Consider the following 41,011-nt stretch of genomic DNA (forward strand, 5'->3'; position numbering starts at 1 on the left):
CCGGGTGCCCGCAACACCCGCGCCATTTTCCGGGCCCCCCCCCCCCCCCCCCGCCCCGCCCCCCCCCCCCCCCCCCCCCCCCCCGCCCCCGGGGGGGGGGGGGTTCCCCCCGCGAAAGGGCCGGTACAGGCAAGCAGAACTTCTAGGCCACGTCCCCCTCCACCCGGTCCCGCCCGGCCTGCTTGGCCGCATACACCCCTGCATCCGCGCGCAACAGCAAGGCGTCGGCACCCTCCCCCGGTCGCCAACCTGCCACACCAAAACTCGCAGTAACCTTGCCCACGCCTTCCACCGGCACATTGCGCACCCCTTGCCACAGCTCCAGCGCCAGCAGCCGCGCCTGCTGGGCATCACTGCCCGGGCACAACACCATGAATTCCTCGCCGCCCAGCCGGCAGAACACATCGCTACGCCGCAACCGCTGGCCGATGCGCAGGCACAGGCTGCGCAGCACGCGGTCCCCCATGGCGTGGCCGAAGCGGTCGTTGATGCATTTGAAGTGGTCGATATCGAGCATGATCACCGCCAGCGCCAGGCCGTCGCGCTGAGCCCGCTCCAGCTCGGCCTTGAGCCTTTCCTGAAAATAGCGGCGGTTATGGATGCCGGTCAGCGAGTCAGTCACCGACAACGCACGCAGCTCTTCTTCCACGCCTTTGAGGTCCGAAATGTCCGTCAGGTAGCCATGCCACAAGGTGCAGCCCTGCTCGCCCACCTCCGGTGTCGCCTCGCCACGCACCCAGCGCAACCCGGCACGTGGCAGGCAGACCCGGTATTCCTCGCGCCAGGGGCTCAGGTGTTCGGCCGAGTAGCGCACCGAGCGGCGCACGCGCTCCAGGTCATCGGGGTGGATGCGCTCGAAGACCACACTGGCGTCCTCGCGCAACTGCTGCAGGTCGACTTCGTAGATCTCGTAAAGGCCCAGGCTGGCATACGGAAAGCAGGAATGGCCATTGCTGTCCAGGCGGTACTGGTAGATGCCACCCGGCACCTCGGCACTGAGCTTTTCCAGCAGGCGGTCACGCGCCGCCAGCGCTTCATGCACCCGGCGCCGTTCGGTGACGTCGATGCAGATCGCCAGGTAACCGATCCACAGCCCTTGTTCATCGAGCATGGCGGTGACCAGCATGTTGGCCACCAGCTGGCTGCCATCGGCGCGCAGCAGCGTCCACTCCCCCGGCTCGGCGCCACAGCCCTGCACCGTTTCGGCGAACAGCGCCTGGCCACCGGCAATCGGCCGGCCGTAACGCAGGCTCAAGGCATGTGCACGCAGGTTCAGCTCTTCGGCCAGCAACAGGTCCTCCAGGCGCAGCTGGCCGATCGCCTCGCCGGCCGGGTAACCGAGCATGCGCTCGGCGCCGGCATTGAAGGTGCTGACCACGCCCTTGAGGTTGGTGGCGATGATTGCCACCTGGGTCGCGGCATCGAGAATGCAGCGCAGCTGGTTGTGGGTGCCACGCAGAGACTGCTCGCTGAGCCGCAATTCGGCGGTGCGCTGCTCGACCAGGGCCAGCGCGCGTTGGCGCTGGCTGAACAGGCTGTACAGCAGCACGCTGAGCAGCAGGCTCAACAACCCGCCCAGCACGCTCACCGCCGGCACCACGGTGGAGCGGTTGGCCTGGACGAAGGCCTGGCTCGGCCGGATGTTCAGCTGGAAGTGGCGGTCAGCCAGGTGCAACAGCTGGTTGCTCGACAACGCCAAGGGGGCGACCGGGTTCTGCGAATCGAACATCACTTCGGCGCCATGCAGCCCGGCAGGGTCGACGACGCGCACGACCAGGTTGTCGTCTGCCGCCACCGGGCGCCCGTCACTGACCAGCTCACGCATGCTCAGCAAGGCCATCACGTAACCCGCTGCCGCACCCCGGCTGCCGGCCGCGGCAAACACCGGCGCGACCATCAGCAGGCCCCGCGCATCCGAGGCGGTATCGAACATCGCCAGCGGCTGTGACACCGCCATGCTGCCCGGCCCCAGCGCCCGCGCCAATGCTGCCAGCGCTACCGGCTGGCCGGCGAGGTCCAGCCCATGAGGCAGCCCAGGCAGTTCACCCGACTGGGAATAGAGGACCGGGAAATAGTGTTCGCGCAGCGGTGCCGGGCGCCACTGGCCACGTTCATCCTGGTCGCGGATCAGGTAGCCCGGCACCTGCACACTGCTCTGGCGCTCGAATTCGCTGCGTTGCGCGGCTTCGACCCGTGGCGCCCAGGCGTACGCCAGGGTCCGCTGCAGCAATGGCCGGGCGTATCCGTCGAACTCGCGGGGGGTGATTTCGTTGGAATAGCTGAAAAACCGCCGCAAGCCGTCCAGGCGTTGCTGCTGTTCGTCAAAGCGTTCGGCGATGCGGCTGGAGCGCTCGCTGGCCAGCAGCTCGAAGCGCTGGCACAGCTGCTGCTGGTAGAAGGTTTGCGCGGCAAGCGCGAGGACGGCCGTGAGCAGGCCGCCCGCGAGCAGGGCGACCAGCGCCACTGCCCAGGCAGACAACGCCTCTGGGCACAGCCCAAGCAACCGCGCCGGCACGCCACCCTTTGACATACACCCATCTCGTCACGTCAGCGTCCTGCGGATTAACTTGCCCTGCCCTCAGTTATAGCTATTGGCCACTAGCCGCGCAATGTACCTCGTCGCCTCAACGCAGCTGCAAACGCCAGGCACGGTGGATGCGGTTATTGCGGGCGAAGTCCGGGTCCAGGGTCTGGGCGGTGATTTCCTCCACCGCATAACGCGCCGTCAGGTGCTCGTCCAGCTGGAACTTGCGGAAGTTGTTGGAGAAATACAGCACGCCACCGGGTGCCAGGCGGGCCATGGCCAGGTCCAGCAGCTGCACGTGGTCACGCTGCACATCGAACACGCCTTCCATGCGCTTGGAGTTGGAGAAGGTCGGCGGGTCGATGAAGATCAAATCGTAGCTGTCGCGGTTGCCTTCCAGCCAGGCCATCACGTCACCCTGCTCCAGGCGGTTGCGCTCGGAGAAGCCGTTGAGCGCCAGGTTGCGCCGCGCCCAGTCGAGGTAAGTCTTCGACAGGTCGACGCTGGTGGTGCTGCGCGCACCGCCCTTGGCCGCGTGCACGGTCGCCGTGGCGGTGTAGCAGAACAGGTTGAGGAAGTGCTTGCCGGCGGCCTCGCGCTGGATGCGCATACGCATCGGGCGGTGGTCGAGGAACAGGCCGGTGTCGAGGTAGTCGGTAAGGTTGACCAGCAGCTTGACGCCACCTTCGTTCACTTCCTGGAAACGCCCCTCGGTAGCCTGGCGTTCGTACTGGCGCGTGCCGCTCTGCCGCTCGCGACGCTTGAGCACCACACGCTGCGGCGAAATGCCCAGCGCCTGCGGGATGGCTGCCAAGGCATCGAGCAGGCGCGCCTGGGCCTTGTCCGGGTCGATCGAGCGTGGCGCGGCGTATTCCTGCACATGCACCCAGTCCTGGTACAGGTCGACCGCCAGGGCATACTCGGGCATATCGGCATCGTACAGGCGATAGCAATCAATCTGCTCACGACGGGCCCACTTGCCCAGTTGGCGGAGGTTTTTCTGCAGGCGGTTGGCGAACATCTGCGCGCCTTCCGACAGGCGCGCAGGCTCGCTGGCCAGCGCTGCCGGTGGCTGCTCTGCAGCGCCGTCGGGCTGTGCCTCGCGGCGCTCGCCGGTAACGAACTGGTCAGGCTGGACCTTGAACAGCAGCAGCTTGCACGGCAAGGCGCCGTTCCAGAACGCGTACTGCTTGTGGCTGCGAATGCCCATGCGCTTGCCCAGTTGCGGCGCGCCGGTGAACACCGCTGCCTCCCAGCCCATGCAGGCCTGGCGCAGGCGCTCGCCGAGGTTCTGGTAGAGGTACAGCAGGCTGGCCTCATCGCCCAGGCGCTCGCCATAGGGCGGGTTGCTGATGACCAGGCCTTTCTGGTTCTGGTCCGGGCGCGGCTCGAAGGTGCTGACCTCGCCCTGGTAGATTTTCACCCAGTCGCCCAGCCCGGCGCGCTCGACGTTGTTGCGGCCGGGCTGGATCAGCCGTGGGTCGGCCTCGTAGCCACGAATCCACAACGGTGGCTTGGCCAGGCCGGCCTGTGCCCGCGCCTGCGCCTCGTCATGCACCTTGCGCCACAGCGCCGGCACGTGGCCGAGCCAGGCACTGAAGCCCCAACGTTCGCGCCGCAGGTTGGGCGCGATATCGGCGGCGATCATCGCCGCTTCGACCAGGAACGTACCCACACCGCACATCGGGTCGGCCAGCGCGCCCCCTTCGGCGGCAATGCGCGGCCAGCCAGCGCGGATCAGCACCGCCGCCGCCAGGTTTTCCTTCAGCGGCGCGGCACCTTGCTGCAAGCGGTAGCCACGCTGGTGCAGGCTGTGTCCGGACAGGTCGAGCGAAAGAATCGCCTCGCCACGGTCCAGGCGCAGGTGCACGCGCACGTCCGGGTCGATCTTCTCCACCGACGGGCGCAGGCCTTCACGGTTGCGCAGCTTGTCGACGATCGCATCCTTGACCTTCAGTGCGCCGAAGTGGGTGTTATCGATGCCCGAGCCATGGCCGCTGAACTCCACCGCCAGGGTGCCGTCGGCCGCCAGGTGGTCGGCCCAGTCGACCGCGTGCACGCCGTCGTAGAGGTCGTCGGCGTTCTTCATGGAGAAGCGCTTGAGCACCAGCAACACGCGGTTGGCCAGGCGTGACCACAGGCACAGGCGGTAGGCGGTTTCCATGTCGGCGGCGCCGCGAATGGCCGAGGTGTGTTCGCGCACCTCATCCAGGCCGAGGCCTCGGGCCTCTTCGGCAAGCAGGCCTTCGAGGCCTTTGGGGCAAGTGAGGTAAAGTTCGAAACGGTCCGACATGAGTAATCCAGCGCCTTGGGCTATTTGACTGACGGAGCGACGCATCGCCCCGCGATGTTTGCCCGCACACCTTTCCAGCAGGCGTGCGAGTGGCCCTTGCCGCACGACAGCGTGCGACAAGGGCCGGGCCGCCTGACCGATCTGCGCTTGGCCCAGTGGCAAAGACAGCTTAGATCATCAGGCAGTACGAAAAATTCTGGCGACAGCGGGGGCGATGTGACCCTTCGTCGCATTTCAAATTATTTCTGTCATCCGCGAGCAACGCTGGCGAAATGACGTCAATGATCGGCAAACCCCGATCATAGCGGGCTCAACGCTAAACAAGGTTGAGTCGCATTTATTTACTTATCCTCTCACCCTAGGAAAGGTTACGTGCTTATGACAAATCGATCATTCACAGCGTGACCTGCATTCGATAGAACTGGTCTCAGGCCGCTTCGCAACGAGGCGGCACTTTCAGCTCGCCACGCCGGCAGCGAGCGCACACCGGCAGAAAGACTCTGCCCGGCCTCGGAGAGGCCGACGGGACATTACAGTCAACAAGTGAGGGCAACACCCTATGAGAAGACTTAAGCGTGATCCGTTGGAAAGAGCATATTCACGTGGCTACCAATACGGGGTCACCGGCAAATCCCGCGAACTTTGCCCCTTCAATCTTCCTTCTGTTCGCCAAGCCTGGATCAACGGCTGGCGCGAAGGTCGCGGTGATAACTGGGACGGAATGACTGGCACCGCTGGCATCCATAGACTCAACGAAAATCACGCCGTTGGCTGAACGAGGACACTGAATTCGTTTTACCATGCACGCCCTATCCGGGCGGCGGGCGAAGGCCCAGGGGCCCCTTGAAGGGGCCCTTTTTTATGGGAACGGGTCAGCGTGACAGCGCCGCAATGGCATCGACCGCCTCGCGAATCAGCGCCGGCCCTTTGTAGATGAAGCCCGAGTAGATCTGCACCAGGCTCGCCCCGGCCGCGATCTTCTCGGCGGCATGGCGGCCTTCGGTGATGCCACCGGCGGCAATGATCGGCAGCTTGCCGCCCAGCTCGCCAGCCAGCACCTTGACGATATGGGTGCTCTTCTCCAGCACCGGCGCGCCCGACAGGCCGCCCGCCTCGCCACCGTACGGCAGCCCTTCGACCCCTTCGCGCCCCAGCGTGGTGTTGGTGGCGATCACCGCATCCATGCCCGATTCCATCAGCGCGGCCGCGACCAGCGCGGTTTCTTCGTCGCTCATGTCCGGGGCAATCTTGATCGCCAGCGGCACGCGCTTGCCGTGCATGCCGGCCAACTGTTCGCGGCGTTCGGCCAAGGCCTCGAGCAGCTGCTTGAGCGAATCACCGAACTGCAGGCTGCGCAGGCCCGGCGTGTTTGGCGAACTGACGTTGACGGTGATGTAGCTGGCGTCGGTGTACACCTTGTCCAGGCAGATCAGGTAATCGTCCACGGCGCGCTCGACCGGGGTGTCGAAGTTCTTGCCGATGTTGATGCCCAGCACGCCGTTGTAGCGCGCAGCGCGCACGCGGCCGAGCAGGTGATCGACGCCCAGGTTGTTGAAGCCCATGCGGTTGATGATGGCCGTGGCTTCTGGCAGGCGGAACAGCCGTGGCTTGGGGTTGCCCGGCTGCGGGCGCGGGGTGACAGTGCCGATTTCGACGAAACCGAAACCCAGCTGGGCAAAACCGTCGATGGCCGCACCGTTCTTGTCCAGGCCGGCCGCCAGGCCCACCGGGTTGGCGAAGTTCAAGCCCATGACCGTCACCGGCAACGCCGCCGGCTGCTTGCACAGCACGCCGTTGAGGCCAAGACGGCCACCGGCACCGATCAGGTCCAGGGACAGGTCGTGGGAGGTTTCCGGGGAAAGCTTGAACAGCAGCTGGCGGGCCAGGGTATACATGGGCGGGCAAGGCTCGGGGGTGAATGAGGGGGCGATTATAGCCAGCGCGGGGCCGGCATGACAGCAAATCGTGGCGCTGCTGCGCAGCGGGCCGGGCAGATGGCACATCGGTTGCACCGGTTCAGCCCACAGCCTTATCAGTACGGGCGAGGAACCTTGTGAACAGTGCACCCCAAGCAACGCCCCTGGCCTGGGTCAACGGCAGCGACGCGCCGGAAAAGCCCAGCCTCAACATCGGCTACATGGCCCTGACCGACTGCGCCTCGGTAGTGGTCGCCGCCACCCAGGGTTTCGCCCAACAGCACGGCCTTACCCTCAACCTCAAGCGCCAGGGCTCCTGGGCCGGGCTGCGCGACAAGCTGGTCAGCGGCGAGCTGGATGCCGCGCACTGCCTGTATGGCCTGGTCTACGCCGTGCACCTGGGCATCGGCGGGGTAGCGGCCAGCGCCATGGCCGTGCTCATGGGCCTGAACCAGAACGCCCAGGCCATCAACCTGTCACCGGCCTTGCAGCGCAAGGGCGTGACCAGCCCTGAAGCACTGGCGCGCCTGGTGCACCAACATGGCCCACGCCTCACCTTCGCCCAGACCTTCCCCACCGGCACCCATGCCATGTGGCTGTATTACTGGCTGGCCAGCCAGGGCATCCACCCGCTGCGCGACGTCGACAGCGTGGTGGTGCCGCCGGCGCAAATGGCCGCACACCTTCAGGCCGGGCGCATCGACGGCTTCTGTGTCGGCGAACCCTGGGCCGCCGACGCCGTGGCGCGAGGCCAGGGCTTCACCCTGGCCACCAGCCAATCGATCTGGCCGGACCACCCGGAAAAGGTCCTGGCCTGCGCCCGCGCCTTCGCCGAGCAATACCCCAACAGCGCCCGCGCGCTGATCAAGGCCGTACTCGCCGCCAGCCGCTTCATCGAGCAGAGCCCGGAAAACCGCCGCAGCACTGCGCAACTGCTCAGCGGCAGCGTCTACCTGGACACCCCGCTCGCCAGTATCGAACCGCGCCTACTCGGCAGCTACCACGATGGCCTGGGCAACCAGTGGCAAGACCCACACGCGCTGCGCCTGCACGACCACGGCCGGGCCAACCTGCCGTATCTGTCCGACGGCATGTGGTTCATGACCCAGTTTCGCCGCTGGGGCCTGCTGCGCGAAGACCCCGACTACCTTGCCGTGGCCGGCCAGGTGCAGCAGCTGGCGTTGTATCGCGAAGCGGCAGGCAGCCTGGGCGTGGCCTGCGCCGAGCAGCCGATGCGCAGCAGCCTGCTGATCGACGGCAGCCGCTGGGACGGCAGCGACCCGTACGGTTATGCCCGCAGTTTCCGCCTGCATGCCATGGGCGACCTGCCCGACGCCCGTGTTGGCGCCTGAGGGGAGAGCACCATGCTGCGTATCCTGCTGATCGACGACACCCAGAGCAAACTCGGCCGCCTCAAGGCGGCGTTGAGCGAGGCCGGCTTCGATGTCATCGAAGCCCCAGGCCTGACCATCGACCTGCCCGCCTGCGTCGAAACGGTGCGCCCGGACGTGGTCCTGATCGATACCGATTCCCCGGACCGCGATGTGATGGAACAGGTGGTGCTGGTCAGCCGTGACCAGCCACGCCCCATCGTGCTGTTCACCGACGAACACGACCCCGGGGTGATGCGCCAGGCGATCCAGGCGGGGGTCAGCGCCTACATTGTCGAAGGCATCCATGCCGCGCGACTGCAGCCGATCCTGGATGTGGCCATGGCCCGCTTCGAGAGCGACCAGGCGCTGAAGGCGCAGTTGCTGGCGCGCGACCAGCAACTGGCCGAGCGCAAGCGCATCGAGCAGGCCAAGGGCCTGCTGATGAAAATGAAGGACTGCAACGAAGAACAGGCCTATACCCTGATGCGCCGCCAGGCCATGAGCCGGCAACAGAAACTGATCCAGGTGGCCGAGCAGATCATTGCCATGCACGAGATGCTGGGCTGACGCCTCGTTCAAAACCTGAGGCGCGTAGCGGCCCCCGAATTTTCAGCTTCGCCGCAGACATTGCCGGGGCTGCTGCGCAGCCCTTTCGCGACACAAGGCCGCTCCCACAGGTACAGCGTGAGCCCAGGGCTGCACCGTTCCCTGTGGGAGCGGGCAAGCCCGCGAAGCAGGCAGCGCGGTGGATGGCACCGGCTGTGCCGGTGTTCGCGGCCACGGCCCGAGTTGGCCCATCTCTTGCTGAACGAATATCACCGGTAGCCAACGGCGGTTGCCCCACTTAAATCCCGACAAAGACGTCGCTCTCCCCTCCACCTCGGTGGAGCGGGTAGCGGCGTCTTTTTCGTTCCGTTGCATTGCCGAGTGAGGTGTTCGATGAGTACCAGCTTCTGGAAATCCGGGCATGTGCCCACGTTGTTCGCCGCGTTCCTGTACTTCGATCTCAGCTTCATGGTGTGGTACCTGCTAGGCCCGCTGGCGGTGCAGATTGCCGCCGACCTGCAACTGAGTGCACAACAACGGGGCCTGATGGTGGCGACGCCGATCCTGGCCGGGGCGATCCTGCGCTTTGCCATGGGCGTGCTGGTCGACCGCCTGTCACCGAAGACCGCCGGGCTGATCGGCCAGGTGGTGGTCATCGTCGCCCTCGCAGCCGCCTGGCACCTGGGCGTGCACAGCTATGAACAGGCGCTGCTGCTGGGCGTGTTCCTCGGCTTTGCCGGGGCCTCGTTCGCCGTGTCGCTGCCGCTGGCCTCGCAGTGGTACCCGCCACAGCACCAGGGCAAGGCCATGGGCATTGCCGGCGCGGGCAATTCCGGCACGGTGTTCGCCGCCCTGCTGGCCCCGGTGCTGGCCGCCGGCTTTGGCTGGAACAACGTCTTCGGTTTCGCCCTGATGCCGCTGTCGCTGGCCCTGGTGGTGTTCGCCCTGCTGGCGCGCAACGCCCCGCAGCGGCCCAGGCCGAAAGCCATGGCCGACTACCTCAAGGCGCTGGGCGACCGTGACAGCTGGTGGTTCATGTTCTTCTACAGCGTCACCTTCGGCGGCTTCATCGGCCTGGCCAGCGCCCTGCCCGGCTACTTCAGCGACCAGTACGGCCTGAGCCCGGTCACCGCCGGCTATTACACCGCCGCCTGCGTGTTCGCCGGTAGCCTGATGCGCCCGCTCGGCGGCGCCCTCGCCGACCGCTTCGGCGGCATCCGCACCCTGCTGGGCATGTACAGCGTGGCGGCCATCTGCATCGCCGCGGTCGGTTTCAACCTGCCCAGCGCTGCCGCGGCCCTGGCCCTGTTCGTCAGTGCCATGCTCGGCCTGGGCGCCGGCAATGGCGCAGTGTTCCAGCTGGTGCCGCAGCGCTTCCGCCAGGAGATCGGGGTCATGACCGGGCTGATCGGCATGGCCGGCGGCATCGGCGGCTTCCTGCTGGCCGCCGGCCTCGGCACCATCAAGCAACACACCGGGGACTACCAGCTGGGGCTGTGGCTGTTCGCCAGCCTGGGCCTGCTGGCCTGGTTCGGCCTGCACGGGGTGAAACAGCGCTGGCGCACCACTTGGGGCTCCGCCGCGGTGACGGCAGCGCGGGTCTGAGGCATGTCGATGAGCCTGCAACTGAGTTTCGCCCAAGCCAGCGCCACCGGGCCGCGCGCAGAAAACCAGGACGCCCTGCGCCTGGTGACCCCGGCGCCGGAGCTGGCCGCCAGCAAGGGCTACCTGTTCGCCCTGGCCGACGGCGTCAGCCAGTGCGCCGATGGCGGCCTGGCAGCGCGCGCCACCCTGCAGGCGCTGGCCCTGGACTACTACGCCACCCCTGCGACCTGGAGCGTACCCCAGGCTCTCGACCGCCTGCTGCTGGCGCAGAACCGCTGGCTGCGCGCCCAAGGCAGCGGCCAGCCGTTGCTGACCACCCTCAGCGCGCTGGTGTTGCGTGGCCGGCGCTTTACCCTGGCCCACGTTGGCGATTGCCGCGTGTACCGCTGGCACGCCGGGCGCCTGCAATGCCTGAGCGAAGACCATGTGTGGGACCAGCCCGGCATGCAGCATGTGCTCAAACGAGCGCTGGGCCTGGACCAGCACCTGCTGGTGGACTTCCTCGAAGGCGAGCTGCAGCCGGGCGAGCGCTACCTGCTGCTGAGCGACGGGGTATGGGCCAGCCTGGGCGATCAGCACATCCAGGCGGTGCTGCGCGAGCAGCCCGACCTGCAACTGGCCGTCGACACCCTGGTCGCCAGCGCGCACCTCAACGGCAGCCAGGACAACGCCAGCGCCTTGCTGGTGCAGGTCGAGCAGCTGGGCACCGCCAACCTCGGCGACACCCTGGCGCAACTGCAGCAATGGCCGGTGCCCGGCCCGCTGCGTGAGGGCCAGGTCATCGATGGCTGGCAGGTCGAACGGTTGCTGTCGCACAGCCGCCAGTCGCTGCTGTACCGGGTGCGCGATGGCCAGGGTCAAGCCTGGCTGCTGAAGACCCTGCCCGCCGCGCGTGAACAGGAGCCGCGCGCAGCGCAAGGCCTGTTGCTGGAGGAGTGGTTCCTGCGCCGGGTTGCCGGCCGGCACTTCCCCGAACTGCATGCCGCCAGCCAGCGCCAGCACCTGTACTACGTGATGCGCGAATACCCCGGCCAGAGCCTGGCGGCGCTGCTGGCCGAGAGCGGCCCGCTGCCCCTGCCGCAGTGGCTGGAGCTGGCCCGGCAACTGCTATTGGCAGTCGGCGTGCTGCACCGGCGCAACCTGCTGCACCGCGACATCAAACCGGAGAACCTGCACCTGGGCAGTGACGGCCAGCTGCGCCTGCTGGACTTCGGCCTGGCCTATTGCCCGGGCCTGTCCGAGGACCCGCAGCACGAGCTGCCCGGCACCCCTTCATACCTCGCCCCGGAAGCGTTCGACGGCCAACCGCCAGGCCCGCGTCAGGACCTGTATGCCGTTGGGGTGACCCTCTATCACCTGCTGACCGGGCACTACCCGTATGGCGAAGTGGAAGCCTTCCAGCGCCCGCGCTTCGGCCAGCCGGTCAACCCCGCGCGCTACCGCCCCGACCTGCCGGAATGGCTGCAGCACAACCTGCAGCAGGCGCTGGCGGTCGACCCGGCGCAGCGCTTCGAAACCGCCGAACACTGGTTGCTGCTGCTCGAACGCGGCGACCGCCAGGAGCTGCCCGGCCGGCCACGGCCGTTGCTCGAGCGCGAACCGTTGAAGGTCTGGCGCACCCTGGCGCTGCTGTCCTTGCTGATCAACCTGATAGTGCTGCTTTGCCTGCTCAAGGGCTGAAAGCGCCTTGCCGATGAGGAAACCCTGATGAATGCAAAAGTCTGGCTGGTGGGTGCTGGCCCTGGTGACCCGGAACTGCTCACGCTCAAGGCCGTACGTGCCTTGCAGCAAGCTGCCGTGGTCATGCTCGACGACCTGGTCAACCCGGCGCTGCTGGTGCACTGCCCGCAGGCGCGGGTGATTGCCGTGGGCAAGCGTGGCGGCTGCCGCTCTACGCCACAGGCGTTCATTCAGCGCCTGATGCTGCGCCATGCCCGGCAAGGGCGTTGCGTGGTGCGGCTCAAGGGCGGCGACCCGTGCATCTTCGGCCGTGGCGGTGAAGAGGCGCTATGGCTGCAGGGGCATGGCATCGAGGTGGAAGTGGTCAACGGCATCACCGCCGGCCTGGCCGGCGCCACACAGTGCGGGATTTCCCTGACCTCCAGGGGCGTGAGCCGCGGCGTGACGCTGGTGACGGCACACACCCAGGACGACAGCGAGCTGAACTGGGCAGCCTTGGCCCAGGGCGGGACGACCTTGGTGGTGTACATGGGCGTGGCGCGGCTGGAGCAGATTCGTCAGGGGTTGTTGACGGGTGGCATGGCGCCGGGGATGCCGGTGGCCATGATCGAAAATGCCTCGTTGCCGCAGCAGCGCGAGTGCAGAAGCGAGGTACGCAGAATGGTGGAAGATGCCCGGGGGTTTGGCTTGCGTAGCCCGGCGATACTGGTGATTGGTGAGGTGGTTGGGGGGCAGGTGGCTCGGGAATTGGTGGCGATTGCTGGATGATGCGCTGCCTGCGCCGGCCTTTGTGGGAGCGGCCTTGTGTCGCGAAAGGGCTGCACAGCAGCCCCGGCAATACCTGCGGCGAAGCTGAAAATCTAGGGCCGCTACGCGCCCCTTTCGCGACGCAAGGCCGCTCCCACAAGGGGCACGCAAATCCAGGAAACGGGCAAAGAAAAACCCGGCCGAGGCCGGGTTTTTCATGAAGCTTCAAACCAATTACTTGGCCTGGGCTTCTACCTGAGCTTCAACGCGACGGTTGACAGCGCGGCCTTCTTCGGTGGCGTTGTCGGCAACCGGACGGGTTTCGCCGTAGCCAACCGAGTCAACACGGCTGGATTCTACGCCGTACTGCTGGGTCAGGACCTGCTTGACAGCGTTGGCACGACGCTCGGACAGCTTCTGGTTGTAAGCGTCTGGGCCGACGGAGTCAGTGTGACCTTCCACGGTGGTGGTGGTCTGTGGGTACTGCTTCATGAAGTCAGCCAGGTTCTTGATGTCGCCGTAGCTGTTTGGCTTGACGACCGACTTGTCGAAGTCGAACTTGACGTCCAGCTCAACGCGAACGACTTCGGCAACAGCCGGGCAGCCATCGGCGTCAACGGTAACGTTGGCCGGGGTGTCAGGGCACTTGTCGACGTTGTCGCAAACGCCGTCGTTGTCGGAGTCGGAGCACACTTCGGCAACTGGAGCCGGAGCGACTTCAGCCTGCTTCGGGCTACCGCCGAAGTTCAGACCAACACCAACGGTCGGGCCCCACTCGGTGTTGCCGTTGTCGATGTTGTACATGGCTTCTACGCCAGCACGGGCGAAGAACATGTCGGTGATGTACCACTTGGCGCCAGCGCCAACGTTGGCGAAGGTGGAGTGGTCGCGGCCGCTACGAGTGGCCTGGCCCAGGCTCTCGTGAGCGAAACCGGCGGAAACGTACGGACGCAGCGCGTCGCCCACGGTACCGAAGTGGTAGGTGGCGTCGAGCTTGGCCTTGGAACCTTTGATGTCTTTGTTGAAGACTTCGCCACGCGCGTTGTGGGTCTCGTTGTAGCCGAGGTCCAGGGAAACGTCGTCAGTCAGGAAGTAACCCAGGCGAACACCAGGATTGGTGCCGTCGTTCTTGAAGTTACGTTCGCTATCGTAGTACTGCTTGGTAACGTTGCCTTCGATCTCTACCGCGCCTTGGCCTTGAGCCAGAACGCCGAACGAAGTAGCAGCGACGAGCGAGCCAATGGCCAAGCCCAAGGTGTTTTTCAATTTCATCCGTTAAATCCCCATCTGGTGATAGTTAAGCAGTCCCACCACAAACAAGGGGGACAACTCGACGGCAAGTCTAGCAGAACTCGCCGGTTCGTTAGAGATATTTGCACGCCACTAAGTTTCATCGAGGCCGGCAAATTTCTCCCGAAGCTTGTCTAGCGCGCGCTTGTAGCGCATTTTCGTGGCGCTCAGGCCCATGTGCATGATGTCGGCAATTTCCTGAAATTCCAGCTCTGCGACAAAACGCAGCACCAGAATTTCCCGGTCGATCGGGTTCACATGAACCAGCCACTTGTCCAGCCCGCCTTTTTCTTCCGGCTTCGGGGCCTTGTCTTCGGACGCCTCTTCGACAGGGTCCAGGCTCAAGGCATCCATCAACCGGCGTTTACGACGCTCCTTGCGGTACTGGGTAATGCATTCGTTGTAGGTGATGCTATAGAGCCAGGTCTTGAACTTGGACTTGCCTTCGAAGTTCTTCAACCCGTACAGCACTTTCAACATGACTTCCTGACAGACATCGTCCGCGTCACGGTCGTTCCCCAGGTAACGCGCACAGACGTTGAACAGGGTCCGCTGATAGCGCCGCATGAGCTCCTCATAGGCGCGGGTAACGTGGTATAGCTCCTCATGCGAACGCGCCACCAACTCTTCGTCGGTGAGCTCGCGGGGGTCATAACGCATGGGCGGCGAATGAACTTTATTCAAAACGGATCTGGCCGACAGTCAGGTCAATGTCGCCGCGCGACCCCGTGGGTCGATTTTCGCGGCGGCATACATTAACAGCTTTGTGCGGTTAGCGGCTATTGACTCGCTGTTCAAGCAGCTCGCGGTTGGACAGCGACACCAGTTCGCCATCATCGGTCAGCAGTGTGGTCTTGACCGTACCGATTTCCTCGATCTGCCCTTCGACCTCTCCAATCCGCACCTGCTGGCCCACCTGGAACAGCTCGCGCACGTAGATGCCGGCGAGGATCTGCCCGGCGATTTCGCGGCTGCCCAGGCCCATGGCCAGCGCAACGGCCAGACCAACGGTAATCAGCCCGATCACGATCACATGGTTCAGCAGGTCGGTTTTCACTTCCAGCTGGCTGATCGCCACCGAGATGCTGATGATGATCACCAGGCCCTGGGTGATACGCCCCAGCCCGGCCGAGTATTCCAGGCCGATGCCTTCGGCAGCGCCGCGCACCAGGCCGTTGGCCACCTGCGCCAGCAGCACGCCGGCCAGCAGCACCAGGGCTGCGCCGAACACTTTTGGCAGGTACAAGGCGAGCATGTCGAGGGTGGCCGACACCCGTTCCAGGCCCAGCGATTCGGCGGCCGAAACCAGGAAGATGAGCAGTACGAACCAATAGACGATCTTGCCGACCAGGGTCGAGATCGGTACCTGGATGCCGACCCGGCCGAGCATCTTGGTCAGGCCGGTGCCGGCCATCAGGCGGTCCAGGCCGAACTTGGCCAGCAGTTTGGACAGCAGCGTGTCGAGCAGCTTGGCCACCACGAAACCGAGCAGCACCACCACCAGCGCGCCGAACAGGTTGGGGATGAAGTTCGCTACCTTGGTCCAAAGGGCAGTCATCGCGGTGACCAGGCTCTGGGTCCAGAGATCGAGTTCCATATTCAATCGGCCTTATCTGCTTTGCTGCCGCTGGCAGCGTTGCGGGAAGAGTGTCGACGCACCGGCGCGACATGCGCCGAGCCATTGTTCACGGCGATCAGCAGCGCCTGGCTCCAGCGGCCAAGCAGGCTGAACAGATCACCCGCACCAACCTGGCGGTTGGCGGTTTTCAGCACGCGGCCCAGGCAAGCGGCGTCGTCCCGGTCGTCCCGGTCGTTGCCGGAGGGAGACGCCTTGAGCAGGTCGCGCAGGGATTCTTCAAACGGATCGTGCATGTGCACCTCGCGCAGTGTCAGTCAGAGACGAGACGGCCGGGCGATGGGTCACACATCGCATTGGGACGAGTGTTTCAAAATGAATGGCGCTTGCCTGCACCGGCCCTATCGCCGGCAAGCCAGCTCCCACAGGGGTATCACAATCCCTGGAACCTGTGGTGTACCTGTGGGAGCTGGCTTGCCGGCGATAGGGCCGGTGCAGGTCAATGAGCATCTATACCCACCGCAACCGCCGAAACAGCCACCACTGCCCCACCGCCAGCCCCAGCACGACTATGCACGCAAACAGGAAGCCATACGGGTTGTCCGCCCCCGGAATGCCGCCGACATTGATGCCCAGCAACCCGGTGACGAAGCTCATGGGCAGGAAGATGCAGGTGATGATGCCGAAGCGGTACATGGTCCGGTTCATTCGCTCGCTGCGCCGGCGATCCTGGCTTTCCAGCACCAGCGCGGCCCGTTCGCGCGCCAGGTCCAGCTCTTCGAGGTAGCGGATCAGGCTGTTGTTCAGCTCGTTCCAGTAATCGGCGTCAGCATCGGCGAACCAGCTCCATTTGCTGCGTGACAGCTGGGCGTAAATCTCCCGCTGCGGGGCAAGGAAGCGGCGCAGCCCCGCCGCCCGCCGGCGGATCTGCTGCAGGCAGCCGTTCTCCGGTGTGTACCGTTCGTCGGATTCGACCTTTTCTTCTTCCAGGTCGACCAGCTCGGACAAGTCGCTGACCAGGCCCTGGACCTTCTCGGTCAGCAGTTCGCCCATCAGCAGCAACAGCTCGGAAGCGGATTTCGGTCCCCTGCCCTCTTCAAGCTGCTGGAGAATCTCGTCACTGGCACGCAGCGGCCGCAGGCGCAGCGAGATGACCCGCTGCGCCTCGGCGAAGATGCGTACCGAGACCATGTCCTCGGGCTCGGCGCCCGGGTTGAGGTTGACCCCGCGCAGAAACAGCAACAGCTGTTCGTCGGCCATGGGCAGCAGGCGCGGGCGGGTGTTCTCCTCCAGCAGCAGGTCGCAGGCGAACGCGCTGAGGCCGCTGTCGTGCAGCAGCCAGGTGCGGGTTTGCGGATGGCTGCGGTCCCAGTGCAGCCACAGGCTCTGCTCGGGCTGCAGTTGCAGGTCGTCCAGCTCGGTACGGGCAATCGCGCGCGCGCCGCCTTTGCCGTCGAGCACCAGGGCATGTACCAGCCCCCACTGCGCGTTGTCTTCCTCGAACATCAAAGCTCCATCAGCGCAGCTGGCGCATCACTCCGGCATTTTCAGCGGGCTTGGCGAAACCAGCACGCCATTGTTGTCGGCATACACGTACTCGCCCGGGCGGAAGGTCACCCCGGCGAACGTCACCGGCACATTGAGGTCGCCGATGCCGCGCTTGTCGGTCTTCATCGGGTGGCTGGCCAGGGCCTGCACGCCGACGTCCGTCTGGATCAGCACATCGACGTCACGCACGCAGCCGTAGATCACCAAGCCTTCCCAGCCGTTCTTCGCCGCCTTCTCGGCGAGCATGTCGCCGAGCAACGCGCGGCGCAGCGAACCACCGCCATCGACCACCAGGACCTTGCCCTTGCCATCGAGCTCGACCTGTTCCTTGACCAGCGAGTTGTCCTCGAAGCACTTGATGGTGACGATCTGGCCACCGAACGAATCGCGGCCACCGAAATTGCTGAACATCGGTTCCAGCACTTGCACCAGGTCGGGGTAGGCGTCACACAGGTCGGGCGTTACGTAATGCTGCATGGGAAGCTCCTGTCAGTCACAACGAAAGCGGGTATCGGGCAAGGCTACACCTTGGAGGCCATGGCAGTCATCCGGGACCGGGTGGTCAGTTGTGTTTTGCCTGTGCTGGCCTCTTCGCGGGCATGCCCGCTCCCACAGGAATTCCACATGGCCTGAGGGCAGTGGGATACCTGTGGGAGCGGGTTTACCCGCGAAGAGGCCAGCACAGGCAAAACCACATCAACCAGCAACCACAGGCTCTGCAACCACAGTGGATGCATGCACTGGCAGCAACGGATTGTGCAGCCAGCGCTCCACCAATGGCCACACCTGCACCTGCGCGGCCTTGCTCACCAGCATGTCGACATGCCCGAACGCCTCGAAGCCTTCCTCGCGACCCAGCCGCAGAAACTGCTTGCGCTCACCGCCCAGCTGTTCGAACAGCTTGCGGCACGCCCACACCGGGTCCTGTAAATCCCCTGCGCCGGCCACCGCCAGCAGCGGCACATCCACCTCGGCGAGCCCCGCCCACCAGTCGTTGTGCCGGTCGCCAAAACGCCCGAACAGGCCGTGCCAGCGCATACTTTCCAGGGCCAGGCCGATCGGCTCGTCCTCGGGCCCACGCTTGAAGCGCGGCCCGGATATCTGCCCCCAGCGCTTGAGCAGCAGCTTCGCTCCCCAGGCCAGTGGCGGCACCTTCAACGGCCAGTACACGCGGCTTATCTGGGTGCCGAACAGCGCCACGCTGGCCAGTTCCTCAGCCTTCAGAAAGCCGCCGCCCAGCGCTGCCGCCAGCGTCGTACCACCCAGCGAATGGCCCACCCAGTGCGGCGCCTGGCCCGACTGCTCGCGCACGAAGGCGTTGATCAGTGGCAGGTCATCGCGGGCATAGGCAGCCACGCTGTTGTGCTGCCAGTCATGGTTGCGCGGCGACAGGCCGTGGCCGCGCATTTCCGGGATCCACACATCGAAGCCGGCGCGGGCGAGGTAAGCTCCCAGGCCAACGCCCTTGGGCGAATACCAGAAACGGCGATTGGAAAAGCTGCCATGCAGAAGAATGACCGGCACGCCCTGGGCCTGGCCCTGGTCGGCCAGGCCCAGGCGGGTCACGGCCAGCTCGACGCTGGGGTCCGGGCCGTTGCCGGCCTTGATCCGGTACACGTCTTCGCTGAGGTCGCCGCGGCGCTCGGCACTGAGCAGGGCCACGGGAAATAGAGTGCTGCTGCTTTGCATAAGGTTGCTTGGTGCACAAAAAAGGGCGGGATCCATTGCTGGAACTCGCCCTGGAAAAAACCAGGCGGGGGTACGCCAGACGTACCCCCGCGTTTTACTGCATCAGACTGCGCCTTGGCCTTCGGCCAGGTAGAACCAGGTTTCCAGTACCGAGTCCGGGTTCAGCGACACGCTGTCGATGCCCTGCTCCATCAGCCACTTGGCCAGGTCCGGGTGGTCCGACGGACCCTGGCCGCAGATGCCGATGTACTTGCCGGCCTTGTTGCACGCGGCAATGGCGTTGGCCAGCAGCTTCTTCACCGCCGGGTTACGTTCATCGAACAGGTGGGCAATGATGCCCGAGTCGCGGTCCAGGCCCAGGGTCAGCTGGGTCAGGTCGTTGGAGCCGATCGAGAAGCCGTCGAAGTATTCCAGGAACTCTTCGGCGAGAATCGCGTTGGACGGCAGTTCGCACATCATGATCACGCGCAGGCCGTTGTCGCCACGGGCCAGGCCGTTCTCGGCGAGCAGGTCGATGACCTGGCTGGCCTCGCCCAGGGTGCGCACGAACGGCACCATGATCTCGACGTTGGTCAGGCCCATCTCGTTGCGCACGCGCTTCAGCGCACGGCACTCGAGTTCGAAGCAGTCACGGAACGATTCGCTGATGTAACGCGAAGCGCCACGGAAGCCCAGCATCGGGTTTTCTTCTTCCGGCTCGTACAGCTTGCCGCCGATCAGGTTGGCGTACTCGTTGGACTTAAAGTCCGACAGGCGCACGATGACCTTTTTCGGGTAGAAGGCCGCAGCCAGGGTGCTGATGCCCTCGACCAGCTTCTCGACATAGAAGCCGACCGGGTCGTTGTAGCCGGCGATGCGCTTGTCGACGCTGTCTTTCAGGTCGGCAGGCAGGCCGGCGTAGTTCAGCAGCGCCTTGGGGTGCACACCGATCATGCGGTTGATGATGAACTCCAGGCGCGCCAGGCCGACACCGGCGTTGGGCAGCTGGGCGAAGTCGAACGCGCGGTCCGGGTTGCCGACGTTCATCATGATCTTGAACGGCAGGTCGGGCATGGCATCGACCGAGTTCTGCTTGACGTCGAAGCCCAGCTCGCCTTCGAAGATGAAGCCGGTATCGCCCTCGGCGCAGGAAACCGTGACGCCCTGGCCGTCCTTGAGGATCTGGGTGGCGTTGCCGCAACCGACCACCGCCGGAATGCCCAGCTCACGGGCGATGATCGCCGCGTGGCAGGTACGCCCGCCACGGTTGGTGACGATGGCGCTGGCGCGCTTCATCACCGGTTCCCAGTCCGGGTCGGTCATGTCGGAGACCAGCACGTCGCCTGGCTGGACCTTGTCCATTTCCGAGACGTCCTGGATCACGCGGACCTTGCCGGCGCCGATGCGTTGGCCGATGGCGCGGCCTTCGACCAGCACGGTGCCCTTCTCTTTCAGCAGGTAGCGTTCCATCACATTGGCGCTGGAGCGGCTTTTCACCGTCTCGGGGCGCGCCTGGACGATGTACAGCTTGCCGTCGTCACCGTCCTTGGCCCATTCGATGTCCATCGGGCGCTGGTAGTGCTGCTCGATGATCATCGCCTGCTTGGCCAGCTCGCTGACCTCGGCATCGGTCAGACAGAAGCGCGCGCGCTCGGCGCGGTCCACTTCGACGGTCTTGACCGAACGGCCGGCCTTGGCTTCTTCGCCATAGACCATCTTGATCGCCTTGCTGCCCAGGTTGCGGCGCAGGATGGCCGGGCGGCCGGCCTGCAAGGTGTTCTTGTGCACGTAGAATTCGTCAGGATTGACCGCACCCTGCACCACGGTTTCGCCCAGGCCGTAGGCACCAGTGATGAATACCACATCGCGGAAGCCCGACTCGGTGTCGAGGGTGAACATCACCCCGGCAGTGCCGGTTTCCGAGCGGACCATGCGCTGCACGCCGGCCGACAGGGCCACCAGCTTGTGGTCGAAGCCCTGGTGCACGCGGTAGGCGATGGCACGGTCGTTAAACAGCGAGGCGAACACTTCCTTGGCCGCGCGGATCACGTTGTCGACGCCACGGATGTTGAGGAAGGTTTCCTGCTGGCCGGCGAACGAGGCGTCCGGCAGGTCTTCGGCGGTGGCCGAGGAACGCACGGCCACGGCCATGTTGTCGTTGCCGGCGGCCATTTCGGCGAAGGCCGCACGGATTTCGCTGTCCAGACGCGGCGGGAACTCGGCTTCCATGACCCACTGGCGAATCTGCGCGCCGGTCTTGGTCAGGGCATTGATGTCATCGACGTCGAGGGCGTCCAGGGCGGCATGGATACGGTCATTGAGACCACTCTGTTCGAGAAAATCGCGGTACGCCTGCGCCGTAGTGGCAAAGCCGCCCGGCACCGATACACCAGCACCTGCAAGGTTGCTGATCATCTCGCCCAGGGATGCGTTCTTGCCCCCCACATGCTCCACATCATGGACGCCGAGCTTATCGAGGGAAACTACGTACTCTACCAAGGTGATCTCTCCACTAACTGTGTTGGAAAAGCTCAAGGGCGCCCGCCTGCCTTCGTTGACTTGGCCGGACGCTTGTGGCCTGTACCTGGAAAATAAGTGAGAATGCCGACAGCCGCATTCGGCAAACCGAACTTATCATATCCAGAAAACGTCATCAGCTTAAGGCCCAGATCGCAAATGAAACGAACCGCGTTCTTCATCTCCGACGGCACCGGCATCACTGCCGAAACCCTGGGCCAGAGTCTGCTCGCTCAATTCGAGAGCATTCCGTTCAATAAATTCACCCGCCCCTACATCGATTCGCCGGAAAAGGCGCGGACCATGGTCCAGCAGATCAATGCGGCGGCCGAGCGTGACGGGGTACGCCCGATCATCTTCGACACCATCGTCAACCAGGACATTCGTGAAATCCTGGCGACCTCGAACGGCTTCATGATCGACATCTTTTCTTCGTTTTTGTCCCCGCTGGAACAGGAATTGACCGCCCATTCGTCGTATTCCGTGGGCAAATCGCACTCGATCGGCGGCAATTCCAACTACATGGAACGCATCGAGGCAGTGAATTTCGCCCTCGACAACGACGATGGCGCGCGGACCCACTACTACGACAAGGCCGACCTGATCCTGGTCGGCGTATCGCGCTGCGGCAAGACGCCCACCTGCCTGTACATGGCCATGCAGTTCGGTATCCGTGCCGCCAACTACCCGTTGACCGAAGACGACATGGAGCGCCTGCAACTGCCGGCGGTGTTGAAAAAACACCACAACAAGCTGTTTGGCCTGACCATCGACCCGGACCGGCTGACCGCCATCCGCCATGAGCGCAAGCCCAACAGCCGCTATTCGAGCTTTGCCCAGTGCGAGTTCGAAGTGCGCGAGGTAGAGAACCTGTTCCGTCGGGAGAACATTCCCAACATCAATTCCACGCATTTTTCGGTGGAGGAGATTTCGGCGAAGATCTTGGTGGAGAAAGGGGTGGAGCGTAGATTCAAGTAAGCCTGTACCGGCCTCTTCGCGGGCGCGCCCGCTCCCACAGGTATCGCACAAGACTCAAGGCCGGTGGGGACCTGTGGGAGCGGGCATGCCCGCGAAGAGGCCAATGCAGGATACAAAAAAGCCCCGGCATCACTGCCGGGGCTTTCTTTTACCGCCTCATCAAGCTCAGGACGGCATCACCACCGCCTGCCCGCTCATGGCCAGGTCAACCAGCTCGCGGTTGGCCACCGCGTACATCGCATAGTCGGTACCGGTGGCATTGCGCAGGTCGTCGAGCATGGCGCGCCAGCGCTCCACCATCACCCGGTGCTGCTCGGCCCACAGCGCCACACGGGCGTCCATGTCTTCCGGGGCATCGGCCATCTGCAGTACCGAGATGGTGATCGCCCGCTGCTGCAGGTCGATGTCGTCGCGGAACGCCTCGCGGGCCAGCGCCTGCCAATTGTTTTCCACCGGCAGGTTGCTGATTTCCTGCAAGTACCAGGTCAGGTCCAGCGCGCTGCCCACGGCGAAGAACGCCTTGGCCACCTGCGCCGGGTCATGCCCGGTAACGTCGGCCGCCTCGATGATCGGCAGCAGGGTATACAGGTGGCTGGTGCCAGCGACCATGCGCGCCAGCAGTTCCGGCACACCGGCCTCGACGAAGCCCTGGTAACGCACCATCCAGCGCTCGCGGGTCGGGCCCTCGAGCAACTCGTCGAGCTTGAGCCCCAGCTGCGCGATCTTCGGCCCGAAGTGCGCGGCGTCACGCCCGGCGTCCTGCTCGTTGCGACGGCTGCGCAGGAACCAGCGGGTAGCACGCCGGCCCAGGCGCATCAACTCGTCCATCAGGGTCAGCTGGACTTCCGCCGGCACCTGATAGTCCAGTGCCTCGATCTGGCGGAACCAGTGCGGCAGGTGGAAGATGTCGCGCACGATCACATAGGCCCCGGCCACGTTGGCCGGGCTCATGCCGGTCGACTCTTTCAGGCGCTGGACGAAGGTGATGCCCATGTTGTTGACCAGGTCGTTGGCGATCTGGGTGCTGACGATTTCGCGCTTCAGGCGGTGGCGGCGCATGGACTCGGCGAACTTGCTGACCAGCGACGGCGGGAAGGCGGTTTCCATGTCGCGGGTCAGGTAGTCGTCATCCGGCACCAGCGACTTGAGCAGCTGTTCCTTGAGGTCGATCTTGCTGTACGAGATCAGCACCGACAGCTCGGCGCGGGTCAGCCCCTGGCCGGCGGCCAGGCGTTCGGCCAACTGCTCTTCGGACGGCAGGAATTCGATGGCGCGGTCCAGCTTGCCACGCGCTTCCAGGTCGGCCATCAGGCGCTTGTACTCGGCAATCCGCTCGCGGGCGCGGCGGGCGGCCAGCGACAGCGCCTGGGTCTGCTTGTAGTTGTTGCCCAGCACCAGGCCGGCCACTTCGTCGGTCATGCTGCCCAGCAGCTGGTTGCGCTGCTTCTCGGTCATGTCGCCACCCTGCACCACTTCGTTGAGCAGGATCTTGATGTTGACCTCGTGGTCGGAGCAGTCCACGCCGCCGGCGTTGTCGATGAAGTCGGTGTTGGTGGCGCCGCCATTGAGGCCGAACTCGACCCGGCCGAGCTGGGTCATGCCCAGGTTGCCGCCCTCGCCCACCACCTTGCAGCGCAATTCGTTGCCATTGACCCGCAGCGCGTCGTTGGCCTTGTCGCCGACATCGGCGTGGCTCTCGCTGCTGGCCTTGACGTAGGTCCCGATACCGCCGTTCCACAGCAGGTCCACCGGTGCCTTGAGCAGTGCATTGAGCAGCTCGGTCGGGGTCAGCCGGTCAGCCTCGATGGCGAAGCGCTCTTTCATCTGCGGGCTGATGGTGATGCTCTTGGCGCTGCGCGGGAAGATGCCGCCGCCTTCGGACATGAGGCTGGTGTCGTAGTCGCTCCAGGCCGAACGCGGCAGCTCGAACAGGCGCTTGCGCTCGACGAAGCTGGACGCCGGGTCCGGGTTCGGGTCGATGAAGATGTGCAGGTGGTTGAACGCCGCCACCAGTTGCAGCTTGTCGGACATCAGCAGGCCGTTGCCGAACACGTCACCGGCCATGTCGCCGACGCCGATCACGGTGATCGGGTCTTCCTGCACGTTGATGCCGCGCTCGCGGAAGTGACGTTGCACGCCCACCCAGGCGCCGCGTGCGGTAATGCCCATCTTCTTGTGGTCGTAACCGGCCGAGCCGCCCGAGGCGAAGGCGTCGCCCAGCCAGAAGCCGTAGTCGATGGCGATGCCGTTGGCGATGTCGGAGAAGGTCGCGGTGCCCTTGTCGGCCGCCACCACCAGGTACGGGTCGTCCTCGTCGTGGCGCACCACGTTGGCCGGCGGTACCACGCCGCCGTCCTTGAGGTTATCGGTGATGTCGAGCAGGCCGGAAATGAAGATGCGGTAGCACGCCACGCCTTCGGCGGCGATCTCGTCACGGCTGCCGCCCAGCGGCAGGCGACGCGGCAGGAAGCCGCCCTTGGCACCCACCGGCACGATCACCGAGTTCTTCACCTGCTGGGCTTTCACCAGGCCCAGCACCTCGGTGCGGAAGTCTTCTTCGCGGTCCGACCAGCGCAGGCCGCCGCGGGCAACGTTGCCGAAGCGCAGGTGCACGCCCTCGACCCGTGGCGAGTAGACGAATATCTCGAACTTGGGCACCGGCTTAGGCAGCTCGGGGATCAGCTTGGGGTTGAACTTGAAGCTGAAGTACGACTTGTTCTGGCCGTTGGCGTCCGGCTGGTAGAAGTTGGTACGCAGGGTGGCCTTGATCAGGTCCAGGTAGCGCCGCAGGATGCGGTCTTCGTTGAGCACCTGGACGTCGTCCAGCGCGGTCAGGATGGCCTGTTCCAGGCGCAGCTGCTTGTCATCCAGGTCCTCCTGGGTGAGCTTGCGCGCCAGGTAGAAGCGGGTCTTGAACAGCCGGGTCAGCTCGCGGGCGATGTCGGTGTGGTTGTTCAGCGTGCTGGCGATGTAGCCCAGGTCGAAGCCCAGGCGAATCTGCTTCAGGTAACGGGCGTAGGCGCGCAGCAGCGCAACGTCGCGCCACGGCAGGCCGGCGGTCAGCACCAGGCGGTTGAAGGCGTCGTTTTCGGCATCGCCACGGACGATGTGAATGAACGCGTCCTGCAGCACGTCGTTGAGCTGCTGGATGTCCAGGCTCAGGCCTTCGCTGTAGGTGAAGGCAAAGTCGTGAATCCAGTATTCACGGCCACTGGCATGGCGCAGGCGGTAGGGGAACTCGCCGAGCACGCGCAGGCCGAGGTTTTCCAGGATCGGCAGCACATCGGACAGCGCCAGTGGGGTATCGGCGTGGTACAGCTTGCAGTGCAGGATGCGCTCGCCAACCTGGGTCAGCGGCTGGTAGAAGCTCATCGCCAGCGGCTTGCTTTCCGACAGGTTCACCACGTGCTGCAGGTCGACCACCGCCGAGTGCGCGGCGAAACGTTCGCGGTAACCGGCCGGGAAGCCTTTGGGGAAGTCGGCGAGGATGTTGGTGCCCTGGGCTTCGCCGAAGTTCTCGATCACCAGCGCCGAGTAGTCGTCATGCCACGAGCGGCAGGCCTGGATCACTTCGCGTTCCAGCTGCTGCGGGTCGATGTCGATGCGGTTCTTCGGGTCTACCCGCAGAATCAGTTGCACGCGCGCCAGCACCGACTCGGAGAAGAAGGTCCAGAACTCGCAGTCGCTGGCCTTCAGGCGCTCCATCAGCACCTGCTGGATCTTCTGCCGCACTTCGGTGGAGTAGATTTCCCGCGGCACGTAGGCCAGGCAGTAGCAGAAGCGCCCATACGGGTCCTTGCGCAGGAACACGCGGATCTTGTTGCGCTCCTGGATCTGCACGATCGACATCACCGTGCTGAACAGCTCGTCGATCGGCGTCTGGAACAGGTCGTCGCGCGGCAGCACTTCCAGCACCTGGGCCAGTTCCTTGCCCAGGTGAGCCTTCGGATCGAAGCCCGAGCGGCGTTCCACTTCGGCGACCTTGACGCGGATATAAGGGATGGCATGCACGCTTTCGCCGTACACCGTCGAGGTATACAGGCCCATGAAGCGGTGTTCCTTGATGACCTTGCCGTCGGCGTCCAGCTGGCGGATCGACACGTAGTCCGGGTAGGCCGGGCGGTGCACGCGGCTGGGCAGCGCGGCCTTGGCGAACGACAGCAGCAGCGGCTCGTTGAGGTAGGCCACGGCGTAGTCTTCGATGCGCAGCTCGTCGTCGGTCAGGCCCACCCGCAGGCGGCGCGGCAGGCCGAGGAACGACTGCTCGTCGTAGACCATCTGGCCGCCATCGGCGCCGCCCTTGACGGTGAATTCTTCATAGCCCAGGAAGGTGAAGTGGTTGTCCAGCAGCCATTCGAGGAAGGCCTTGACCTCGCCCTTTTCGTGTTGCGCCGGGGCAAAGGCGGTCTGTTCCACCGCGGCCACCACTTCACGCAGCTTGGCCTTCATCGGTTCGAAGTCGGCCACCACCACCCGCACCTCGGCCAGCACCTGCTCGATCTCGCGCGCCAGCACGGTCAGCTCGGCGGCGTTGGCGCAACGGTCGATTTCCAGGTACATCAGCGATTCGTGGCGTACGCCCTCGCCCTGGGTGCCCTTGGGCAGCAGCTCCAGCAGCTCGCCCTTGGCGCCACGACGGACGCTGAGCACGGTGGTCTGCAGGGTGTGGATGCTGTAGCCGCGGCGGTTGAGCTCGGTGCGTACCGAGTCGACCAGGAAAGGCAGGTCGTGGTGCAGCACTTCGACCACGCTGTGGGTCGATTGCCAGCCATTGCGCTCGTAATCGGGGTTGTACACCCGCACCTGCGGGTGCTCAGGGTCGAAACGCTCGATGATGCGCCAGGCTGACAGGGTGCAGCCGGCCAGGTCGGAAAGCCTGCGCTGGGTGAGTTCGTCCAGAGAGATGATGCCGAAGAACTGCTCGGCGAACAGCGCGACTTGTGGCAGGGACTGTTCGCTGATGTGCTGCGCCAGGGCCGCTTGCAGTTGATGCTGGAAGTCGGCTTTGCTGGCTGCGGTGAAGAACGCCATCTGTGGTACTCCGCTTGGGCTTTGTAATAGTTGAAGCGTCGCTGCGTGCGCCATGTACGGATCAACGATAGCCAACCCGTGGCAAGGCGGATGGTAAAAACAGACGTTGAACGTGCCGGGCACGTCCAGGGCTCGCCGAAGCTTAACGACTGATCGGTCATCAAGGCTTGCAGCGCTGCGACAATTTCGGTCAAGGGGCGGTAACTTTACGTTTATGCCTGTGGGCAAGACTGTCAGAATTGCCTTCCGTTTCCTTTGATCCGAGCCTTGTCCATGCAAATCAATACTGCCCTGCTGTTCGCCACCCCTTGCGATGACGAGGAAGACAACATGGCGACCCTGTGCTGCCACAGTGACAAGGGCCAGATGTTTCTGCTGACCCGCTACCCGGACGAAGACACCGTCGACCTGACCCTGGATGACGAACCGTCGACGCTGGATGGGCTGAAAGTGACCCTGAGCGCGCGACGCTTGCTGATCGAAGTCGCCGCCGGTGATCGCGATGCGCTGAGGGGCGACGAGGTGCTGGAGATCAACCTGACCAGCGAGTTGAGTGACCTGGATGAAGTGAAGCAGACCCTGGAGAACATCCTGGCCGGGACTGGCACATTCGTCTGCGAAATCTGAACACCTGCGCGGCCCCTGTGGGAGCGGGCGCGCCCACGAAGCAGGCAGCGCGGTGGTTGGCACCGGCTACGCCGGTGTTCGCGGCTGAAGCCGCTCCCACAAAGTGGACCGCCTGAGCCCGAAACCTGCGCGATCCACCCTGTGGAAGCGGGCGCGCCCGCGAAGCAGGCAGCGCGGTGGCTGGCGCCGGCTACGCCGGTGTTCGCGGCCACGGCCGCTCCCACAAAGTGGACCGCCTGAGCCCGAAACCTGCGCGGTCCACCTGTGGAAGCGGGCGCGCCCGCGAAGCAGGCAGCGCGGTGGTTCAGAGAAATCAGATCAATGCCGCCTGCATCTCATGCGCCTGCTCCCGCAACGCCTGGCAAAACGGCTCCACCGCCGCCGATGCCGGCCGGTGGTCGGGCCTGATCAGCATCACCTGGTACGGCACCGACACCCGCAACCGGCGGATCGGCAAGCCGCCCTGCGCCGCCTCCAGCCCGCTCAGCGGGTTGATAATCGCCACCCCCAGCCCTTGCCTGACCATGGCGCACACCGAGGCCGCACTGGTGGTCTCGATGACCGTGCGGCGGTTCACCCCTGCCGCGCGAAAGTGCTGGTCAAGCCGCTGGCGGTAGGTGTCCAGGCTGGCCAGGTTGATAAAGTCGACCTCGTGGAAGTCGCTCAGCTCCAGCTCGGCCTTGCCCTGCAACCGGTGCCCGTCAGGCAATACACACACCATGTTGGCGCTGAACAGCAGCTCGCCATAGGCACCGCGCGGCACCTGCTCGACCTCGGTCAGGCCCAGGTCATGCTGCTGGGCCACCAGGGACTCCTCCAGCAACGGCGACTCCTGCGCCAGGATGCTCACGCTCACGCCCCGGTGCTGCTGGTGAAAACGCTGGCAAGCCTTGGGCAGCAAGGTCTGGGAAAACAGTGGCAGACAGGTGATGGCCAGCCGCCCCTGCTCGAAATTGCGAATGGCCTGGGCAAAGCGCTCGATGCGCTCCAGGCCGACATAGGCGCGCTCCACCTCCTCGATCAACAACAACGCCTGGGCCGTCGCCACCAGGCGGCCGCCTTCACGCTCGAACAGGTTCAGCCCGGTCAGTTGCTCCAGCCGCGCCAGCTCGCGGCTGACGGTGGGCTGCGAAGTGAACAGCAGGCGCGCCGCCCCGGTGACGCTGCCAGCGGCCATGATGGCGCGGAACACTTCGATATGGCGAACAGAGAGTTTCACGGCACCACCCAGGCAAGTTGGCGATGGGTATATCAGATATGAATGGCCTGCAGAAAAATAGCTATTTTTCTGAATTCGACGCTTACCCCATGCTCAACGCCTTCCTTATTCGAGTGATGCCAGCATGACTGCACCTTTCTCCACCCTGGCCGAGGCGGTTCGCCAGCACGGGTCGCCGCTGTGGGCCTACGACGCCAGCACCATCGCCGAACGGGTCGAACAGTTGAAAGTGTTCGACACTGTGCGCTTCGCCCAGAAAGCCAACCCCAACCTGCATGTACTGCGCCTGATGCGCGCCCATGGCCTGGTGCTGGACGCGGTGTCGCTGGGCGAGATGGAGCGGGCCTTCGCCGCCGGCGCGAGCGTTGATGGCGACCCGGCCGGCGTGGTGCTGACCTGCGACGCGCTGGACCGGCCCACCCTGGAGCGCGTGGTGGCCTCGAAGATCGAGGTCAACGCCGGCTCCATCGACATGCTGCGCCAGCTGGGTGAGCGCTCGCCCGGTCACCGCGTGTGGGTGCGCATCAACCCCGGTTTCGGCCATGGCCACAGCCGCAAGACCAACACCGGCGGCGAAAACAGCAAGCACGGTATTTGGCACGAAGAGCTGGACGAGGCGCTGGCGTGCATCAAGGCCCATGGCCTGCACCTGGTCGGCGTGCACATGCACATCGGCTCCGGGGTGGATTACCAGCACCTGGAGCAGGTGGCCCGCTCGATGATCGAGCTGATCGGCCGCCTGGGCGTGGACATCGAGGCGTTCTCCATCGGCGGCGGCCTTTCTACCCCCTACCGCAGCAGCGACAAGCCGGTCGACCTGCAGCGCTACGCCCAGACCTGGGCCGTGGCGCGTACGGAAATCGAAGCGATGCTCGGCCACCCGGTGCGCATGGAGATCGAGCCGGGGCGTTTCCTGGTGGCGGAATCGGGCTACCTGGTGGCCGAGGTGCGCGCCGTGAAGCAGGTGGGCCGCAACACCTTCGTCATCATCGACGCCGGCTTCAACGACCTGATGCGCCCGGCCATGTATGGCGCCTACCACCGCATGACCCTGCTCGACGCCAACGGCCAGCCGGTGGACCGCCCACGGCAGCCGACCGTGGTCGCCGGGCCGCTGTGCGAATCGGGTGACGTGTTCACCCAGGATGACCAGGAACTGACCCCGCACGACCTGCCCCAGGCGCAGGTGGGTGACCTGCTGGTGATCCATGACGCCGGTGCCTATGGCGCGTCGATGTCGTCGAACTACAACAGCCGGCCGTTGCTACCGGAGTTGCTGATCGAGGATGGGACGCTGCGGATGATCCGCCGCAGGCAGACCGTGCAGGACCTGCTGAGCCTGGAGGCGGGCTGCTAGCCACGCCGTTGCGCCCAGCACCGCCAGGGCCGCGCGAATGCCGGCCCTGCCACTGGTAGACTGCAGCCGATGAAGTTCGCGAGGCAGACCAACGGCATGAACCCGACGCGTTATACCACCGTGGCAAAGGACTTGATGGCCGCCATCGCCAGCGGCCGTTACCCGGTGGGCAGCCTGCTGCCGACCGAGCACCAGCTGTGTGACCTTTACCAGGTAAGCCGGCACACGGTGCGCGCGGCGATCAACCAGTTGCTCGACCAGGGGCTGGTGTCGCGGCGCAAGCGCGTCGGCACCCGGGTCGAGGCCAGCAGCCCGCGTGGCGGTTACTCGCAGTCGCTGGCCGGGGTGGCGGAGCTTGCGCAGCTGGGCGAAGACCAGCAGCGGCAGATCCGCCACGTGCGCCACTTCGTCGCCGACCTGAACGAGGCGGCGCGGCTGGGGCTGGTACCGGGGGAGCATTACTTCTGCGTGTCGAGCCTGCGCATCGACCGCCGCCAGGGCGCAACGCCGCTGTGCTGGTGCGATGTGTACGCGCAACAGGACTACGCCGAAGTCATCGAGTTGGCGCGCGCGCAGCCGGATCAACCGATTGCCGGGTTGCTCGAACAGCGTTATGGCCGGGCCATCGCGGTGGTCGACCAGCAGGTGCGAGCGGTGTTGCTGACAGCGCAAATGGCCGATGTGCTGAACGCCGAGGCAGGTTCCCCGGCGCTGAGGATCATGCGCCACTATCGCGAAGAGAATGGCGATCTGATGGTGGTTTCGGAAACGATACACCCGGACGACCGCTTCACCCTGGTCACCCAGATGCGCCGGGATCGATCGCCGTCCTGATCAGGCACGCCAGCTTGCATCTTCAATGCCTGCCCGCTCCCACAGGGGTAGCGCATGGCTTGCCGGCGCAGCGGCGCCTTCCGCTCAAGTGCCGCTCAAGTGGCGGCCTGCGGTTGCATGGAAGATCGGGCAGGGCTATAAAAGCTCGATTTAACTTGAGGTCAACAGGCATGGCAGCGGACAGCGCACGGATGCTGACAGTGGGGGAAGTCGCCAGGCGCAGCGGCGTGGCGGTGTCCGCCCTGCACTTCTACGAGACCAAAGGGTTGATCGCCAGCGTCCGTACCGCCGGCAACCAGCGCCGCTACCCCGCGCTGGTGCTGCGCACCCTGGCAATCATCAAGGTGGCGCAGCGCACCGGTATCGCGCTGGAGGAAATCAAACGGGCGTTCAGCCGTTATCCGCCCAACAGCAAGCTGACCGCAGCGCAATGGGGCGAGATGTCCACGGCCTGGCGCGAAGACCTGAATGCGCGCATTCGTACACTCGAAGCACTGCGCGACAGCCTGGACAACTGCATTGGTTGCGGTTGCCTGTCGCTGGAAGATTGCCCACTGCGCAACCCCGAGGATGTGCTGGCAAAGGAAGGCAGCGGGGCGCGGATTCTGGAGAACAAAACCCGTTAAGGCACATGGCGGCTGCCGCGCACGCCCAGGCTCAGTCGCTTTTGCCCAGCACGTAACGGTCGAACTGCTCGATATGCTCGTCCAGGTTGTCCTCGAGCATCATCCGGTACTGCTCGCAGAAGTACTTCAGCAACTCCTCCCGGGCGGCCGCCAGTTCCGCGCCGGTCTTGAAGCTGCGGGCACTCATCCAGGCGTTGAAACGCGAGGCGCCGAAGGTCAGCGAGGCACTGACCTTGCCCAGGTCTTCGATTTTCTCGATCTGCTGGTTCGCCAGTTCGATGTGCGCATCGGCGCGGTCATAAAAGGCCTGATCGGTAGCTTGGGTCATATGCGGTTACCTGGTTGCTGCATTCGGATTGAACACAGCTGCGTTTTTACAGGTAAAGCGCACGCCTTGAAACCGGCGCGCTGCCCGTGGCAGCGCTTTCATCGGCAAAAATTCCTCTGCTGCTGGTGAACCTGTGGGAGCGGGTTCACCCGCGAACACCGGCCCGGCCGGTGCCATGCAACCCCGCTCCCCCAGGCCACTCAGGCCAGCGGATTGGCATGCAGCACTCGCCCCTGCGCCCCGGGCCGATTGACGAACAACACATCCAGCACGCTGCTACGCAACCCCTTCACAGCGTTCCAGTTCGCCGACGCGTGCACGTACTTGTCGCGCAACAGGCGCTGCTCAGCCTCGGTCAGCCCGGGTTGCTCACACTCGCCCAAGGCAAACCGATGCAGCTCGCCACTGATTGCCTGCAACTCAGCCGGCAGCCGATGCTCAGCCTGGTCACCCAGCGCCATGAACGGCACCCCGCCCCGCACCGCCAACTCGCGCATGATGCTCAGGTACACCCGGGAAAGCTGCCCCGCCACTTCCCGCTCGCGATACACCGCCGCATACACCTGCTTCTGCGCCTCATCTCTGTGCCCCCCGGCAACCGGCACCTCCCAGGCCAGCACGCGCGGCCTGGGCATACCCGATTCGGCAAATTCCGCAGCCAGCAAGGCGCTGACCGTGGCATGCACGCGCGTGCGTTCCACGGGCATACCTTGCGGCACCCGCTGTGACTGCGGCTTGCACAGCAGCACCTGCTCCTGCAGGGTGTCCGGGTAGCCCCCGCCAATGTTCGAGTGCACCCCTGGCAGCACGATGTCATGGCCGCTGCACACCAGCGGGAAGTTGTGCCGCCGCTCGTCCTGTGCCACCAGTTGCACCACATGCCGGGCAATACCCGCCGCCAGGCCCAGGCGCAAGCCACCATGGCGGGCGTCGGCGGGGTCGAAGTCACCTTGCAGCGGCGCGACGATCGCCGCCACGGTGTCGAACAGGCCGATGAAGTTGATGGCCGTGGCGCAGGGCGCTGGCAACAACCGGTCACCGCCATCGTGCAGCAGGTTGGCCAGATGCCGCGCGGCCGCCGCGCCACGGCTGAAGCCAAAGATGTCGAACTCGACGCGCGCGAGCCGGGCCTGCGGCTGTGCCTGGCACCAGCCCTGCAATTGCTCGGCGATGCCCGCCAGCGCCTCGGCCACCCGCGCCTCGGCCCCGGTGCGCCCGCGCCCGGTGGCCGAGGCATAGGCCCGGTCCGCCTCGCCGGCCAGCGTACCCACGCCTTCGACATAACGTTTGAGAAACCCCATGCCGCCCTCGGCAAGGCCATCCTGCGCCGGGTAGAGCGCGTACAGCAGGGCCACATTGCTCAAGGCGCAGGCATAACTGCCCCCCTTCCCGCCGTGTGCATCCAGCGCAGGCGCGTTGTGCTGGTTGTTGCCGGTGCCATCGAAGAACACGCCAAAACGCAGGGTGACCGGCATCGAGCATTCAGTGTTGCAGCTGTTCAGTTCCATCATCGTGGGTCCTGCTTGCCTGTAAAGCACAAGCAGGCGCCAGCACGGCGCAGCGCAACATCAGCCAACAGCCAGTCATGGCCAGGACATTTCTGTACCTGCATGGCCGCCGGCATGGATAAATTTCCCTGCCGCCATTGGTCGCCACCCCCCCGGATGGATTAAAGTATCAGCCCTTGCCAGGGCAGCTGCTTCCAGCCGCCTGCGGCCCCATACCAGGAACCGTCACCGATGGAACACCGTGAAGCGCTGATCGCGCTGCGCACCTTTCTTTCTTCCCAGATCCTAGGCCAGGAAAAACTGGTCGAACGGCTGTTGATCGTGCTCCTGGCCGACGGCCACATGCTGGTCGAAGGTGCCCCGGGCCTGGCCAAGACCAAAGCCATCAAAGAGCTCGCCGAGGGTATCGAGGCGCAGTTCCATCGCATCCAGTTCACCCCCGACCTGCTGCCGGCCGACATCACCGGCACCGAAATCTACCGCCCGGAAACCGGCAGTTTCGTCTTTCAGCAGGGGCCGATCTTCCACAACCTGGTACTGGCCGACGAAATCAACCGCGCCCCGGCCAAGGTGCAGTCGGCGCTGCTCGAGGCCATGGCCGAGCGCCAGGTCAGCGTAGGCCGCAGCACCTACGACCTGTCGCCGCTGTTTCTGGTCATGGCGACGCAGAACCCGATCGAGCAGGAAGGCACCTACCCGTTGCCCGAAGCCCAGCTCGACCGCTTCCTGATGCACGTGAAAATCGGTTTCCCCGACGCGGCGGTAGAGCGGCGCATCCTCTTGCAGGCCCGGGGTGAAGCCCTCGGCGGCGAGACCAAGCCCGAGCGCCGGGTCAGCCAGCAGGCCATCTTCGCCGCCCGCAAGGAAATCCTCGGCCTGTACATGGCCGACGCGGTGGAGGAATACCTGGTGCAACTGGTGATGGCCACCCGCACCCCGGCCAAGTTCGACAGCGAACTGGCCGACTGGATCGCCTACGGCGCCAGCCCGCGCGGCTCCATTTCGCTGGACCGCTGCGCGCGCGCTCACGCCTGGCTGGCCGGGCGCGATTTCGTCAGCCCCGAAGACATCCAGGCGGTGCTGTTCGATGTGCTGCGCCACCGCATCATCCTCTCGTTCGAGGCCGAGGCGGCGGGGATCGACCAGGACCGCGTGGTCCAGCGCATCCTCGACGTCGTCGCCGTTGCCTGAGCCCATGCCCACTGCGTCGCTGGCCGAACCCGGCATCCGCATCGGCCTTGCCGAACTGATCGACATGCGCCACCGCGTGCGCGAGATCCAGCTGTTTTCCCGGCCCGGCCAGCGCAGCCCGCTGGTCGGCCTGCACCATTCCAAGCTGCGCGGGCGCGGTGTGGACTTCGACCAGGTGCGCGTCTACCAGGCCGGCGACGATGTGCGCAACATCGACTGGCGGGTCACCGCACGCACCCAGGAGCCGCACACCAAACTGTTCCACGAAGAGCGCGAACGGCCGATCTTCATCCTCGTCGAGCAGAGCCAGCGGCTGTTCTTCGGCTCGGGGCTGACGTTCAAATCGGTGCTGGCCGCCCAGGCTGCGGCGCTGTTCGGCTGGGCCGCGCTGGGCCACAACGACCGCATCGGCGGCTTGGTGTTCGGCGACCACGAACACCACGAAATCAAACCCCGGCGCAGCAAGCAGAGCCTGCTGCAACTGCTCAACCGCCTGGCCAAGGTCAACCAGGCGCTGCACACCGAGGCCAGCCCCGGGGCCGACAGCCTTGGCCTGGCGCTGCGCCGCGCCCGCGAAGTGCTGCGCCCCGGCAGCCTGGCCATCGTGATCTGCGACGAACGTTCGCTGAGCGCCCAGGTGGAGCAGCACCTGGCGATGCTCTCGCGCCATTGCGACCTGCTGCTGATGCCAGTCTCCGACCCGCTCGACCACGCCCTGCCCGCCGCCGGGCTGTTGCGTTTCGCCCAGCGCAGCGCGCAGCTGGAACTCGACACCCTCGACGCCAGCCTGCGCCAGGCCTATCGCCAGCAGGCCGAAGCGCGCATCGAGCGCTGGGAACTGATGGCGCAAAAGCTGCGCGTGCTGCTGATGCCGTTGAGCACGCAAAGCGAAATGATCGAGCAACTGCGCGAATACCTGAACGCCCAACGGCCGCGGAGTGCCTCATGAAGAGCACCGGCCGATGAACCCGCTCGACCAACTGCAGCCGCTGATCGCCCCCGCGCCGATCGGCCTGTGGCCACCGGCACCTGGCTGGTGGCTGCTGCTGGCCGTGCTGCCAGTGCTGGCCTGGGGCCTGTGGCGGCTGCGCCACTGGCGCCCGGGCAAACGCCGTGTGATGCGTGCCGAACAACCCTTGGACCCGGTGCGCGCCGAGGCCCTGGCCGAACTGGCCCGGCTGCCGCGCCCCTATGACGGCGCACCGGCCGGCGCCTGGCTGCAACAGATCAACGCCCTGCTCAAGCGCCTGTGCCGCAGCCACTACCCGGGGGCCAACAGCCATACCCTCAACGGCCGCCAGTGGCTGGCGTTTCTCGACAACCGCTGCCCGGCCGCCGGCCTGACCCGCTGGATGGTGCTGGTCGAAGGCGCCTACAAACCCGAGTGCAAGCTCGACGACAAGGCCATCGCCGGGCTCAGCCAGGCCGTCGAAACCTGGATCCGCAAACATGTTTGAACTGGCCTGGCCGTGGGTCTTCGTGCTGCTGCCGCTGCCGTGGCTGGCACGGCTGCTGCTGCCTGCCGCCGACAGCGGCGAGCCGGTACTCAAGGTGGGCTTTCTCGACGAACTGGAAGGCCTGGCCGGGCGCCGCGCGCGGCTCAACCTGCCGACCTGGCGCCAGCAGGCGCCGTTCGTGGTCATCTGGCTGTTGCTGCTGTGCGCCGCCGCCCGCCCGCAGTGGCTGGGCGACCCGGTGCCGGTGGCCGCCAGCGGCCGCGACCTGCTGGTGGCGGTGGATGTGTCCGGGTCGATGGACTTCCCCGACATGCAGTGGCAGCACGAAGAGATCAGCCGCCTCGACCTGGTCAAGGCGCTGCTTGGCGACTTTCTGCAAGACCGCGAGGGCGACCGCGTCGGCCTGATCCTGTTCGGCAGCCAGGCCTACCTGCAGGCCCCGCTCACCTTCGACCGGCGTACCGTGCGCACCTTCCTCGACGAAGCGCAGATCGGCATCGCCGGCAAGAACACCGCCATCGGCGATGCCATCGGCCTGGCGGTCAAGCGCCTGCGCCAACGCCCGGCACAAAGCCGGGTGCTGGTACTGATCACCGACGGCGCCAACAACGGCGGGCAGATCCACCCGCTGACCGCCGCCCGCCTGGCCGCTCAGGAAGGCGTGCGCATCTACAGCATCGGCATCGGCGCCAACCCCGAGGCCAGTGGCACCCCCGGCCTGCTCGGCCTCAACCCGAGCCTGGACCTGGACGAAGCGGCGCTGCGGGAAATTGCCGAGATTACCCACGGCGCCTACTTCCGCGCCCATGACGGTGCCGAACTGAACGCCATCGGCGACACCCTCGACCAGTTGGAGCCGGTGGCCCAGCAACCGACCCAGGCACGTACCGCGCAAGCCCTGTACGCCTGGCCACTGGCCCTGGCGCTGCTGCTCAGCGTGCTGCTGGTAGTGGCCGTGCAATGGCCCGACAACCTGTTGCAGCGCCTGCTGCGCAAGCCGCGCTTTTTGCAGCCGCACCCGGAGTGGCGCCAGCGCCTGAAGCGCCTGCGCCTGAGGAGACGGCGATGATCGAACTGTGGCCGCAATGGCTGCGCCCGCTGTGGCTGCTGGCGGTGCCCGTGCTCGGCTGGCTGTTGTACAAGCTGTGGCACCGGCGCAAACGCGCCGGGCGCTGGCAGATGATCCTGCCGCCGGCGTTCCATGGCGTACTGCTGGGCGGCGGCAGCGGCAGCACCAGCAAACTGCCGTGGATTGCGCTGGGCCTGGCCTGGCTGCTGGTCGTCCTGGCCCTGCTCGGGCCAAGCTGGCAGCGCGTGGAAGAAAGCCGCCAACGCCCGGCCGACCCGCTGGTGATCCTGCTCGAACTGACCCCGCAGATGCTCGCCGAAGACAGCCCGCCCAACCGCCTGGAGCAGGCCCGGCGGAAAATCCTCGACCTGCTGGAGCACCGCCGCGACAGCCAGACCGCGCTGGTGATCTACGCCGGTTCCGCGCACACCCTGGTGCCGCTGTCCGATGACCTGGCCACCAGCCGCAACCTGCTGGAGGCGATCGACCCGGCGATCATGCCCAAGCCCGGCCAACGTGCCGATCTGGCCGTGCAGAAAGGCCTGGCGCTGCTGGCCCAGAGTGGCCTGGGCCAGGGCCGCCTGCTGCTGATCGGCTCGTCACTCAGCGCCCCGGAGCGGCAAGGCATCGCCCAGGCCCTCGGCCGCCAGGGGCCAAGCCTGCTGATGCTGGGCATCGGCAGCCGCGAAGGCGCACCAGTGCGCCAGGCCAACGGTGAGTACCTCAAGGACGACCAGGGCGGCATCCTGGTGCCGCGCCTGGACAGCGCCAGCCTCAAGGGCTTCATCAGCGGCACCGGCGGGCGCTACCGCCATGCCCGCATCGACGACCTCGACCTGCGTGGCCTGGGCCTGTTCGACAACCCACGCGCCGGGCGCAATGACGGCCAGACGTTGCAACTGGACAGCTGGGCCGACCAAGGTTACTGGCTACTGTTGCCACTGTTGTTGCTGGCCGCCTGTGCCGGCCGCCGCGGCTGGCTGTTCTGCCTGCCGCTACTGCTGGCGCTGCCCCAGCCCAGCCAGGCCTTCGAGCTCGACGACCTGTGGCTGCGTCCCGACCAGCAAGGCCAGCGCCTGCTGCTGCAGAACCGCCCGGCCAGCGCCGCGCGCCAGTTCCAGGACCCGCAATGGCGCGGCATGGCGCTGTACCAGGCAGGCGATTACACCGCTGCCGCCGAAGCCTTTGCCCAGGGCGATAGCGCCGCCGCCCACTACAATCGAGGCAATGCGCTGGCCCGCAGCGGTGAACTGGAAGCCGCCCTGGACGCCTACGAGCAAGCCCTGGAGCGCCAGCCCGACCTGCAAGTGGCGCTGGACAACCAGGCGCTGGTGCAGCAACTGCTGCAACAGCGCGAGGCCAAGGCCGAGGAGCAGCCGGCCGGCAGCGATGCCCAGGGCACACCTGGCAGCGAAACCGAAGGCAACAGCAGTTCGGCCAGCAGCCCGGCCCAGGGCACGCCCGGCAATGACGAACAAGCCAGCGCCGAACAAGCCGGCGAAGGCAACAGCAACAACCCGGTAGCCCCCGGCAACCAGGCGGGTGCCGATGACAGCGTCATCCAGCCGCCGCAGCGCCCGGTATCGACCAGCCTCGATGCCGAGCAGCGCCAGGCCCTGGAACAATGGCTGCGCGAGATCCCCGACAACCCGGCGGAGCTGCTGCGCCGCAAATTCTGGTATGAACAGCAATTGCATCAGGAAAACCCACGATGAGTCGCTTCGGCGTCTTTGTTCTCAGTCTGCTATGGGCCGTGCTGGCCCTGGCAGACCCGTTGCTGCAAGCCAGCGTCGACCGTACCCGCCTGCAAGCCGGCGAAAGCCTGGAGCTGACCCTGGAAAGCCAGGACGTCACCCAGTTCGGCAAACCCGACCTGCGCGCGCTGGAGGGCGACTTCGAAGTGCGCGGCACGCGCCAGCTGAACAGCCTGCACACCCTGGACGGCGAGACCCGCGCCAGCACCCGCTGGATCATCACCCTGCTGCCGCGGCGCAGCGGCAGCCTGCGCATTCCCGAGCTGCAACTGGGCCAGTCGCACAGCCAGGCCATCGAGTTGCAAGTGCTGCAGGCCGATGCCAGCCGCCAGGACAGCGCCTCGCAGGTGTTCATCGAAGCGACCCTCGACAGCACCGACGTATACGTCCAGGCCCAGGCCGTGCTGACCCTGCGCATCTACCACTCGGTGGCGCTGTACGACGACAGCAGCCTCAGCCCGCTGCAACTGGAAAACGCCAAGGTCGAGCCGCTGGGCGAATCGCGCACCTATGAAAAGGAAATCAACGGCGTGCGCCACGGCGTGATCGAAACCCGCTACGCCGTGTATGCCCAGCAAAGCGGCAGCCTCGAGATTCCGCCACTGACCTTCAGCGCCACCGCCGCCGCCAGCCCGGACCCGGCCGCGCAGGCCAACGGCACGGCCCGGGTCGGCCGCCAGGTGCAGGTCAGCTCGCTGCCATTGCGCCTGAGTGTGCGCCCGGTTCCTTCGGCCTGGCCCGCAGGCCTGCCCTGGCTACCGGCGCGCAACCTGACCCTGGAAGAGCACTGGAACCCCGACCCCGGCAACCAGCAGGTGCAGATCGGCGACTCGCTGACCCGCAACATCACCTTGCGCGCCGAAGGCCTGGCCAGCACCCAGTTGCCGCCCCTGCCGGCCACCGAAATCACCGGCCTGCGCCGCTACCCCGACCAGCCGCTGCTGCGCAACGAAATCAGCGAACGCGGCATGACCGCCAACCGCGAGGAACGCGAAGCCCTGGTACCGACCCACAGCGGCGCGCTGGCCTTGCCGGTGCTGGAAGTGACCTGGTGGAACACCCGCGAAGACCACCTGGAACACAGCAGCCTGCCGGCGCGCACGCTGAACGTGCAGGACAACCCGGCGTTGAGTGCCGACACCCCGGTGGGCGACAACAGCAGTGCCGGCAACCTGCTGTGGCCTTGGCAGCTGGCTACCCTGCTGTTCGCCCTTACCAGTGTGCTGGGCTTTGCCCTGTGGTGGCGTGCCCGCTCCCAGCCGGCGGTGCTGCGCGCCGCCCAGACCGGGCCGAGCCCGCGGACCCTGCTGGACGATATCAAGCGCGCCTGCCAGGCCAACGACCCACAGGCGACCCGCCAGGCGCTGGACGCCTGGGCCCGTCAGCAGCCGGAGACCCTGGCCGAAATGGCCGCGCGCTTCGTGCCGTTGTCGGACGCGCTGGATGGCTTGAACGGGGCGTTGTACAGCGAGAGCGGCCAGTACTGGCAGGGTGAGGATTTGTGGCGGGCGATCGGTACGATTCCACCGGCTGAGCAGGTGTTGCTGCCGGCGGGTGAGAACGGCAGCTTGCCGCCGCTTTATCCCAAGTGACGGGCTGCCTGCGCCGGCCTCTTCGCGGGTGAACCCGCTCCCACATGGGACAGCGCAGGCCCCGGCTCACGCTGCACCTATGGGAGCGGCCGTGGCCGCGAACACCGGCGCAGCCGGTGCCATCCACCACGCCGCCTGCTTCGCGGGCTTGCCCGCT

General features: G+C 65.7%; 32 protein-coding genes. 17 read left to right on the plus strand and 15 right to left on the minus strand.

What is annotated here, in order from left to right; translation table 11 throughout:
* Positions 1-142 precede the first annotated feature (142 nt).
* Together C6A77_RS19010 and rlmKL are read right to left on the minus strand one after the other, a co-directional pair.
* The gene (locus C6A77_RS19010; RefSeq protein ID WP_114170858.1) at positions 143-2,530 is read right to left on the minus strand and encodes a diguanylate cyclase; all 2,388 of its coding nucleotides are present in this window, start codon (positions 2,528-2,530) and stop codon (positions 143-145) included.
* Between the two features lie 94 nt (positions 2,531-2,624).
* Complete coding sequence (rlmKL, locus tag C6A77_RS19015; RefSeq protein ID WP_114170859.1) at positions 2,625-4,817, minus strand: bifunctional 23S rRNA (guanine(2069)-N(7))-methyltransferase RlmK/23S rRNA (guanine(2445)-N(2))-methyltransferase RlmL; 2,193 nt, start codon at positions 4,815-4,817, stop codon at positions 2,625-2,627.
* Between the two features lie 559 nt (positions 4,818-5,376).
* Here rlmKL and C6A77_RS19020 point away from each other — a divergent pair.
* On the plus strand, positions 5,377-5,592 hold the full coding sequence (locus C6A77_RS19020; RefSeq protein ID WP_003248687.1) for a ribosome modulation factor: 216 nt from the start codon (positions 5,377-5,379) through the stop codon (positions 5,590-5,592).
* A 97-nt stretch (positions 5,593-5,689) separates the two neighbouring features.
* Here C6A77_RS19020 and C6A77_RS19025 read toward each other — a convergent pair whose 3' ends face one another.
* On the minus strand, positions 5,690-6,712 hold the full coding sequence (locus C6A77_RS19025) for a quinone-dependent dihydroorotate dehydrogenase (protein WP_114170860.1): 1,023 nt from the start codon (positions 6,710-6,712) through the stop codon (positions 5,690-5,692).
* A gap of 158 nt (positions 6,713-6,870) precedes the next feature.
* Between C6A77_RS19025 and C6A77_RS19030 the strand changes: the two genes are divergently transcribed.
* From C6A77_RS19030 to cobA, 5 genes are all read left to right on the plus strand, one after another.
* On the plus strand, positions 6,871-8,085 hold the full coding sequence (locus tag C6A77_RS19030; protein WP_114170861.1) for a CmpA/NrtA family ABC transporter substrate-binding protein: 1,215 nt from the start codon (positions 6,871-6,873) through the stop codon (positions 8,083-8,085).
* A gap of 12 nt (positions 8,086-8,097) precedes the next feature.
* A complete protein-coding gene (locus C6A77_RS19035) occupies positions 8,098-8,673 on the plus strand; it encodes an ANTAR domain-containing protein (protein ID WP_114170862.1) in 576 nt (191 codons plus the stop codon).
* Between the two features lie 372 nt (positions 8,674-9,045).
* Positions 9,046-10,257, plus strand: a complete 1,212-nt coding sequence (locus tag C6A77_RS19045; protein ID WP_114170863.1) for a nitrate/nitrite transporter — start codon at positions 9,046-9,048, stop codon at positions 10,255-10,257.
* A gap of 9 nt (positions 10,258-10,266) precedes the next feature.
* A complete protein-coding gene (locus C6A77_RS19050) occupies positions 10,267-11,937 on the plus strand; it encodes a bifunctional protein-serine/threonine kinase/phosphatase (protein WP_114170864.1) in 1,671 nt (556 codons plus the stop codon).
* Positions 11,938-11,964: 27 nt separating this feature from the next.
* Positions 11,965-12,705: a uroporphyrinogen-III C-methyltransferase gene (cobA, locus tag C6A77_RS19055; RefSeq protein ID WP_114170865.1), complete on the plus strand. Its 741-nt coding sequence runs from the start codon at positions 11,965-11,967 to the stop codon at positions 12,703-12,705.
* Positions 12,706-12,918: 213 nt separating this feature from the next.
* Here cobA and C6A77_RS19060 read toward each other — a convergent pair whose 3' ends face one another.
* The 8 genes from C6A77_RS19060 to ppsA form a co-directional block, all read right to left on the minus strand.
* Positions 12,919-13,956 carry an OmpA family protein gene (locus tag C6A77_RS19060; RefSeq protein WP_004376136.1) on the minus strand — a complete coding sequence of 346 codons (1,038 nt, stop codon included), beginning with the start codon at positions 13,954-13,956 and terminating at the stop codon, positions 12,919-12,921.
* 111 nt (positions 13,957-14,067) lie between these two features.
* The gene (sigX, locus tag C6A77_RS19065; RefSeq protein WP_003248665.1) at positions 14,068-14,634 is read right to left on the minus strand and encodes an RNA polymerase sigma factor SigX; all 567 of its coding nucleotides are present in this window, start codon (positions 14,632-14,634) and stop codon (positions 14,068-14,070) included.
* Positions 14,635-14,746: 112 nt separating this feature from the next.
* Entirely contained in the window at positions 14,747-15,571 is an 825-nt protein-coding gene (locus C6A77_RS19070) for a mechanosensitive ion channel domain-containing protein (protein WP_114170866.1), read from the minus strand.
* 2 nt (positions 15,572-15,573) lie between these two features.
* Positions 15,574-15,846 carry a hypothetical protein gene (locus tag C6A77_RS19075; protein WP_051098885.1) on the minus strand — a complete coding sequence of 91 codons (273 nt, stop codon included), beginning with the start codon at positions 15,844-15,846 and terminating at the stop codon, positions 15,574-15,576.
* Between the two features lie 214 nt (positions 15,847-16,060).
* Entirely contained in the window at positions 16,061-17,056 is a 996-nt protein-coding gene (locus tag C6A77_RS19085) for a zinc transporter ZntB (protein ID WP_114170868.1), read from the minus strand.
* A gap of 27 nt (positions 17,057-17,083) precedes the next feature.
* The gene (gene rraA / locus C6A77_RS19090; RefSeq protein WP_015269495.1) at positions 17,084-17,575 is read right to left on the minus strand and encodes a ribonuclease E activity regulator RraA; all 492 of its coding nucleotides are present in this window, start codon (positions 17,573-17,575) and stop codon (positions 17,084-17,086) included.
* A gap of 219 nt (positions 17,576-17,794) precedes the next feature.
* Positions 17,795-18,787 (minus strand): alpha/beta fold hydrolase, encoded by a 993-nt coding sequence (locus tag C6A77_RS19100; RefSeq protein ID WP_241507445.1) that lies wholly within the window; start codon positions 18,785-18,787, stop codon positions 17,795-17,797.
* Positions 18,788-18,889: 102 nt separating this feature from the next.
* Positions 18,890-21,265, minus strand: coding sequence for a phosphoenolpyruvate synthase (gene ppsA / locus C6A77_RS19105; RefSeq protein WP_114170870.1), 2,376 nt, complete (start codon positions 21,263-21,265; stop codon positions 18,890-18,892).
* A 177-nt stretch (positions 21,266-21,442) separates the two neighbouring features.
* On the opposite strand from ppsA, the gene C6A77_RS19115 reads away from it, so the two are divergent.
* Complete coding sequence (locus C6A77_RS19115; RefSeq protein ID WP_024086557.1) at positions 21,443-22,261, plus strand: pyruvate, water dikinase regulatory protein; 819 nt, start codon at positions 21,443-21,445, stop codon at positions 22,259-22,261.
* A gap of 165 nt (positions 22,262-22,426) precedes the next feature.
* Here C6A77_RS19115 and C6A77_RS19120 read toward each other — a convergent pair whose 3' ends face one another.
* The gene (locus tag C6A77_RS19120) at positions 22,427-27,292 is read right to left on the minus strand and encodes an NAD-glutamate dehydrogenase (protein WP_114170871.1); all 4,866 of its coding nucleotides are present in this window, start codon (positions 27,290-27,292) and stop codon (positions 22,427-22,429) included.
* Between the two features lie 273 nt (positions 27,293-27,565).
* Here C6A77_RS19120 and C6A77_RS19125 point away from each other — a divergent pair, with 273 nt between their 5' ends.
* Positions 27,566-27,919: a hypothetical protein gene (locus C6A77_RS19125; RefSeq protein WP_114170872.1), complete on the plus strand. Its 354-nt coding sequence runs from the start codon at positions 27,566-27,568 to the stop codon at positions 27,917-27,919.
* Between the two features lie 313 nt (positions 27,920-28,232).
* Here C6A77_RS19125 and C6A77_RS19135 read toward each other — a convergent pair whose 3' ends face one another.
* Entirely contained in the window at positions 28,233-29,138 is a 906-nt protein-coding gene (locus tag C6A77_RS19135) for a LysR family transcriptional regulator (RefSeq protein WP_114170873.1), read from the minus strand.
* A gap of 124 nt (positions 29,139-29,262) precedes the next feature.
* Here C6A77_RS19135 and lysA point away from each other — a divergent pair, with 124 nt between their 5' ends.
* From lysA to soxR, 3 genes are all read left to right on the plus strand, one after another.
* Positions 29,263-30,495, plus strand: a complete 1,233-nt coding sequence (lysA, locus tag C6A77_RS19140; RefSeq protein WP_114170874.1) for a diaminopimelate decarboxylase — start codon at positions 29,263-29,265, stop codon at positions 30,493-30,495.
* Between the two features lie 96 nt (positions 30,496-30,591).
* The gene (locus C6A77_RS19145) at positions 30,592-31,329 is read left to right on the plus strand and encodes a GntR family transcriptional regulator (protein WP_114170883.1); all 738 of its coding nucleotides are present in this window, start codon (positions 30,592-30,594) and stop codon (positions 31,327-31,329) included.
* 170 nt (positions 31,330-31,499) lie between these two features.
* Complete coding sequence (gene soxR, locus C6A77_RS19150) at positions 31,500-31,955, plus strand: redox-sensitive transcriptional activator SoxR (protein ID WP_114170875.1); 456 nt, start codon at positions 31,500-31,502, stop codon at positions 31,953-31,955.
* Positions 31,956-31,986: 31 nt separating this feature from the next.
* On the opposite strand, the gene C6A77_RS19155 is transcribed toward soxR, so the two are convergent.
* Positions 31,987-32,283 carry a DUF3144 domain-containing protein gene (locus C6A77_RS19155; RefSeq protein WP_114170876.1) on the minus strand — a complete coding sequence of 99 codons (297 nt, stop codon included), beginning with the start codon at positions 32,281-32,283 and terminating at the stop codon, positions 31,987-31,989.
* A 200-nt stretch (positions 32,284-32,483) separates the two neighbouring features.
* A complete protein-coding gene (locus C6A77_RS19160) occupies positions 32,484-33,794 on the minus strand; it encodes a DUF2235 domain-containing protein (protein WP_114170877.1) in 1,311 nt (436 codons plus the stop codon).
* Positions 33,795-34,022: 228 nt separating this feature from the next.
* Between C6A77_RS19160 and C6A77_RS19165 the strand changes: the two genes are divergently transcribed.
* From C6A77_RS19165 to C6A77_RS19190, 6 genes are read left to right on the plus strand one after another with little or no spacing between them, the layout of a single operon-like run.
* Positions 34,023-34,982 (plus strand): MoxR family ATPase, encoded by a 960-nt coding sequence (locus tag C6A77_RS19165; protein WP_112252082.1) that lies wholly within the window; start codon positions 34,023-34,025, stop codon positions 34,980-34,982.
* A gap of 4 nt (positions 34,983-34,986) precedes the next feature.
* A complete protein-coding gene (locus C6A77_RS19170) occupies positions 34,987-35,931 on the plus strand; it encodes a DUF58 domain-containing protein (protein WP_114170878.1) in 945 nt (314 codons plus the stop codon).
* Positions 35,932-35,944: 13 nt separating this feature from the next.
* On the plus strand, positions 35,945-36,439 hold the full coding sequence (locus C6A77_RS19175) for a DUF4381 domain-containing protein (protein WP_114170879.1): 495 nt from the start codon (positions 35,945-35,947) through the stop codon (positions 36,437-36,439).
* On the plus strand, positions 36,432-37,508 hold the full coding sequence (locus C6A77_RS19180) for a VWA domain-containing protein (RefSeq protein ID WP_114170880.1): 1,077 nt from the start codon (positions 36,432-36,434) through the stop codon (positions 37,506-37,508). The genes C6A77_RS19175 and C6A77_RS19180 overlap by 8 nt, the downstream gene beginning before the upstream one ends.
* Positions 37,505-39,223, plus strand: a complete 1,719-nt coding sequence (locus tag C6A77_RS19185; RefSeq protein ID WP_114170881.1) for a tetratricopeptide repeat protein — start codon at positions 37,505-37,507, stop codon at positions 39,221-39,223. Before C6A77_RS19180 ends, C6A77_RS19185 begins: the two co-directional genes overlap by 4 nt.
* A complete protein-coding gene (locus C6A77_RS19190; protein ID WP_114170882.1) occupies positions 39,220-40,854 on the plus strand; it encodes a BatD family protein in 1,635 nt (544 codons plus the stop codon). The genes C6A77_RS19185 and C6A77_RS19190 overlap by 4 nt, the downstream gene beginning before the upstream one ends.
* Positions 40,855-41,011: the final 157 nt, after the last annotated feature.

Origin of the sequence: Pseudomonas sp. AFG_SD02_1510_Pfu_092, from assembly GCF_003331055.1 — a bacterium.
Classification (GTDB): domain Bacteria; phylum Pseudomonadota; class Gammaproteobacteria; order Pseudomonadales; family Pseudomonadaceae; genus Aquipseudomonas.

Excerpts from the sequence above, each read along its gene's own strand:
- C6A77_RS19115 (WP_024086557.1), top strand. The coding sequence starts at position 21,443 with ATGAAACGAACCGCGTTCTTCATCTCCGACGGCACCGGCATCACTGCC.
- C6A77_RS19180 (WP_114170880.1), top strand. The coding sequence starts at position 36,432 with ATGTTTGAACTGGCCTGGCCGTGGGTCTTCGTGCTGCTGCCGCTGCCG.
- C6A77_RS19100 (WP_241507445.1), bottom strand. The coding sequence starts at position 18,787 with ATGCAAAGCAGCAGCACTCTATTTCCCGTGGCCCTGCTCAGTGCCGAG.
- C6A77_RS19045 (WP_114170863.1), top strand. The coding sequence starts at position 9,046 with ATGAGTACCAGCTTCTGGAAATCCGGGCATGTGCCCACGTTGTTCGCC.
- C6A77_RS19145 (WP_114170883.1), top strand. The coding sequence starts at position 30,592 with ATGAACCCGACGCGTTATACCACCGTGGCAAAGGACTTGATGGCCGCC.
- C6A77_RS19020 (WP_003248687.1), top strand. The coding sequence starts at position 5,377 with ATGAGAAGACTTAAGCGTGATCCGTTGGAAAGAGCATATTCACGTGGC.
- C6A77_RS19085 (WP_114170868.1), bottom strand. The coding sequence starts at position 17,056 with ATGTTCGAGGAAGACAACGCGCAGTGGGGGCTGGTACATGCCCTGGTG.
- C6A77_RS19190 (WP_114170882.1), top strand. The coding sequence starts at position 39,220 with ATGAGTCGCTTCGGCGTCTTTGTTCTCAGTCTGCTATGGGCCGTGCTG.
- C6A77_RS19120 (WP_114170871.1), bottom strand. The coding sequence starts at position 27,292 with ATGGCGTTCTTCACCGCAGCCAGCAAAGCCGACTTCCAGCATCAACTG.
- C6A77_RS19175 (WP_114170879.1), top strand. The coding sequence starts at position 35,945 with ATGAACCCGCTCGACCAACTGCAGCCGCTGATCGCCCCCGCGCCGATC.
- soxR (WP_114170875.1), top strand. The coding sequence starts at position 31,500 with ATGGCAGCGGACAGCGCACGGATGCTGACAGTGGGGGAAGTCGCCAGG.
- C6A77_RS19185 (WP_114170881.1), top strand. The coding sequence starts at position 37,505 with ATGATCGAACTGTGGCCGCAATGGCTGCGCCCGCTGTGGCTGCTGGCG.
- C6A77_RS19075 (WP_051098885.1), bottom strand. The coding sequence starts at position 15,846 with ATGCACGATCCGTTTGAAGAATCCCTGCGCGACCTGCTCAAGGCGTCT.
- C6A77_RS19060 (WP_004376136.1), bottom strand. The coding sequence starts at position 13,956 with ATGAAATTGAAAAACACCTTGGGCTTGGCCATTGGCTCGCTCGTCGCT.
- sigX (WP_003248665.1), bottom strand. The coding sequence starts at position 14,634 with ATGCGTTATGACCCCCGCGAGCTCACCGACGAAGAGTTGGTGGCGCGT.
- cobA (WP_114170865.1), top strand. The coding sequence starts at position 11,965 with ATGAATGCAAAAGTCTGGCTGGTGGGTGCTGGCCCTGGTGACCCGGAA.
- C6A77_RS19160 (WP_114170877.1), bottom strand. The coding sequence starts at position 33,794 with ATGATGGAACTGAACAGCTGCAACACTGAATGCTCGATGCCGGTCACC.
- rraA (WP_015269495.1), bottom strand. The coding sequence starts at position 17,575 with ATGCAGCATTACGTAACGCCCGACCTGTGTGACGCCTACCCCGACCTG.
- rlmKL (WP_114170859.1), bottom strand. The coding sequence starts at position 4,817 with ATGTCGGACCGTTTCGAACTTTACCTCACTTGCCCCAAAGGCCTCGAA.
- C6A77_RS19010 (WP_114170858.1), bottom strand. The coding sequence starts at position 2,530 with ATGTCAAAGGGTGGCGTGCCGGCGCGGTTGCTTGGGCTGTGCCCAGAG.
- C6A77_RS19025 (WP_114170860.1), bottom strand. The coding sequence starts at position 6,712 with ATGTATACCCTGGCCCGCCAGCTGCTGTTCAAGCTTTCCCCGGAAACC.
- C6A77_RS19050 (WP_114170864.1), top strand. The coding sequence starts at position 10,267 with ATGAGCCTGCAACTGAGTTTCGCCCAAGCCAGCGCCACCGGGCCGCGC.
- C6A77_RS19165 (WP_112252082.1), top strand. The coding sequence starts at position 34,023 with ATGGAACACCGTGAAGCGCTGATCGCGCTGCGCACCTTTCTTTCTTCC.
- C6A77_RS19125 (WP_114170872.1), top strand. The coding sequence starts at position 27,566 with ATGCAAATCAATACTGCCCTGCTGTTCGCCACCCCTTGCGATGACGAG.
- C6A77_RS19155 (WP_114170876.1), bottom strand. The coding sequence starts at position 32,283 with ATGACCCAAGCTACCGATCAGGCCTTTTATGACCGCGCCGATGCGCAC.
- lysA (WP_114170874.1), top strand. The coding sequence starts at position 29,263 with ATGACTGCACCTTTCTCCACCCTGGCCGAGGCGGTTCGCCAGCACGGG.
- C6A77_RS19070 (WP_114170866.1), bottom strand. The coding sequence starts at position 15,571 with ATGGAACTCGATCTCTGGACCCAGAGCCTGGTCACCGCGATGACTGCC.
- C6A77_RS19035 (WP_114170862.1), top strand. The coding sequence starts at position 8,098 with ATGCTGCGTATCCTGCTGATCGACGACACCCAGAGCAAACTCGGCCGC.
- C6A77_RS19170 (WP_114170878.1), top strand. The coding sequence starts at position 34,987 with ATGCCCACTGCGTCGCTGGCCGAACCCGGCATCCGCATCGGCCTTGCC.